This is a genomic window from Viridibacillus soli, assembly GCF_016612995.1.
Lineage (GTDB): Bacteria > Bacillota > Bacilli > Bacillales_A > Planococcaceae > Viridibacillus > Viridibacillus soli.
The window spans coordinates 1-57671 of record NZ_JAEOAH010000004.1 but is presented as its reverse complement, the minus strand read 5'-3'; the positions used below and the strand labels follow the sequence as shown (position 1 = coordinate 57671).

The window sequence follows — 57671 nt, the reverse complement described above, 5'->3', positions numbered from 1 at the left end:
TCGAATTCTGTAATATTTCTCTCTCTTGAACGCAAAAAAACACACCTCCAACTTCATCGAATTTTTGTAAACTCAACAAATGAAAGTGCGTTAGTATTTACACGCTTATATTCAGTTAATTATAGGTTCAATTAGGTAGTTTATCGGTAAATAATTTTGCAGTCTGACAACTGACAACTACTTTAAAACCTTGATATATCAATGTACTAGCCCTTTCAAACAGCAACCATTTCAATACGAATTTTATCGGCAATCATTGCGATGAATTCGCTATTAGTTGGTTTGCTCTTTAGATGATGAACTGTATAGCCGAACATTTTAGAGATAGATTCATAGTTTCCTCTATTCCAAGCGACTTCAATCGCATGGCGAATCGCACGTTCAACACGAGACGATGTCGTATCGAATTTTTTTGCGATATCAGGATATAAAATCTTTGTAATCGACCCAAGTAACTCGACATCCATATACACCATTTGAATGGCTTCTCTTAAGTATGCATACCCTTTAATATGAGCAGGTACACCGATTTCTTTAATAATACCCGTAATTGTCGCATCTAGCTGACGTTGGTCGAGTTGTTGCGGGTGCGAACCTTGTAGAATGCTTACACGTTTTGGTTTTTCTGTTTTATGACCCGCACATTGTAATACTTTTGCAACAAGGCGATCAAATTCGAAAGGCTTAAGCATAAAATAAGAGGCACCTAAATCTACCGCTTGCTTCATAACATCTTCCTGGCCGAATGCCGTTAACATGATCACTTGAACATCGTTATAAATTTCGTTTTCATGCATAACTTCTAAAACCGCTAAACCATCCAGGTGAGGCATGATAATATCTAATAATAGAACATCTGGCACTTGCTCCTCTAACATTTTCAAACAAAGTTTACCGTTAGGAGCCGTTCCGATGACTTCAATTTCTGGGTTATTTTGTAGATACATCTCTAATGTACGTACAAGCTCTCGATTATCATCTGCAATTGCAACTTTTACTTTTTGCATTATTATTATTTCCTCCTTTGTGATTCGCTTTCGTTAAACATAATCAAAACCGACACGATCAATATATGCAAACTCGCTTTTGATACAAAGTGGATAATTCGACTTTTTCCTATGAATACCTTTTATTCTTAAAAAAATGAGTATGTAGCCATAGAGAATCTATGATTTTCGACAGTATTCATCCATTTTAAGCAATTTGTCGATTATTTGTAACTTTTATTGTAACAAAAATAGCAATGAAAAAGAATGCTTTTTATCATATATTCTTTTGGGATTGAAAATTCAACATAAAGAACTGCACTAACTCGCTCAGTGCAGTCTAATTCACATAAAATTATAGTTGATCATTTCTTTAAGATGGCTGTTTTTTCAGCATTTCCGTAAGTGGAATAGCAGCTCCTTTTTCAGGACTTTCGATAAACATATGTGTGACAGCTCCAGCAAAACGTCCATTTTGTATAATCGGACTACCACTCATCCCTTGTAGAATGCCACCTGTTTTCTTTTTCAATTGCGCATCTGTCACTTCAAATTGCAACGATTTGTCATCTATTTTCGTGATTTTAACATCAAATGCCTCTACTTTTTTGCCTTCAATCGTCGTTAATAATTGCGCTTTACCTACTTTTATTTCAGAAGGCTGCATGATTTCCATTGGTTTAGGAAAACCTTGTTCTAAAGCATTTGACCATTTACCAAAAATACCGTACACATTGTTTTCAGCAATACTTCCTAACTGTCCAGCATTATGTTCAATGGATGAAATTTTATAACCTGGCTCTCCAGGAACACTCTTCTTTATTTGTTCGATGGATGCATAGAAAATCGATCCGGACTTGAATTTAGGTGGTGCCGCTACAACAGAATCGATAATTTGATGACCTAAAGCCCCGTACTCTTTTGTTTCCGGGTCAATAAAGGTTAATGTACCAATGCCATCTGTCTGATCTCTAAAAAAGGATAGCACTGGTTCCAGTTCTTCCTTTTTTAATTTGATATGCTGCGTTTTTTGCTGACGTTTTATCTTCACATCAATCATCTTCCCTGAAGCACTGGTATATAGGGATCGCACTTCTTGGAGCGTATGGATTTCTTGTGAATTCATTGTCTGAATCGTATCACCTGCTTTTAACCACGCACCATTTTTCAGAAGAACATCATTCGTTATATAAACACTTTGAAGCTGTAGCTCAACACCGATAGAATGCCCCATTGGTATTAGGCTTTTTTCGGCGAAAACACTAAATGGTAGTAGCAAAATGGCAAATAACAACGTGACAATCTGCATGACATATCGCATTTGTTTCTTCATTTTTCACCTCCTCAAGTCCTTTTACTATGGCTTTGTTTTAGCATGTTATGTAAGGTAAATATTTGAGGTGAATTGGATGATTGGAGAAGGTGGAAGGTTTTACATTGATATTTAGTTGACATACATACATATACAAAAAACTGCCCGCCCAATTGGATAGGACAGACAGTTTATTAATTAAAAGGTCATTGCTTTTTTACGACCATTGGCGATTTCTACCAACTCTTTTGCGTGTTGGAATGTTAGCTCTGTCACTTCAGCGCCAGACATCATTCGGCTAATTTCATCGATCCTTGCATCTTCGAAAATTTCAGTAAGTGAGGTCACAGTACGATGCGCTTCTTCATGCTTCTTAATATAATAATGATGATCTGCCATCGCAGCTACTTGCGGTAAATGCGAAATGCAAAGCACTTGAGAATGCATGGAAATAGCGGAAATCTTTTCAGCAATCGCTTGAGCAACGCGTCCACTGACACCTGTATCAACTTCATCGAAAATAATCGATGTAATGCCATTTGTTGAAGAGAAAATGGTTTTCAACGCAAGCATCATACGTGATAATTCCCCACCTGAAGCAATTTTGGTTAATGGTTTCGGCGGTTCCCCTACATTTGTTGCAATATAAAAAACAATGCGATCTAATCCATTTTGGTCAAACTGATCTACAGCAATTGGTTCAAAATGCACACTAAAATCTGCCTTTTCCATATATAATGCACGCAGTTGTTGCATAATGGCGTCACTTAATTTGCGACCTTCTTTTTTACGAATGGCTGTTAATTTTTCAGCTGTTTGCAATAATTTTTCTTTTAGCTCATCTAATTGCTGCTCATTTTTTTGTATATTCTCATCGCGATTTAATAGTGATTCAAGCTCTTCACCAATTTTTTCACGATAGTTTAGAATTTCCTCAAGTGTTGTCCCATACTTACGTTTCATCGATTGTATTAGCGTTAGACGCTGTTCCACTTCGTTTAAACGTTCTGGATTAAACTCAAGCTCATCTAAAATATTTTTGACTTGGAAAGCAGCCTCTTGTAAAGAATAGAAGGCAGCAGATACATTATCGGAATGCTCTTTAAAATTATTGTCTAATGTTGCAACCTCTTCTAGATCGGTCATCGCCTGACCAATCCAATCGAGCCCTCTCGATTCACCTAAAATTGCCTCATGAGCAGTACTTGAGCGCTCGTAAATTTTGTTGAAGTTCATCAAGCGGCGGCGTTCTTCTGCAAGCTCTTCTTCTTCCCCTGCACGGAACTGACAAGCATCAATTTCTTTAATTTGAAATGAAAATAAATCAATTTTCTGTGCCACTTGCTGTTCTCCAACGGAAATTGCAGCTAGCTCTTTTTTTAATTCACGATATGCCAAGTATTCCTCGGCATATCGTTCTTTCAGCGGAGCAATTTCAGCACCAGCAAATTGATCTAATAACGAAATATGCCTCTTATCATCCATTAACTCTTGGCTTTCATGCTGACCATGAACATCGATTAATGTCGCACCGATTTCACGTAATAGAGATAGCGGAACAAGTTTACCATTCACACGGCAAACGCTTTTCCCACTGTCATTTAAATCACGGCGTAAAATAACCATACCTTCTTCAATATCAATTCCAACCTCTTCACACTTTTGGTATGCAGAGTGGTTTTCTGAAGAAATCATAAAGAGCCCTTCAAGCTCGGCTTTTTTAGCACCATGGCGAATAAATTCCAGGGAACCGCGACCTCCTGCTAATAGCTGAACCGCATCAATAATAATCGATTTCCCCGCTCCTGTTTCACCAGTTAAAACAGTTAATCCTTCGACAAACCCTACAGTTAAGTCTTCAATAATTGCGAAATTTTTGATCGATAGCTCTCGTAACAAGACAATTCACCTCGTATTACAGCATTTCAAGTAAGCGATTTTTGATAAGATCGCGTTGGGATTCTTCACGACATAAAATCATAATCGTGTCATCACCACAAATAGTACCTAAAATTTCATTCCAATCTAAGTGATCCAGTAAAGACCCGATTGCATGCGCATTTCCTGGTAATGTCTTCATTACTAAGAAATGGCCCGCACCGTCAATACTAATAAAAGCATCTGCTAAGGCACGGTGTAACTTTTGAATTGGATTGAAGCGTTGATCCGCTGGTAAACTATATTTATAGCGACCATCTTGTAGTGGTACTTTGATTAAATGTAATTCTTTAATATCTCTAGAAATTGTAGCTTGCGTTACGTGATAGCCTGCTTCTTTTAATAAGTCGACAAGCTCGTCCTGCGTTTCAATGTCATTATTAGCGATCATGTCGCGTATACGAATATGGCGTTGGCTTTTATTCAATTTTTTTCACCTCTATGAATAATTATGCTCTTCTTTTTATATAACCCTAACATCGATTATCTAAAATCACAAGAAAAAACACGACCCAAAAGAAATGGGCCGCGTCATTTAAGTTGTTGATGTGCCTCACTTACCAAGGTATTGAAGTCTGAAAAGGATTGCAGCTCTTCTCCTCGGAGTGGGTTATATAGATGGAATAAAAATTCTATATTCCCTTCTCCACCGGTAATTGGAGAATAGGAAGCATCTTTTACCACAAATCCTACTGATTCAGCGAATGTTGCAATTGTTTCTACTACTTCTAAATGTATTTTCGGCTCACGAACGACACCTTTTTTACCTACTTTATCTTTGCCTGCTTCAAACTGTGGTTTCACAAGTGCGATGACATCGCCACCTGGTACTAATAATGTTTTTAATACAGGTAAAATAAGTTTTAAAGAAATAAACGATACATCAATCGTTGCAAATTCAGGTAAACCTTCTACTAGGTCTGGTGCTGTTACGTAACGGAAATTAGTACGTTCCATTACAGTAACACGTTCATCTTGGCGAATTTTCCATGCTAGCTGATTGTAACCTACATCAAGTGCGTAGCAATGCTTCGCACCATTTTGTAGGGCACAGTCAGTAAATCCACCAGTGGAAGAACCGATATCTAACATTAATTTATCTTTTACATCAACATTAAAAATATCTAATGCTTTTTCTAATTTTAAGCCGCCACGACTCACATAGCGGAGCTGTGATCCTTTAATTGTTAGCTCTGCATCAACAGGGATTTTCTCACCTGGTCGATCTAGACGCTCTTCATTTGAATACACAAGTCCTGCCATGATCGAACGTTTTGCTTTTTCACGTGTTTCACAAAGTCCTCTTTCAACAAGAAGGATATCGACACGCTCTTTTTGTGTTTTTATTGTCATTATGCTTTAATACCCGCTTGATCTTTAATGTCTTTAATTACTAATTTTTGAATACGTGACACAGTTTCTTCAGTCGTAATATGAATTTCTTCTAATAATAAATCAACGTTACCATGCTCAATGAACATATCTGGAATACCAATACGATCAATTTGAGTTGTTGAGTAGTGATGATCATTTGCAAATTCTAACACTGCACTACCGAAGCCGCCTTGTAAAATACCTTCTTCAATCGTTAAGATTGGTTTTTTACTTTGCATTAAACGGTGTAACATCTCCTCATCCATCGGTTTGATGAAGCGAGCATTAACAATTTCTACTTGTATGCCGTGTTCCGCTAGAGTATCAGCTGCTTCTTGTGCCATTGGAATAGTCGTACCGAATGTGACAATTGTTGCATCCGCACCCTCGCGAAGTACTTCCCAGCTACCGATTGGTAAAACTTTTAGCTCAGCGTCCATCGGAACTCCTAAGCCATTACCACGTGGATAACGAAGGGTAATTGGACCGTCATTATACTCAATGGCTGTTTTCACCATATGTTGACCTTCATTTTCGTCTTTTGGCATCATAATAACGATATTCGGCATATGACGTAAAAAGGCTATATCAAAGACACCTTGATGTGTTTCGCCATCTGCACCAACTAATCCAGCACGGTCGATCCCGATAAATACATTCAAGTTTTGACGACAAATATCATGTAGTACTTGGTCATACGCTCGTTGTAGGAATGTTGAGTAAATAGCTAAGAAGGGCTTCGTGCCATCTGCTGCCATACCTGCTGCCATCGTAGCAGCATGTTGTTCTGCAATACCAACATCAAACATACGATCAGGGAATTCACTTGCAAAGCCTTCTAATTTAGAGCCTACAGGCATTGCAGGCGTAATTGCTACGATTCGATCATCAAGACGAGCTAATTTGCGAACTGTCTCTGCTATTAAGCTAGACCAGCCTGGAGCTGTTGTTTTTGGCTTCACAAGGTCGCCTGTTTCCATTTTATAAGGGCCTGTTCCATGCCAAGTTCCAACTGTATCGTTTTCAGCAGGCAAGTAACCTTTCCCTTTTTTCGTAATAACATGGATTAACACAGGGCCTTTCATTCTTTTAGCATGTTGTAATGTTTCTTCTAATGTTTCAAAGTTATGACCATCAATTGGTCCAAGATATGTGAAACCTAATTCTTCGAAAAATACACCTGATACGAGTAAATATTTTAAGCTATCTTTCACACGCTCTGCTGTAGATGCTAACTTACCACCGACTGCAGGGATTTTTTTCAATAGCTGTTCTAATTCATCTTTTGCTTTGTTGTAATTATTCGCAGTACGTAAGCGACCTAAAACATTATGCAGTGCGCCTACATTTGGTGCGATTGACATTTCGTTGTCATTTAAAATAACGGTCATATTCGTTTTTTCATGACCGATGTGGTTTAGTGCTTCTAAGGCCATACCACCTGTAAGAGCACCATCACCGATAATTGGCACTACATAGTTTTTTTCGCCTTTAATATCCCGTGCCGCTGCCATTCCCATCGCTGCCGATAAAGAAGTTGAGCTATGGCCAGTTTCCCATACATCATGTTCACTTTCGATGCGTTTTGGGAAACCACATAAACCTTTAAATTGACGGAGTGTATCAAATTGATCGGCACGACCTGTCAAAATTTTGTGGACATACGCTTGATGCCCAACATCCCAAATAAATTTATCTTTTGGACTATTGAATGCACGATGTAGGGCAATTGTTAGTTCAACAACACCTAAATTAGGACCAATATGACCACCTGTTACGGATAATTTTTGGATTAAAAATTTTCGAACATCTTCACTTAAGTCTTGAAGTTGTTTCGTATTTAGTTCTTTCAAAAAGGATGGACTAGATATTTTGTTTAAATCCATCGCCATCACACACCTTTTCATTAATATATTCTTCGCACAATGTTTTTACTATTATAACAGTGTTAAACAATTGTACAAACTAAAACAGCCATTAATTGTTACGATGAACAATGTAATCAGCAAAGTCTTTTAGTAGGCTGCTTTCCGAAGGCAGTTTTTCAAGCGCTTGTATAGCTAGATTATAGTGCTCATGCAACTTTTCTTTGGCACCTGCTAAAGTAAGGAGTGCGGGGTATGTGCTTTTATCACTTGCTTCGTCTTTTCCGGCAGTTTTCCCTAGTTGTTCTGTCGTACCTTCAATATCTAGAATATCGTCTTGAATTTGGAATGCAAGTCCAATGTGATGAGCATATCCTACTAAGATTTCACGTTCTTCTTCAGTGACATCCGCTATTATAGCACCTGCTTCAATACTGAATCGAAGAAGCGCTCCTGTTTTGTTGACATGTACTTTTTCTAGTTCTGATAATGTTAACTGTTTCACTTCACCCTCGATATCAAGGATTTGCCCACCAACCATACCTTCTGCTCCCGCTGCCACACTTAGTTTGTCTATTAATAGCAAACGCGATTCAGGTGAAATTTGTTGCATACGAGCAAGAATACCAAATGCCATTGTATTAAGTGCATCTCCTGCAAGTATGGCAAAAGCATCACCATATACTTTATGGTTTGTTAACTTCCCTCTACGGTAATCATCATTGTCCATGCTCGGTAAATCGTCATGGATTAATGAATACGTATGAATCATTTCAATGACAGCACCTACTGTAAATCCATCGTCGTTGCGAACATTGAAATGGTCCATAACAGCAAGAACAAAAAGTGGTCTCACTCTTTTACCGCCTGCATTTAATGAATACAACATCGATTCTTTTAACACTGCCGGCGCTTCAACATGCCCAACAAGCTCCTGCATACTTTTTTCAACTGTTGGTATATTGTTAGCCATAAATTTCTTCAAAAGCTCAGTCATTTACTTTGCCCCTCTTCCCCTGTTGGATTAAACGGTTTTTCGTCGCCATTTTCATCCATAATTGAGATTAGCTGCTGTTCTGCATTTTGTAATTGATCGTGACAAAACTGGGATAACTTCATTCCCTTTTTATATAAATCAATCGCATCTTCTAAAGGTACTTCACCTTGTTCCAGTTGATGAACGATTTCTTCGAGTTGTTCAATAGACTTTGCAAAAGATTGTTTCTTTTCAGCCATTATTCTTCTCCCCTTTTCGTCATTGTAATGGACGTAATTTCAGCATTCGCCTGACCATCTGGAAAATGGATAGTCAAATTTTGTTTCTCTTTTACTTGCTGTACGGATTTTACTACTTTCCCGTCTTGATAAACGATGCTATATCCACGATTCATGATCGTTAAAGGATTTAATGCTTCTAGTGTACGAATGATGGACCTGAAAGCATCTTGTTGCTTATTCACATTTTGTACAACGCTTTTATCAAGCTGTGCCTTCAACCTTGCCACATGCTGCTGATTATATCTTACTTCTTGTAGCGGTGTATTCATTTGTACACGATTCGTTAACCTTTGTACTACTAACTGTTTATTTTTGATAAAGTTCGTCATTTGAGCTTGTATTTGTTCATCCGTACGACTTAGTTTTTCAACGAACGGGCGATATAGCCGGTCAGGATAAGTTAATGGGTAGGATTTCTGCAAACGCTCTAATTGACTTCTTTCATGTCGAATGCGTGACTGTGTCAATTGAAATAGCTGTGACTGACGCGTTAGTATATACTTCATCAAGTCCTCACTATTTGGCACTGCCTTTTTTGCAGCAGCCGTTGGAGTCGCTGCACGCCAGTCCGATACATGATCCGCAATGGTCGTGTCTGTTTCATGTCCGACACCACTAATAATCGGTATAACGCTTTCATAAATAGCTCGGGCGACGATTTCTTCATTGAATGCCCAAAGGTCTTCAATAGACCCACCACCACGCCCAACAATTAAAACATCGAGACCTTCTACACTATTTGCTTGCTTAATCGCTTTTACAATACTAGGAGCTGCTTGCTCCCCTTGCACAAGTGCTGGGAAAATCACGACATCCGCTAAAGCGTAATGTTGTGTAATCGTTGTACAAATATCCCGAATGGCTGCTCCAGTTGGTGCAGTTACGACACCAATTTTACGAGGGAATGTCGGAATCGCCTTTTTATGTTGCTCATCGAATAATCCTTCTTTATAGAGCTTTGCCTGCAATTGTTCAAAGGCAATATGTAAGCTCCCTACACCATCTGGTTCCATCGATGCCGCATATAATTGATAGCGCCCACTGCCTTCATAGACATTGACATCACCACGAATAAAAACTTTCATCCCATTTTCCGGTTCAAACTTTAAACGATTCGCACTTTTTGCAAACATTACTGCTGCAATTTGCGTCTTTTCATCTTTTAAAGTGAAGTAGATATGGCCTGATCCTGTATGTCTTTTGACATTTGATAGCTCACCTTTCACATACACATCACGCATATGTGGGTCAGCATCAAATTTCTTTTTTATATATTTGGTTAATGCTTGGACAGATAAATAAGGTGTACTTGTCAAAAAGCCTCAGACTCCTTATCCGAACGATATTTAAGAAAATAATCTCATGAACAAGAGCATAGAGCGCCCGTTTACACCCGACAACTGCTTGCAAGCCCGAAGTAAAAGTGTCTTTCCAACTTTCCCCCGAGGGATTGAAACGACCTCATGAGTTGGCGCTCACAGCTTGCAGTAATGTTATCCACAATGCAAAGCTTTATAATTTCCTAAGCAAAAAAAAGCTGTCTTTCATCAGAAAAACAGCTTCTGCGTTACTATTTTACCTATTCTGAGCTCATTTGTCTTGAGTAAGCTTCTTTTTTGCTGATTGCAATGTATTAAACAATAACATTGTAATTGTCATCGGGCCAACACCTTTTGGTACTGGTGTGATAGCTGATACTTTATCAACGACTGCATCAAAATCAACATCACCACAAAGTTTGTTGTTTTCATCGCGATTAATACCCACATCAATAACAACAGCGCCTTCTTTCACATGTTCAGCACCAATCATTTTCGCGCGACCTGTTGCAACGACTAAAATGTCTGCTTGCGTAGTCATCGCTACTAAATCAGGTGTTTTAGAGTGGCAATATGTTACTGTTGCGTCTTTTTGTAATAATAGTTGTCCCATTGGAACGCCAACGATATGGCTACGTCCAACGATCACAGCGTGTTTGCCTGCAACATCAATATTCGCGTATTCCAATAACTTCATCACACCATATGGCGTACAAGGTAAATAAGTGGGTTGTCCTAAAATCATTTTACCAACGCTTTCTGGGTGGAAGCCATCTACATCTTTCTCAGGTGAAATAGCTGCTATTACGTTTTGTTCAGTTATATGCTTTGGAAGTGGTAATTGTACTAAAATGCCATCGATTGCCGGGTCAGCATTTAATTTGTTAATTTCATTTAATAATGTTTCTTCTGTAGTATCTGCTGATAATTCGATTAGTTCTGAGTAAATACCTATTTGTTCACAAGATTTCTGTTTGTTTGAAACATATGTTTTCGAAGCAGGATTGTCACCTACTAAAATAACTGCTAGCCCCGGTGTAACACCTTGTTCTTGTAAGTCATTCACTTCTTTTTGAATCGATTGTCGGATTATTTCTCCGATTTCTTTACCGTTAATTAGCTTACCTGACATTATTAACACTCCCAAATTTAGCTTTTGACTAGTTTAATTTGCGTATTTTGATAATACGCCATTTACAAAGCGGCTAGATTTCTCATCACCAAATGTTTTACTTAACTCAATTGCTTCGTTTAGAACGACATTTTTTGGTGTTTCTGGTGTATATAAAACTTCAAAAACCGCTAAACGTAAAATTGTACGTTCAATTTTCGCTAGGCGGGATAATGACCATTTTTCTAATTTTTCTACTAAAGATGCATCAATTTCTTCCATATGCGAAACAGTGCCATGTACGATTTGCTCGAAGAATGGGGAACTATCCTCACCTACGATATGTTCGATTGCCTCTGCTACAGTTAACTCAGTATTTTCTAGCTGAAAAAGTACTTGGATTGCTTTTTCTCGCGCTTCTCGTCGCTTCATTTATTTAGTTCTCCTTTATACTACTACATTGGGGAAATTCTGACATATTACCTATGTAAAACAGGACAAAACGTTCAAAACTACCCCAGAATGTGAAGTGTTTCATTAATATACATTTAGCATTATCTTATCACATTTTTCGATTCAATTCATCGATTCCTTTAACTTTTGAATAGTCAGAAAAGCTCATTTGCGCCAGTTCACCCCCGCATCGGCAAAAAAGCCGCGCCCTGCAGCATAGCCGACACGACCCATATCTTGTGGGCCTCAAGTTGCTTGCGAGCCCTCAAATGTTGTCGCTCTTTGAATTCGTGAGAGGTTTCGAAGCGACCTCGAGGAGGTGGCGCGAATGCCTAAACATGCAGAAAAAGCACCACTCCCTATGAAGTGGTGCTTCAAGACATTATTCTGTTTTTTCGTTCACTTGATCAAATTGAATTCCTGTAATATGTACATTTACTTCTTGCGTTGCAAGAGATGTCATATTAAAGATCGCTTCACGGATCTGGGTTTGAACTTGATGAGCTACTTTCGCAACAGATGCACCGTATTGCACAAAGCAATATACATCGACGACTAAGCCAGTTTCAGTCCATTCGGTTTTAATACCTTTCCCATGAACCTTTTTACCGAATTTTTCTACTACGCCTGTAGCGAAGTTTCCTCTTGTACCAGAAACGCCCTCCACTTCTGTAGTAGCAATTCCTGCAATAACTTCAATGACTTCAGGTGCTACTTCAATCTTACCTAGCTCCTCCTTACCAACAGGAGTGCTTTGTGGTAATGATTGTATGACGTTCTCAGCCATAGAATTCGCCCCTTTCTTATGAATTCATGACGTCATTATCTTCAAGGAATTTCGTATTGAAATTACCTTTTTTGAATACTTCATGATCCATTAATTTTGCGTGGAAAGGAATTGTTGTTTGAATGCCTGGTCCTTCAACAATGAATTCTCCTAATGCGCGTTTCATCTTAGCAATTGCTTCTTCACGTGTATCTGCATGTACAATTAATTTTGCGACCATTGAATCGTAGAACGGAGGAATGCTATATCCAGGATACATAGCTGAGTCGATACGGATTCCGTAACCACCTGGTGCTATATAATTTTCAACTTTACCTGGTGAAGGCATAAAGTTTTTAGATGGATTTTCTGCATTGATACGACATTCAATCGCCCAACCATTCACTTTCACATCTTCTTGTTTATACACTAATTTTTCGCCTGAAGCAATTTTAAGCTGTTGTTGAACAAGATCAATCCCTGTAATCATTTCAGTTACTGGGTGTTCTACTTGAATACGAGTATTCATTTCCATGAAGTAGAATTTATCTTCGTTGTAGTCAAAGATGAACTCAACTGTACCAGCACCGCGGTAGCCACAAGCTAGTGCTGCTTTAACAGCAGCATCACCCATCTCAGCACGACGCTCATCTGAAAGCGCTGGAGACGGAGCTTCTTCTACTAGTTTTTGCATACGGCGTTGAACTGTACAGTCACGTTCGCCTAGGTGAATTGTGTTGCCGTAGTTATCTGCTAATACTTGGATTTCACAGTGACGGAAATCCTCGATGAATTTTTCTAAGTATACACCTGGGTTACCGAATGCTGCAGCCGCTTCTTTTTGAGTGATTTGAACTCCTTTAATCAACTCTTCTTCAGAGCGTGCTACACGGATCCCTTTACCGCCACCACCAGCAGTTGCTTTAATGATGACTGGGTAACCAATCCCTTTCGCAACTTCAGTAGCTTCGTTTGCATCTGCAACGATACCAGCTGAACCTGGAACTGTTGGTACACCCGCTTTAATCATTGAATCTTTTGCAACATCTTTGATCCCCATCATTTTGATAGCATCAGAAGTTGGTCCAATGAAAGTAATTCCAGCATCTTCGCAAGCTTCTGCAAAGCTAGCATTTTCAGCTAGGAAACCGTATCCTGGGTGAATACCATCACAGCCAGTTTTTTGAGCTACGCTTAAAATACTTTCAATTTTCAAATAACTATCTTTAGAAAGTTTTGGGCCGATGCAATATGCTTCGTCTGCCAATTGAACGTGAAGTGCATCACGATCTGCTTCTGAATAGACTGCTACAGATTGAATATCTAGTTCTTTACAAGCGCGAATGATACGTACCGCGATTTCGCCACGGTTTGCAATTAATACTTTTTTCATTTGGATTGGCCTCCCTTAGTTCTCTTTTACTAGGAACAGAGGTTGACCGTATTCAACTAAATCGCCATCTTTTACAAGAATTTCAACGATTTCACCATTCACTTCTGCTTCAATTTCATTAAATAATTTCATCGCTTCAACGATACAAACTACTGATTCTTCGCCAACTTTATCTCCTACTTTTACGAATGCAGGTGATTCTGGATTTGGAGATTGATAGAAAGTTCCTACCATTGGTGAAGTAATTTTGTGTAATGAAGAGTCAACTGCTACCGGTGCTTCAGCTGTAGCTTTTTCTACTGCTGGTGCTGGAGCAGCTGCCTCTGGAGCCGCAACTGGTGCTACTACTACTGGTGCAGCTTTAACTACTGGCGCTTCAGTTACAACTGTTACACCACTTTGTTTTTTTAATTTAATTTTTGAATTATCTACCTCATAAACGAACTCGTCGATTGAAGATGAATCTACTAATTTGATAATTTCTCGAATTTCTTGGATTTTCAACATACCATTACTCCCCTTACTAAGTGTGTATTACAATACAATACTTATTCTATCTTGTTTCGGAGTATTTTTAAATAGATAATTGAAAATAGGGATTATTCAAGAAAACATAGGACTATTTTCACTAGAAAGATTCAGATTTATAATCGACCATAACGTCTCCAGAGTTTTTCAACTCCTTTTTAACCGTGTAAACAATCTCTGCCGCTTTAGATTTGGAAAGTTCTTTCGACTGTACTGTAACACGAATTCTATCATCTTCAGCTCTTACAAATGCATCGGAGTACCCAAGCGTTTTAATGAGCATCTCTAACATCGCTTCATTAGATTCCTTCTTAATAATACCATCCATCTCATTAAATGCTTCGTTCTTTTCTTCCGCTGTATATTGTTCTGAAGCAACTTTTTGCGTTAATGTTTTTCTCAATTGACTACGCTCATTTAGTAGTTCCATACGCATTTCTTCAAACAAATCGCTTTGTGCTGTAACAGTCGTCTTTTTACCTGTAGATTTTGCAATATCATCGATAGCTGTATCTTTTAACGTATCATCCGAGAAGATTGCTAACCCATTAAATGGTGGCGTAGGGTTCATTAAATAATATACCGATATAACCGTTACTAAACTCAATAGTGTTAAAAACCAAACCGCTCTCTTTTTTACTCTCATTTCATTTCTCCTCTCTTTTCCATCGGCATTACAACAATTCGATGTGCAGGAATCTCCAGCACTTTTGTCAGTGTGTTCACTAATTCATTCTGAATAGCGATATCATCCGCTCCTTCCGCTACAACTAATACCCCTGATATTTGTTCACTTTCTTGTCCTGCTGTACTGGACCAGCTAAAATAATTGTCAAGAGATGAAGATTTCTTCTCCGTATCTTTTGGCGTTTGTCCATTCGCATAAAAATAAAGCTCAACTTCTCCAACATTTTGTATCCTTGATAAAATGACCGCTAGCTTCTCCGCTTCGTTAGTAGTTAAATGTTCTCCATTAGACGTTGTTTTCATCGAATTATCATTATTGTATGAAAACATACCCACGACAATGATGACGATTGCCATCAATATTCCTACATAATAAAATGACTTTTTTTTCATATCCTGCACCGCCCGAGCTAGTCATCCCCCTCTTCACATCTTTCCTGTTATCTACATCATTGTATGAAGCACAACCCTAATCTATGAAATTCTAACGCCAAAAATTAAAAACAAACTGCAAAATCCATAATGCCACGATTATTTTCAAGAGAATAACCCACTCTTCCTGGTCTTCTAACAGCAAACTAACTATTTTCCCAACAAAGATAATTACGACTAAACCAAGTAAAAATGCTTCCACAACCCAAATCCTATCCTTCTTGAATTTGTAATTTCAAAAGTATAACGGCTAAAATCGCTGTGAAAAAGAAGGCAAATGCGATAATAAAGGATACCGCACACAACACAAACAATGTCTTGCCAATATCATCTAGAAAGCTTGCAATATCTTTATCTGAAAAGGGCTCTAACAACGCCGCCAAAAACCGAAAACTAAGTCCCATCATTAATATTTTCACGGTTGGTATAACAGCAGCTGTCCAAATCCCGATCATTAAACCTGTACTCGTTACCGTTGCAGTAGTGGAGGAATATTTTCTAAAAGTGCTTAAACTCTCTGTTATAAACGAACCAATAAACGGAATATTTTGCTGAATCATCTTTTTTAGAGGGCCCATTGCAGCTCCAGTAAAAGATACTGCAACAACACCATTTATCACTAAAAACAACGAATAACACATCACCGTTGCCGACACAACACTTAACACAAGTACTCTAATAAAATCAGCCATTCTTGAAAATGAAATTTCCGGCATAAAGCGCGTCAAGAAATCCAAAAGTATGGAAGCTGTTAACAACGGGATTAACCAGCGTCCCGTTAAAAATACAGCAAACTGAATGAGTAGTATTAACATAGGATGCCAGGCCATTAAAGACATAGCGCCAGCAGAGATCACCATCGCAGACATTAATATTGGATACAGCGCACTAAAGAAACTAATCATATTCTCAGATAAGCTCTGCATCATAGAGAAGGCTTGGAAAACAGGCTTTAATGTCGTAGTCAGTACAGCGATGAAAAAGAATAACCTTGTCCACTCCTTAAACTTCGGCATTATAAAATTCAAGATTAAAAAAAGAAATGCATAAAATAGCAATGAGACGAGTGTAAATAATGTGTCCTTAAAAGGGGCGATAAGAATTTCCTTTAGCCAGTCCACCCTTGCCCTCCTACCTGTTCTGCCGTTTGTTACTAAAGTTCTACATTCAATCCACCTAGCTTTTAAGGTTTGTCCTTTAAAAAACGGAGATCCCTCCAAGTTTTAAGGCTCAAGGATGCGTTGCCAAATTGAGAATAGCTCAATCATTTCTTGCAACCATAATGATAAAATGACGAGCTTTACCGCCGTGTGTGATAAAAGAGAAAGTGATTCATATTCCTGATCAATTAAATGCTGAGACACAGCTGTTGATACGAAATATAAAAAAGCACTACCTAAAATGAGCGATAAATACGGTACCTCAACTGGAAATGCATGTAGTATTCTTTGAATAAGTGGAATGAATAATCGTATCAACAAAAAACTCATTAATAAGAAAAAAAACACCGTATAAAAGACACGATGTAAAGCAGGAATAACTAATCTGATGAACATTAAAAGAATAAGCATAATCACAGCGTAAAATATTGTCGTCATGTAATCAGGCGGCCGTTAACCATTGGAAGAAGATGAGAATTTCATCAAAGAATAAACGTAAAAAATGAAGTAATTCCGCTGCGATATACATATAGGCGAGAAAATAGAGAAAAAAGGAGAACTCTTTTTTGCCGGTTTGTTCAAAAAATATATGTAATAGCGCAATCACAAGTCCAATGCCGGCGATGCGAAGAATATCCTGAAGTTCCGTAGCTGCCCCTCCTCTTGTATAATCTATTCTATGCAGCGTAAATGTAAGATATGAACACAGGTGTGTTGATTAGGGGAATATTAGGTTGTTATTTACCTTTAAAATGGTTTTTTATGTGCAATACTAACGTCATTTTTTAGTTGATTGTAGCGGAGGGTGCTGGACTCCTGCGGGAAACGCAAGTGAACCGAGACCCTGCACGGAGCGTAGCGAAGGGAGCGGCTAGGTGCTTGCCCGCGGGAAACGAGCATCCCGTAGCGGAAATCAACCTAACACTTTAATAGTAATAGTTAAAATTGGTTAATCACACGCCTGATATAAACCTCGCTTTGATAAACAGTATTTAGAAACAAAAAAATCGACCCATATAGCCTAAGCTATATGAATCGATTGTATTGTATGACTGGATTAGCCACGAGAAACGTATGAACCCTCATCCGTGTTAATAACTAATTTGTCACCAACATTGACGAAGAATGGTACTTGAACGACTAAACCAGTTTGAACTGTTGCTGGTTTAGAACCACCTGAAGCTGTATCACCTTTAATACCTGGCTCAGTTTCAGTTACTTCTAGAACAACTGTGTTTGGAAGATCAACACCAAGGATTTCACCTTCGTAAGACACAATAGAAACTTCCATATTTTCCAATAAGTATTTTAACTCTTCTTTAATTTGAGATTCAGCTAATTCAATTTGATCATATGTTTCAGTGTTCATGAAGACATGGTTATCACCTGAAGCATATAGATATTGCATTTTATTATTATCAATTTGTGCTTTTTCTACTTTTTCACCAGCACGGAAAGTTTTTTCTGTTATCCCACCGCTACGAAGGTTACGTAGTTTTGAACGCACAAATGCCGCACCTTTACCAGGTTTTACGTGTTGGAAATCGATAACACGGTATAATCCACCGTCTACCCCTATTGTTAAGCCTGTACGAAAATCGTTTACTGAAATCATGATTGTTCCTCCAATATTACATTATAAAATGATTAATTCTTTTGTGGAATGCGTTAGTTTTTCATTACCTGTCTCTGTAATTAATGTATCATCTTCAATACGAACGCCACCGATTCCAGGTAAATAAATACCCGGTTCACAAGTTACGACCATTCCCGGTTCTAATACTGTGTTTGAACGGGATGATAATCCAGGACCTTCATGTACTTCTAAGCCAATTCCATGACCTGTTGAATGGCCAAATGCCTCGCCATAACCGTGTGCTTTAATATAATCACGCGTCACTGCATCTGCTTCTACGCCAGTCATACCTGGTTTAAATTGCTCTAAGCCAAGTAGTTCAGCATTTAACACAATGTTGTAAATCTCCTTCAATTGATCTGAAGGCTCTCCAACCGCAACCGTACGTGTTGTATCAGAAATATAGCCATTATAGAGCGCACCAAAATCTAAAGTGACAAAATCACCTTTTTCTATTATTTTATCAGTTGCGACGCCATGTGGCAATGCCGAGCGTAGACCTGATGCAACAATTATGTCAAAGGAAGATGAAGTGGCACCTTGCTTGCGCATGAAAAATTCTAGCTCGTTCGATACTTCCAATTCTGTTTTGCCTGCTTTAATAAATGTCAGAATATGCTCGAAAGTCGCATCCGCAATTTCACAAGCAACCTTAATAATATTAATCTCTTGCTCTGTCTTAATCAAGCGTATTTTTTCAATTAGGCCTGAAAAACCGACTAAATCTGCTTTTATATGTTTTGAATACAGCTCAAACATGCTGTAGCTAACGGTGTCTTTCTCAAATGCTAATGTTTTTATACCCATTTCTTGGACTTGGTTCGCAATTTCTTCAATGATTGTCGCTGTATGTTGCACGATGCGATAGTTTTGCACTTGTTTCGCAGCTTGTTCAGTATAGCGGAAGTCTGTAATAAAAACCGCATCACTTTGAGAAACGATTGCCACACCAGCTGATCCAGTAAAATCGGTCATATAACGACGATTATAATCATTTGTAATAAGGATTGCATCTAAGCCTTGTTCTTTTAATGCTACTCTTAATTTCGTTAGTTTTTCCATAGTCATCATTTCCCCTTTTTAATTTTCTAAAAACATGCGTAAAGCAAGTTGATATCCTTTTGTACCAAGCCCTGAAATTTGTCCCACACATTCAGGCGCAAGATATGAGTGATGGCGGAATTCTTCACGTTTATGTATATTCGAGATATGAACCTCGATGACAGGTACATCTACTGAAGCAATCGCATCGCGTAACGCGACGCTTGTATGTGTATATGCACCCGGATTGAAGACAATGCCCGCAATAGCTGTATCTTCAGCTTCATGAATCCAATCAATCAATTGGCCTTCATGATTCGATTGCTTCAATTCGACTGTTGCACCAAAGTCAGCTGCGAGCTTTTGAAGGGCATCTTCTATATCTTGAAGAGTTTCCGAGCCATAAATAGCCGGTTCTCTTTTCCCTAATCGATTCAAATTAGGACCATTTAAGCATATATACTTCATATACCTTTCCCCTTTCTTTATTAGTGGTTTTATTTTACCTCACCTGTATTATACGGCATTTTACTTCGAGAGTCTAAATTTTCAGCTTTTTTATGATACATAGAAGTTTCCATTATAAAACGCAAATGCGTTGCAAGTAATACAAATATCGGAATCGATAATTTTTTTAACTCCACTGTACCGGACATCCACCATTCCAACAATACTAATACAACGATGCTCAGTACAAATGATGCAAGATCCGCTCGTATAGCCGTACAAAATTCACTCAAGAAAAAAAGAACCATTGCTACAATAAGCAACATAACAGCTAACATCATCCATTTAAATAGCGGTATATGCCCACTAAATAACTGCCATTTCTTAGACCAACCAATCGGACTCCAATGAATGATTGAAAATAGTTGTAACAAACGAAGGCAAACTGTGAACGACACGGCACTTAAAATGGACGTCCACATCAAGACATGGATTTTCAAAACACAACACTCCTTTTTCACAAGCATTGCCTCATTTTCAAAAGCTATTCTTTTCCTAGAGCTTTTTTGTAATTTTTAGTACAATAAAGACAGAGTGAATATACAAAAAGAGAGCGGTGTAGCAAGTGAAGGATCAACCTCAGACTCCAACTTACGGGGGACAAGCATTGATTGAGGGCGTTATGATGGGCAGTAAAGAACATACTGTATCCGCTATTCGCCGTAATGATGACTCAATTGAGTATTTCTATGTAAAAAAAGAAAAAAAACCAGTTCTTCAAAAATTGAAGAAAATTCCTTTCATTAGAGGAATTGTCGCAATTATTGAATCAGCAGCAAATGGCTCAAAGCATTTACAATTTGCCGGCGATCGTTATGATGTCAATCCAGGTGAAGAAGTTGAAGAAACAGCCGAAGAAGGTTCAAAGCTACAAATGATTTTAGGCGTCGCTGCTATCGGCGTACTTTCCTTTTTAATTGGTAAAATCATTTTCACGTTAATTCCTATTTTTTTAGCGCAGCTTTTCCATACTTGGCTTCCTAGTAAAACGGGGCAAATTCTTTTAGAAAGTGGCATTAAATTAATACTGCTACTTGTCTATATTTACTTTGTATCATTAACACCACTCATTAAGCGCGTATTCCAATACCACGGCTCCGAGCACAAGGTCATAAATTGTTTTGAAAACGGCCTACCATTAACAGTGGAAAATGTGCAAGCACAATCTCGCCTTCACTATCGTTGTGGTAGTAGCTTTATGCTATTTACAGTTATCGTTGGTATGTTCATTTATTTCCTAGTACCGACAGATCCATTCTGGCTACGAATTGTAAATCGTATTTTATTAATTCCAGTCGTACTTGGTGTGGCATTTGAAGTGCTACAATGGACAAATGCTTGTCGTAACATTCCAGTACTGCGCTATTTAGGCTATCCTGGTTTATGGCTACAATTACTAACAACAAAAGAACCAAAAGACGATCAAGTAGAAGTTGCAATCGCTTCTTTTAATAAATTACTAGAAATCGAAAAAGATCCAAAGAATATTACATTAAACTAGAAGAAAAACGCAGGTGAACTCAGTGAGATCCTCTGCGTTTTTCTTCTAATTACAAAAGTTACATATTATACTTTAAGAGTTATTTTGCACAATTATTAGAAAGAAGTAATTTCACTTGAAGGAGGCCCGTTTTATTGTTACTACACGAATTTTAATATTTTTTATCAGGTGTGTTGATTAGGGAAATATCAAGTGGTTTTTTACCGTTAAAATGGTTTTTTATGTTCAATATTAATGTATGTTACTCCCTTTTTTAGTTGATTAGAGAGGAGGGTGCTCGACTCCTGCGGGAAATGCAAGCGAACCGAGACCCTGCACGGAGCATAGCGGAGGAAGCGGCTCGGTGCTTGCCCGCGGAAATCAACCTACCACTTTAATAGTAATAGTTAAAATTGGTTAATCAACACGCCTGATATTTTATAAGTATTAACTTCCTATTTATATATGTTTTAAATAAAAGCAATCCCTATACTAAGTTTTTACAGCATAATTGTTTGAAAAAGCATATGGACGGACAAGATATTACGAGCGACATAAAAATCGCTGAGGATTCCAGCTATTCAGAGCCAAGGTATTTGATCAACACAGACTATTATCACAGCCAATATGTTCTGACAGTTAAGGATGAACAAAACATGCTGTATTAATGCGGGCTATATAGAGAAAGTAAAACTATCATTCAATTTTGTGAAAAGATCTATTTTGAGATGATGAAACAGACTCAACGTCTAGTAAGACAGTACATAGTGAAGATATTTTTGCTAGCGTTTATGATAATCGGCAATAAAAAAACTGTGCAAATTTTGCACAGTTTTATTTATTATTTTTGGCACGTAGCTTTTGAATGCCTTTTGTGGCGAAATACCCTACTAGCCAAAACACTAAAAAGTAAATGCCATAATCCCACGCAGAACTATTTAACACAGTAAATAGTATAATGACAAAAGCAATATAAGAAACCGCTAACGCAATCCATGGATTTATTTTATTTAACGCACAAGAAATCCCCTGTACTAAAAAGGCTAATGGAAAAACAACAACTAAGCTAAGGAAAAAAAAGGATTTGTTTGCCTCATCATCACCAAAAGCACCCGTTAAAGTCATTGCAATAACCCCTAACATCGCAAATGCCGGGAAAAATATACCTGCAATTTTATTACTCACAAAATCACTCCTAACAAATTGTTTTCATTTTATCATGAATGTTCTTCTAAGAGACGCTTAATAAGTAAATTGTTCAACAATTTATTTTAACAGTGGTCAATAATTCTCGATAATCATGTGGATGAAAGTCTGTTGCTTCGAACATACAAGTTGTGAGCCCGACTTTCTTCGCTGGAATTAAATCGAATGCTCTGTCTCCAATAGCTAAATCTAGATCATATTTTTCATGTAGATATTGATAAGAAGTTGGATCAGGCTTTCACGGATATCCATTTTCAACGCTGACAATTTCAATGAAGTATTTTTCAAATCCATAGTATTGGAGAATTTCTAATTTCATACAAAATAAAATGACTCCCTCGTCATCGATTGATGAATGGGGAGTCTTATTTATTATCGGGTTGAGTGAATTTAAAAAATGTAGCTTCAGCACTTAATCTGGATTCTATTAAGTTTACGCTCAACTTTTGGGGTTTTACGCGTGTTCAGAAGAGATTTACGCACGTTCAACATGATTTTACGCTCACAACGGATAATTACTCCAAATATAATATACTTCTATATTCAAAAAGTGTTTTCTATGTTCGAATTTATGTATTTTATGCTTATTCTGGATATTTTCATCAAATAAAAAGACTACTCCGCACTTTTCAAGTGTAGAGTAGTCTCCGTATCGGTAATTCGTGGTTTTAGTATTAAATTAGATATCCAGCTTAAAGGCCACATTTAAGTTGTGCACCGCAGTTTGTACATGTGTTGCAGCCGCCTAGTTCTTCGACTGTTCCTTTGCGACATACTGGGCATGTGTCACCGACTTCAGAGCCGATTGTGACGTTTGTTGAACGTAAGTCTTGAATTGTATCGATTAACACTACTGGACGTTTTTCAACTACTACTTCTTCTTGTAGTGTGTCTTCATCCATAACGTTTTCTTCTGCTTTTAATGTTAGTACTTGTGAATCACGACTACCATCTACATAAACTGTACCGCCTTTAGCGCCACCATTGTACAAGCGTTCGTACACTTGTTGTACTTGCTCTACAGTGTAACCGCGTGGTGCGTTTACTGTTTTAGAAATTGAGCTGTCGATCCAGCGTTGGATAATACATTGCACATCTGCATGTGCTTCTGGTGCTAATTCCATTGCAGTCACAAACCATTCAGGAAGGTTTGCTTCATCTGCACCCGGATTAGCAGCTAAGTATTCTTGTACAATATCTGCTTTCACTTCAATGAATTTACCAAGACGGCCACTGCGGTAGTAAGTAAATGAGAAGTATGGTTCTAGACCGGTAGATACGCCAACCATTGTTCCTGTTGAACCTGTAGGAGCTACAGTTAGTAAGTGAGAGTTACGTATACCGCCCTCAAGTACTGCTTCACGAATATGTTCAGGCATTTTTTGCATGAAGCCTGTTTCTATAAAACGTTTGCGAAGTGCAGCTGTTTCAGCTTCAGTTTCACCTGTTAAGAATGGGAAGCTACCGCGTTCTTTTGCAAGTTCAGTAGATGCTTCATAAGCCGTCGTTGCAATCGTTTTGAAGATTTCATCAACTAAGATATTACCTTCTTCAGAGCCATATTCTTTTTCACAATAGATTAGTAAATCAGCCATTCCCATGACACCTAGTCCTACACGACGTTCACCTAATGCTTGTACTTGGTTTTCGTCAAGGAAGTACGGTGTTGCATCAATGACGTTATCTTGCATACGTACGCCAACACGTACTGTTTCTTTTAATGCTTCAAAGTCAACTGTTTTCGTATCCTTTTGAGCGAATTGCGCTAAGTTTACAGCTGCTAAGTTACAAACTGAGTATGGTGCAAGTGGTTGTTCGCCACATGGATTTGTCGCTACAACTTTTTGACCATATGCTTTTGCATTTGTCATGTCGTTCGCATTATCGATGAAGAAAATACCTGGTTCTGCTGAGTACGTTGCACAAATATTGATTAAATTCCAAAGCTCACGTGCTTTCACTTTACGGAAAGTGCGTACAGCATGTCCCATTTCAGCCCATTCACGAACATCACCAACTTCGTGCCATGTATCGTTATAAACTTTCATTTCTTCAGCATTATATGATTCGACTGCTGGGAAGCGTAAATCAAATTCAGCATCAGCTTCTACAGCTTCCATAAATTCATTTGTAATTGTAACAGAAATATTCGCTCCCGTTAGGAATTCAGAGTTGTGTACACTGAATGTTCCGCCGTCGCGTAATTTCGTTTCAGCATCGCGAATAATCGCGTCGTTAAAGCCACCCATGCCAGGGATTGTCTTATAGTTAGTAATACCTTGGTACATCGCTTCTTCTTGAAGTGATAAAGGTTTGAATTTTAGTTTTTCTTGTGCTAGACGTTGGATTGTTTCATCCGTTGTATTTTCGATTAAGAAACGTAAAATACGAGGATTTTGCATTTTTGAAATAATAAATTCAATAATGTCTGGATGCCAATCGGCTAACATAATCATTTGTGCTAATTATATTTGATAATCCGCTACGACTATACTCTTTATGTCACCATAAAGTTTAGACCATATCTTACATCTTTGTAGATGTCCTCGCACTTCGGAATCGCTTGATCCCTACTCTACTCACTTCCACTCATTACGAGCGTGTTTTCGATGGTCGTTGAACCTTTCCCATTTGACAGGGGCTTGGATGCTGATTGTCTTTTTCCACCTGTTGTTTTCAAGCATTCACGCCTACTGTTTCCAGTTACGTTGTAGCCAACAAGTCAACTATGATCTTTTCTATTTGTTCAAAATGGCTTGTAAATCGACCTTGTTTGTTATGCGGTAGTTTAAATCGGCATATTTCACAATTTTGAACAACCTTTGCATCATAGGGTTGCATAACTAAACACCTCATTTAGTTATTATTACCGAAAGAGTTTCCAGCAGTTCACGAGGTTTGTTAACGCAGAAGCACACATGCAATTACTAAATTGCTCTACCTCTGCGTGATCCACCTTGTTCAACAAGATGAGTCAACTTAGCAATATCATCTAACCAAGAAACAGATCCTGATGATTTACCGTTAACACCACGAGCTAGCGTGTTTCGAGGGCGTAATGTAGAACCATTTGTACCTACACCACCACCGCGACTCATAATTTCCATTACTTGTTTGCGGTGATCACTGATGCCTTCGCGAGAATCGGCTACAAACGGCATTACGTAACAGTTAAAGTACGTAACATCTGTTCCTGCTCCTGCTCCGTAAATTACTCGGCCAGCGGGTATGAAGTTTAACTTCACTAACTGCTCGTAGAACTTCTCAAACCATTCTTGGCGTTTTTCTGCTGTTTTTTCAACGGCTGCAAGGCCAGTTGCATTACGTTTAGCAATTTGTTCGTAAAAAACTTCTAGAGGCTTTTCAATAACTTCTAAAGAACGTGTGACAATTCCTGATTGTTGTTCGTCATCATCATCAATTGCACTTCTATAATCTGCTTCAATCAGCACTTCTGCTGTTTTCTTTTCTACATTAATTGAAACGATATAACCAAGACCACGTGCTGGGAATTTAGGGTCAGCTTTGACCGTTAACACAACAAAATCTCCTGCTTTTAGCGTTTTCTTTTCCGTATCTTTAAAAGAATAACGGTCGATCATGACTAAGCGAGACACACCTTTATGTGTTAATTGCATGTCCTCTGTGATGGCATGAACTTGTGGAAATTGTTGAATATCATTGTTTAATTGTTGTACATTAATCGTCTGATTATGATGCTGTGAAGCAAGTACCATTATCATTCGCCTCCCTATCTAAATCGATCCCTAAACACAATATATAGTGTTTGTTCAAGACAATACGATACTATATATTGATAAGAAAAGCAAATAAGGAGATTTCGCCCAAAATGTTGATGTAGCAACATTGGAAGCGGTTTTTCGGTTTTCATGAAACTAAAATAAGCCGAAAAGACTATTACCTTTTAAAATTCCAATCGTCACTTTCATAACGAGTTTTTGCTAAATTATTAACAAAATCCAACTGCTCCTCCGTCAACGTGTACGGCACTAATTCAATATCTAGTCCATCCTCAAATCCTTTATGGAAAGCACTGATACATGTTTCCACATCAACCGCTTTTTTAGCTAGTTGATTAATCGCTACTGCTTTTTGTGGTAAATGTTTGCGCATACGCTCTTTTGAAGCTTCTGATGGGAATTTGAAAAGAGAGATCAATTTTTCATCATCAAGGTCAATTAAAATTGCTCCGTGTTGTAAAATGACACCTTCTTGACGCGTTTGTGCACTACCTGCAACCTTTTTACCTTCTACAACTAACTCATACCAACTTGGGGTATCAAAACAAACCGCACTCTTTGGTTTTTTCAAATCTGCGCGTTGTGCCTCTGAGTCTGGTACTGAGAAATACGCGTCTAATCCTAAATTACGGAAGCCTTGCAATAAACCTTCACTTAAAACGCGATAAGCTTCTGTCACTGTCTTAGGCATATTTGGATAATCCTCAGCGACAATGATGCTATATGTTAATTCATGTTCATGTAAAACTGCACGGCCTCCAGTCGGGCGACGCACAAACCCTACATTCAATTTATGTAATTGTTCAAAATCAATATCTTTTTCTGCACGTTGAAAATAACCAATAGAAAGTGTTGCTGGATTCCATTCGTAAAATCGTATTACAGGTGGAATTAAACCTTTACTATGCCAATGTAGGAGCGCTTCATCTAATGCCATATTAAATGCAGGGCTACAAGGACCTGAATTTATAAAATACCATGTTGTTTTCATTTGGTCTCCTCCTTATAATCAACTTATCTATTTTAACAAACTCATTGGACTATCGCTAGATGTTCTTTTATAATATTACTGTAGATAGAAAGGGGAAAGTCGATTTGAGTTGGTTATATACATTAGCGATTATTTTATTTGTGGTCATTGTATACGCATTAGTAAACGCACTTCGTTTCAAAAAAGCCGTAACAAGTTTAACACAAGAGGAATTCATTGAAGGTTATCGTAAAGCACAATTAATCGATGTGCGTGAGACAAAGGAATTTGACGGAGGTCATATTCTAGGGGCTCGTAACCTTCCATCTTCACAACTTCGCCAACGCTACAAAGAAATTCGCCCGGACAAACCTGTTTACTTGTATTGCCAAAATGCAGGACGTAGTGCACGTGCTGCTATGTTATTAAAGAAAAAAGGCTATGATCAAGTATTCCAATTACAAGGTGGATACAAAAATTGGACAGGCAAAATCAAATCGAAGTAATTTGATGGTGTTGCTCATAAAAGAGAGTCATTTCTATTAAAATCAGAGATGACTCTCTTTTTTCGAAACTTTTCAAACTGTAGGACATATAAATAGCAACCCCTATAAAGGAGGATATAATGGCAAAATTCTTATATACATTTCATGAAGATCTACGACAAGATATCCCAAACTACGCAGATGTATCGGAAGTCTTTGAACGCATCTCGAAAAAATTAAATGAGGTACATCCTGCAGATTTTCGTGGTGTTACCGTTGAGCTAAATAATTCACAGTTTCACCATCATTTACTCGAAATGATGGACAAAGAATTAATTCGCTACGAAAATTTAAGTTACATATACGCGGCATTGCCTAGTATTGTGCTAAATTCCGTTTCAGAAGATCAACTTGATAATCAGTTAAAATTAGTTAAAACATTTAGTAATGCCCTAATCTACTTCCCTGATTATGAAGTAGCGATTACACATATCCCAGTGTACCGCTCCGATTCGGAATGGCCAGAGTTTTTCTATTTTACAACAAGCGCCGAAAAAATGATGACTTTTATCGAAGCGATTCAAGAGCAGCTACGACAAATGCTCATGGAAACAGTCACTTACTTAGTTGATGTACAAGACAGTATTAAGCGCCGTAGCTACGGTGAAGGTATACAAATCACAAGAGATGATGTCTTATTAGAATCTTCTCTTAAACGCGAAATATTCCGCTCTATCGATGAATTTTTCAAAGAAGATGGCGATTTCTTCAAGCATTATGGTCTCCCTTATAAAAGAGGTATTTTATTATACGGCTCACCTGGCAATGGCAAGACGACGCTTGTAAAGTCCATTACAGGCTCTGTAACAGCTCCTGTCGTGTACTGGCAAATTACTGAGCATACATCAAGTGAATCGATTGAAGAGGTATTCCGCATGGTGACAAGCCTTGCTCCAGCGATACTCGTCATTGAAGATATCGACTCTATGCCAGAGTATACGCGTTCTGTCTTTTTAAATACATTAGACGGAGCACAATCACGTGAAGGTATTTTCTTAATCGGTACAACCAATTATCCAGACCGGATTGACCCTGCTTTAATTAACCGTGCAGGCCGCTTTGACCGAGCGTATGAGATTATGAATCCATCGACTAAAATTCGAGCTACTTATTTACGTAAATTAGATATTCAGCACATCTTCACAGAAGATGAGTTAATGGACGCAGCTAAGCTCTCAAAAGAACTTTCTATTTCACAGCTCAACGAACTATATATGTCCGTTGCCCTCAACTGGCATTACGACAAACAACTCGATTACGCAAAATGTATTAAAGATTTACAAAAACAGCGTAAAAACGCTATACGTAATGAATGGGAAGACTGCGAAGTGAATATTGGATTTTAACGACAAACACCCCTTAGAGAGTTATTTCATTCTCCAAGGGGTGTTTTATTCGTAAAGAGTTTCCGAAAAACGGACAATTCATTATATACTGTTTTTTACTTATTCAGTTTCACTTTTTTGCTTGTTTATTTCTTGTAAAATTTGTCTATTCGTTAAACCTCGCTCATGTAGCAAATCATAGACAATCTTTTTCTCATATGCCATTAGTTCCTTTGTAGGCGCATCAGGAGCGAAATAAATCAATGTATTGTTCTCTTGCATTTGTTTCACGTACAATTCAGAAATCAATTCATCTGTTGTATATTTTTGATAATCTTCATGTAAAGATTCAAGTAAATCATTTTTAGCATTATTTATATCATTAATACTTTTAAAGTAAGCCATGGAAACTCCCCTTTTTCACTCGTTGATTCATAATATTTTTATGTTAGCATAGCAATTTTAAAGACATCTGTCTATGATGAAGCGATTATTTTCCATAACTACCATGTTTTTTTCGACATTTAACAACTTTTTTCTTACATAGCATGAGAAAACCTCTAGCGTTTTGCTAGAGGTTCACTTTATAGAAATGTATTTATACTTCTACAGTTTCCTTTTGGTAACGTAATACTGGGTTACGAGCAGCTCTTGTTTCATCAAGACGGCCAATAACAGTTGTATGAGGCGCCTCTTGTACTACTTCTGGTGTTTCTTCTACTTCTTTCGCAATTTGAATCATTGCGTCACAGAAAGCGTCTAGTGTCTCTTTTGATTCTGTTTCAGTTGGTTCAATCATTAAACCTTCTTCCACATTTAATGGGAAGTAAGTTGTTGGTGGATGGTAGCCAAAGTCTAACAGTCGTTTTGCCATATCAAGTGTACGAGCACCCAGTTTTTTCTGGCGGCTTCCACTTAATACGAACTCATGCTTACAATGACGATTGTATGGTAGATCAAAGTATGGCTCTAATCTTCTCATCATATAGTTTGCATTAATTACTGCATTTTCAGTTACTGTTTTAAGACCATCTGGACCCATTGAACGGATATAAGCATATGCACGAACATTAATACCAAAGTTACCGTAGAATGGTTTCACACGACCGATTGATTGTGGACGCTCGTAATCGAAGTGATATCCTTCTTCTGTTTTCACCAGAACTGGTTTTGGAAGGAATGGAATCAAGTCTGCTTTAACGCCGACTGGACCTGAACCAGGACCACCACCACCGTGAGGACCAGTGAATGTTTTGTGTAAGTTTAGGTGAACACAGTCAAAGCCCATGTCGCCAGGGCGTGCTTTAGACATTACCGCATTCAAGTTAGCACCATCGTAATATACTTTACCTCCAACTTCGTGGACGATTGCAGCGATATCAAGAATATGTTCCTCGAATAGACCTAATGTATTTGGGTTAGTCAGCATAAGTGCTGCTGTATCATCTCCAACTAGACGGCGTAAATCTTCTAGGTCTACTAGTCCGTTTTCATCAGATTTTACAGTAACAGTATCAAAACCGGCAACAGTTGCTGATGCTGGGTTCGTACCATGAGCTGAGTCTGGAACAAGTACTTTTGTACGTTGGAAATCACCGTTTGCTTCATGGAATGCACGGATCATCATTAAAGCTGTCCATTCACCATGCGCACCAGCTGCTGGTTGAAGCGTTACTTCGTCCATACCAGTGATTTCGATTAAATGCTCTTGTAAATCATACATTAAGCCAAGTGCACCTTGTACAGTAGCTTCGTCTTGTAATGGATGAATATTAGCGAACCCTGCAAAACGTGCAATTGCTTCATTAATTTTCGGATTATATTTCATCGTACATGAACCTAGTGGATAGAAACCTGAATCGACACCGTGGTTACGGCGAGAAAGCGCAGTGTAGTGACGCATAATATCAAGTTCTGATACTTCAGGAAGTTCCGCTTCTTCTGTACGAATAAATTCGCTCGGTAAGATGGCACCTAAATCTACTGCTGGTACATCAAGTTCTGATAAGCTATAGCCAATACGACCTTCTGTAGAAAGTTCAAAAATTAGTGGTTGATTGTCATTATGCATGGAGAGCCCCCATTTCTTGCACAAGTGCATCGATTTCTTCTTTTGTACGTTGTTCTGTTACAGCGATTAATGCGTGGTTTTCAAGAGCTGCATCTACTTTACCTAAGTCAAAGCCACCAATGATACCTTTTTCAAAAAGTCCTTTATTAATAGTAGAAACAGATGTATTGCATTTCACAACGATTTCGTTGAAATGTGCGCCTTTGAAAACGACAGTGAAGCCTGCTTTTTCGAAAGCTTCTTTTGCATAATGCGTTTTTAGAATATTTTGAGTAGCCATTTCTTGTACACCTTTTTTACCAAGAGCTGTCATAGCAACTGCAGCTGCAAGAGCGTTTAACGCTTGGTTTGAACAAATATTAGAAGTCGCTTTTTCACGACGAATATGCTGCTCACGTGCTTGTAATGTTAAGACATAACCACGACGACCTTCATCATCAATTGTTTCACCAATTAAACGACCTGGCACTTTACGCATCAATTTTTTTGTTACAGCGAAATAGCCACAGTGTGGTCCGCCAAAGCTTTCTGGAATACCAAATGGTTGTGCATCCCCAACAGTAATATCAGCGCCCATTTTACCTGGAGGCGTTAAAATACCAAGTGCTAATGGGTTAGAAGATACAACGCATAATCCTTTTGCTTCGTGAATAACATCTGCAATTGCTTGCACATTTTCTACTTGACCATAGAAGTTAGGATATTGAACCAATACAGCAGCTGTATCTGCATCGATTAATTCTTGTAACGCAGCAAGGTCTGTTACACCATCTTTTAGAGGAACATTTACAACTTCAATCGATTGACCAGCTGCATATGTCTTAACTACATCATGAGAGATTGGGTGAACCGCACCAGAAACTAATAGCTTTTTGCGACGCGTATGTGCCGCTGCAAGCATACCCGCTTCAGCAAGAGCTGTACCACCATCATACATAGATGAGTTCGCTAAATCCATGCCAGTTAACTCCGCAATCATTGTTTGGAATTCGAAAATGGCTTGTAATTCACCTTGTGAAATTTCAGGTTGGTAAGGTGTATAAGCTGTATAGAATTCTGAACGTGAAATAACATGATCGACGATAACAGGTTTATAGTGATCATAAACTCCAGCACCTAAAAATGATGCATAATCATCGCTATTGGCATTTTCTTTAGAAAGTTGTGCTAACTCTTTTAACAATGCTGATTCTGATTTTGCAGGTTTAATGTTGTAATTTCCTTTAAAACGAACTTTTTCTGGGATGTCTGAGAATAATTCATCAACAGTAGAAACGCCAATTACGTTTAGCATTTCTTTTTGATCTTGCTCAGTCATAGGTAAGTACCGATGCTTCATTCGAAAAAACCCTCTCTTCATAAAAGATTATTTTTGGCGTTTATAAAATGGTGTTGCAGTAGTAACTACTTTTAAACGGCGGTTACGAATTTCAATTTCCAACTCTTGATCAAGCTCCGCGAATTCACGATCAATTAATACAAGACCAACATTACGTTTAGCAAGTGGTAATTGAGTACCAGTTGTTACTTCACCGATTTGTGTATCACCTTTAAATATAGGATATCCGTGACGTGGAATACCTTTATCAATCATTTCGATACCTATGCTCTTACGTGGTACACCATTTTCTTTTTGATCTTGTAATACCGATTTGCCAACGAAATCTTCTTCTTTGTTTAATTTCACAACGAAGTTAATACCAGCTTCTAGTGGTGAAATATCTTTTGATAATTCTTGGCCGTAAAGTGGTAAGCAAGATTCGAAGCGTAATGTGTCACGTGATCCTAAACCACATGGTAAAACGCCTTCAGCTTCCCCAGCTGTTAAAATTTTGCCCCATAAAGCAATAATTGCTTCAGGTGCTGCGTAAATTTCAAAGCCGTCTTCACCTGTGTAACCAGTGCGTGAAATAAGCGTGTCATATCCCGCAATCATTACATTTTGTTCTAAACGGAATGGCTTAATGTTATGTAATTGTACTTCTGTTAACGTTTGTAATACTTTTTCAGCAAGTGGTCCTTGTAACGCTAATTGACCGAACTCATTAGACGCGTTTGTTACTTTCACATCTCCTGAAACAAGCTGCAGCATCCATTCATAATCTTTTTCAATATTTGATGCATTGACGATTAATAAATATCGTTCTTCTGCCAGTTTATAAATGAGCAAGTCATCTACAACGCCGCCATTTTCATAGCACATTGCAGTATATTGAGTTTGGTTGATGGCAATTTTCGATACGTCATTAGTGACTAGTTTTTGCAAATACGCCAAACTTTCTGAACCTTCAACGAAGATTTCACCCATATGGGATACATCAAATAGTCCTGCTTTTGTGCGGACCGCTTCATGCTCCGCTTTAATAGAAGAAAATTGAACAGGTAATTCCCAACCACCAAAATCAATTGTTTTTCCACCATACTTCGAATACTCTTCGAATAAAGGTGTTCTTTTTAATTCGTTAGTCATTAATTTTCCTCCTCATTTGTTTAGGACATAAAAAAATGGACAGAGAAATCCCTTTAAAAGGAATCTCTGTCCATGCACCTGAAAGTTTAACCTAAACGGCTGTCCTCTTTGGTGGCTGTAATCCATACAGCTCTCTCCAGAGTTGCGTCCCGCACGAGTCTTTTTGCCTGAGAGATTCATAACAATTGTTATTTGCTCCTTCGGCGACGTCTCAAGACGTTCTCTCCCCGTACAATCATCCGCCCAAGATTGAATCTTGGCACTATTTCCATGTCAATGTTCTATAACAACACGTCTCGTCTATATCCTAACATTGAATAGGTGTTGCGTGCAATATTTTTTGTAAAATAGTTTATAAACGAACGTTATAGAGTGTTATGTTTATTTTCATTCGCCTTTGAGTCTTTTTATTTGAAAAGCTGCATATTCTACAATTTGTTTTAAAGAACGGCCTTCTGTACGAATTGTAATATGTGTTGCCTCTCGATAATATTTTCGACGTTGATAAAATAAATCCTCTAATTCTTGTTTTGTAGAACGTTGCACGATTGGACGATTTTTGTCTTTATGGATTCTCTTCCAAATATCCGGAAAAGTCGCATCTAAAAAGAGGACTAGCCCTGTTTTACGCATTATTTTACGATTTTGGGGATTCATTGCAACACCACCACCCGTGGAAATGATGCAAAATTCATCTCGGAAATTGCGTAAAAAATCCGTCTCAATTTGACGAAAGCGCTCTTCTCCATACTTTTCAAATATTTCAGGAATCGTCATTTTCTCTCTTCTGACAATTTCTTGGTCCATATCATAGTAAGGCATTTTCAGATAATAGCTTAAACGCTTACCAATCGCACTTTTACCACTACCCATAAATCCTACTAAATATACTTTTCTCATCTTTTCACCTTCTCATCAACGACGACTGTTACTCTGTGCTATTTTCAATTTCTTGTATTTTATTTATAGTAGCACGAACATACGCTGATTCCAATGAATTATAAGTTCGAAAATGAGATTCATACGACATGACGGTTCCCAAAAGGTAACTCGAGCAAAAAAACAATAGGATCATCGCTACTGGAAGGAGCATACCTTTTTCACCCTTCAACATACGTAATGACAAAATCTTTCTCCTTTCGTAAGCCATCTTTAAACAACACTTTTGTCGTTAACGTAGTACGATCATCGCTAAAATAAAACTGAATTTCATAAACATTCATAAGCATCGCCTCATTCCCTTGCATTTCTTTTTGCATCCGTACTACCGCATTCGAATTTCTAATGCTAAGATATCGATCATCCTTGACGATGTGTAAACTAACACTCAACCCTATTTCAACAGATTCAACATCTACCAAATACGTTTGTAAGTCATACGTAAACAGTTCCCACTCAAGTTCTTGCCTCTGGTAAAATGAACGGTTTGTATCTTCATACCATGGATAGAAGAGTACAAATAACTGCGAAAATAACAATAGAACCATTAGCTGAAGAAGTGCATCTACTAACGTATAACCTGAGCGATTTTCTCTTAGATGTTTTACGGCCGAATACATTTTTGCTGTTGTCCTTTTAAATTCTCATAAAATACACACACTTCATTGTTTGTGAAGTACCACTTATACGTCCTATTTTCAATCGTTCGGCTTCCTTGAAACTGTTCGTCATTTACGACCCGCACGGCAGCTTGGTATGCCGTTTCTGCTGCATACATCGATGTTTTCTTTTCGCTCAACGTACCCTTTAACATTTGCAAAGCTGGTAGTAGCGTGCCGAATACTGTAATCACAATAACTAAAGTAAGTAATGTTTCGGGTAATGAATTGCCTTTTTCATTCCACAATTTTCATCCTCCCTTTAACAATATTTATAATGAGCGACTTTTTTCCAGTTGGTGTCGCAAAAGCCAATGTACCGAAACTTGAAAAAACACCTTTATTATTAATTTTGATCAATTGTAATGTACTTGAATAACTCAATTCGACACCCTCTGGTAGTTCACGTGTAAAATAATAATGCCGCAAATTAGGAATTGCACTATTATTTTGACTCGCCACACCACCCATACCTACCATCGTATATGCCCTATATTTCTTTCCTTCGTCAAAAAACTCCAGATACGAATAAACTTCGTTTCCTATCGATTCACTTTGAGTATGTTCAATATCAAGCATCAATTGATAAAGAAACTGATTGATCATTCTTTCATCAAGCTTTGCTTTGCCTACAGCAATACTAAGTGAACAAACGACAATCGTTATAGCGAGTACAATTAATAATTCGACGAACGTAAAACCGGCCTCTTTGTTATTCATCTATTATAGAAACAGCCCCATCAATAATTTGAATCTTCTTCCCAGAACATGCATTATCATCTTTCTTTAAATATTTTGCATCCCTCAACACATCAATTGTTGCAGGATAACTTTTTTCGTCAATGCGATAAGCTTCAACTTGTCCCTGCACCATACTGACATATGCTTTACACCCCTTATCATCCACCGTGCTAAAATGCTTTGTGACATTCGGTATCGCAATTAAAATCAGCACAGTGATGATAAATAAGACGATTAGCATTTCGATCAAAGTGAAGGCCTTCTCTTGTTTTAATAAATGCATTTTGCTTCTCCCTTCTTACACCATTTCCATCATTTCGTACATCGGTAATAAAATTGCCAAATAAGCGCCTAAAATACAAAGCGCAATAATACAAAAAAGTAACGGTTGAACAATTGCTAGCAATTTAGTCATGTTCGTTTCGGTCCTATCAGTCAGAAAATCACTATAGATTTGGAGCTCTCTACCAAGGTTTCCACCCTCTTCGCCGTGCACAATATACACATTAAAGCCCTTTTGAAAAATCTTCATCTGGTTGACTGCTGTCGATAGTGATTCACCAAAAATAACCCGCCCACGAATTTTACCTGCTATTTCCGCCATGAACGGTTGGAGATCCTGTTGCTTTAAAATACTTAAACTGTCTTGCATTGATAGGCCACTTTCTAAAAGCCCTCCTAATTCATACGCAAACTGCCGTGTCAATTGGAGACGAAACCATCTGCAAAGTATAGGTATTTTCAAATACACGATCATTTGGTAATCTACTTCTTTTTTACTAATCGTTTTCCAAGTAAAAAAAGCAAAGAGGATACTTACACACGCAGCGATAATTAAGACGTCTGGGATGTGCAAGAAAAATGATGATAAGGTAAGCTTTGACATATTAACATCACCTTCTCTTGAAAGCATCATAGACGACATATTCGGCAAAAAGTATGTTCGAAAAGCGAAAAAGAGCATGACTAAAAAGACAAACAAAATTGCAGGATATGCCATTAACTTTTGCAGTCTTTTTTGCGTTTCTTCTTTCGTCTTCATTTGCCTTGCAATGGTATCAAGTGCTCGTACAACACGTCCTTGCTGTTCTGCCACATGCACGGTCATTAAATAGTTTTTTTGAAAGCCAAGCAATTGGAGGATTTCACTCATATTAGAGCCACTCCGGAACTTTTCCTCTATTAATGATTCCACTTCCGATACTTCTTCAACATGATGTGGTAATAACATCGATAAGGCGTTTCGAAATGTATAGCCTTCTTCTAATAACACACTCATCTTTTTCAAAAAGGAGGCTTGCTCCTTAATCTTAGGTAGGATTTGCTTCTTTTTTTTACTAAACCGTTGAAACTTGAGCTGTAATTGCACCCAGCCTCACCCCTTCTTTCATTTGCCCTTCTAAAGAAAGTTCAAATGGTAGTGTGAAATTTTGTCCGGACTTTACATGTTCAACAGCTTTTGCTAAATTACCATCGGCTAATATTTCATAAATGGCCGCGAATTTTTCTTCATCTTGGGCGATTGCTTTTTTTACTAACCGTTGCGCCACAACTCCGATTACTGTTTGCCTTAGCTCTTCTAAAGAAACGCCCAAATCTAATAAACGGAATAAACATCCAAATGTATCCCTTGAGTGGATTGTTGTTAAAACGAGATGCCCTGTTAATGCAGCTTCAATGGCAATTTTAGCGGTTTCCTGATCACGAATTTCACCAATCATAATTATGTCAGGAGAATGTCTTAAAATTGCTTTCAATCCGCTAGCGTATGTGACACCTGCCCTCTCATTTACCTGAATTTGCAGTAAATTCGATTGATTATTTTCCACTGGGTCTTCTAGGGATATGACGTGCTTTTTTAGTTCATTGGAGCAATAATGGATAAGCGAGTATAATGATGTGGATTTGCCACATCCGGTCGGCCCAGTGAAAAATAAAATCCCTTGTCTTTTTTTCACTAATTTCAATAAATGGTTTGCTGATTCTTTAAAAAAACTTAGGGAAGAAAGTGGAATAGCATGATCCTGTAACATAATACGAATGACTAAGCTTTCCCTTATGAAAACGGAAGGTAGGGTTGATACACGAAACGCAATCGACTGTTCATTTAAAACTTGTTGAAATGAACCGCTTTGAGGTCTACGTTTATCACTAATATCTAAAGAGGAGAGAAATTTAAAGTAGGAAATCATACGATCGCCTAATTCCAGGGGAAGTTGACCAGCAGATACGAGCTGACCATATTTTCGAAAGTATAGTAGATAATCATTTTTATTCGGCATTAAATGTAAGTCGGATGCACCAAAATGTATTGCCTTTAACAATAAATGCACACTTTTCTGCTCCACAACCGTCTCAGTAAATGACATATATCCTCCTTTCTACCACGACGAATAACGACCGCTCCTTATCCGTTAGCAAAATTATACATTGGAAAAGAAAGAAAATATATACAAATCATCAAAGTAATATTTTACATTCTTAAAAAAGGCCAAAGTCGAATTTCAAGGCTTTTTAGCTACGTAAAAAGCAGTTTTATCCAACTTAAACCTAGTAATCTTTAACTATTTTACATTATTCTACTTAATTATTTTAAATTTATCAGATTTTAGACTGGTACATATGAATTATTGATTTATAATAAAGATAACTATATAGGAGGTGGAGCACTTTCATGTTGCATCCATTAAAAATTACAAGTACATTGGCAGATGAAACTAGATTCTCTATTTATCAATATATGTTACAAGAAAAAGAATCTTTCTCAGTTCAAAATATTGCCGACCATTTCTCCATTCATCCAAACGTAGCTCGCCTACATTTGACTAAATTAACCGAGATTGAAGTAATTACATCTGAATATGAAAAAACTGGCAAAGGCGGGCGTCCAGGTAGAATATACAAAGCGATTTCAAACGGACTATCCCTTTCCTTCCCTCAACGCAATTATGAGGAGATGTTACAATGGGTATTAGAAATTATTGTAGAGCTAGGTGACGATGCTGCAGTAGTTGGTCAAACGATTTGTTACAAAAAAGGTGTCGAGCAAATCCAAACAATACTATCAACTCGAAAGAAGGATAAAAATCAAATTTCATTTGATGAGCGTATAGAGATCATTACGGAAGCTGCTGCATTAATCGGCTACGTTCCGGTAATTCACGATAAACCAGAAGGGAAAACGATTGATTTTGCAGTATACAACTGCCCTTACCATAGCCAAATCGAAAAACACGCATCAGTCGTTTGTGATTTACATGAGTCTTTCTTAAAAGGTCAATTTGAGTATTTATTTAATGTAAAAGATTTTGTACAAGTGGATAGTATGGTCAAAAGTTGTAAAAACTGCACTTATCATATAGATATTTAATTTTCTACACTGCTTTGTCACAAAGTTAGGCGAAGTTGCGGTTTACATGTTGGTTTCAAATCATTTATAATGGATAAGAGATTATTGTGTCGTCGCAAAAGGAGGGAATCATACATGGATAATATGTATAAAGTAATGGGCTTCTGGACAGGGATTTTCGCAGTTATGTTTTATTTAGGTGGTATGACAGAAGCTTCACTATTATTCTTAGCTAACACAGGGTTTTTCCTTCTATTAGGATTCTTAAACCTTACAGAACGTATGTATATGTACATTTTCGGTGCTTACTTAACAGTATTCTTCGCTGGTTTCACGTACTATACTACATTCATTCATGTTGCAGGCGCTGGACATTAATAGTAATAAAAGAGACAGTCACACGGCTGTCTTTTTTATTTTTCCTTTTTTCACTATTGACACCATGTAAACACTTGGTATAATACTAATTGTAGCTTAACTTAATCCCTCTCCATTATATATGGTGAGAAACATCCCCTAGATGAAGAAGATCCATATCTTCTAACCAAAGAGGCATCCATAGCCTCTTTTTTTTATGCTTAAATGCTGAAGCGGCCCGTCTAGCCCCGACAAGCGTTGGAGTCTTCGAATCAAAAGCATCACTTTAGCTTTTGTCCGAGAAGACGGAAACGACCTCGAGGGGCTGGCCGCTGAAGCTGGATATCTTATCTTAATGCTGAAGGCGCTCGTTAAACGGCGACAAGCTTTGTATATAGGAACACTGTCTAAGAAAGCCTACATTCTATGGCAACGACTGCGTGACCCGCATCGTGCGGCCCAGATTCAAAGTCATCTTTTCAGACTTTGACCGAGAGAACGGAAACAACCCCGAGCCGTTACGTTAGCGCCTGGAGCTGGCTATCTTATCTAAATACTCAAAATCTTCATCTAACTTTTAAACTTATACCAAAAACATTGATAACCTCAAAAATTACATTCCAATTTCCACTATAAAATATACATACCGTTCACTGAGTCCTTCCTCATGTATTAATGAGCATTTTTTCATTGCAAAAACCTTTTATTTGTATATAATTAAACAAAAGATACATTTGTTTACTTTTCTAACAAGTAAGTGGAGGGATTATAATATGCTATCTGTAGAATGTACAAGATTTAGAGTAAAAAAAGGAGCATCTGAAAAAGTAACAGAATGGTTACAGTTTCTTAATGATCATTTAGATGATGTACTCGTCACTTTAGAAGCTGAAAAAATGTACGTTGAAACTATTTTTCGTGAAGTTTTAAATGGCGAAGAATATTTATACTGGTATTCGGTACGTGGACAAGGTGGAATAGATGTCGAAGAATCCACTCATTGGATTGATATAAAACATTTAGAGTACTGGGACGAATGTATAGACCCTACTTTCAAGCCCGTTGATTTATCAACAGAAGTCGTAATGATTCCCAACAAAATTCAAAGCTATATGAATTGAAGCCAATCATCTTGAAATAAATACAAAATGTGTAGAGATAAGAAAATTGTTTAATTTTGATCCTAGAAATACAATAACCTCCGTCTTTTAAATTAGACAAAGGTTATTAAAGTTATTTAAAAATGATTTGTTATCTTAGAACATACGAGATTTGAAAACAATAAAGTTGTTTTCAAATCTCGTATTGCGGTTTTTCACCTGTACTTTTAAACGACTTAATTATTTTTGAACCTCTTTATAATAAATGTAACAACTTTATTATAAATGTAACAACTTTATTATTCGTTAACATAAAGAAATAAGAATCGACTTGTCTATAATATTAAGCATAAAGTAGCTAAACGAATATTCTTTAAAAACCCCTCTCTTTACTTAAATAGAAATATATTATATTAAAATAATATATTGAATGGAGAGGTTATTTTGAAATCAAAAATGATTATAGGGAGTATTTTAACGCTTGCATTATTAAGTACTAATATCAATACATATGCATTCGCTCAAGAAGGCGAAGAATTAAGAAGTGCTAAACTATTAATTCAAGAAAAATTCAATAAAACAGAAATGGAAGCACATGATGCAGTAACTTCAATGCAAAATAATGATATGACTGATGAAGATATCTTAAAATGGGCTCACTCAATGCAAGAAGGTACATCTGAGCAATATGAACAGGCTGCGAGAGAAAAAATGCAAGAGCAACAGCAAGTTCAGCTATTGGAGAAAAAGGAAATATTATAATTGATGCAAGAGATGGTAGTAATAGTTCTAGTAATTCTTACTGGTCAGTTGGTCATCGTGCGTTAGTTTCTAAAAATACAAATTATACAATAGAATCTTTTGCGCTGGACTGGTCACCTAAAGGGAGAATTGTTGGAGGAGAGCAGAAAACTGGACCTGAGATGTACCATAATCGAAGGGGAAATATGAAAAAGGATGTCTATCTTCTAAAAGTTAAAGGGAAATCTGAAGGAGCTTATAAATATGCAAGGGCTCAAGTGGATGCCAACAAACCCTATAGTTATCAGTTCCTTAACAAGCGTAGAACTAGTCATTTTTATTGTTCATCATTGGTATGGAGAGCTTGGTTAGAGCAAGGTATCGATGTTGATTATATTACGATTGATACAGTTGTTACGCCAATGGAAATACTTAAGTCTAATAATACTATTATTCTATAAGTATAGTATAAATAACTAAAGATATAAAATAGGAGATAATGATGAAGAAATATAAATGGTTGTACATTATCGGTGTTTTTTTAATTGTGATTGCAGCAGCAGGCTATTTTTTACCACGCCTTCTTCTTAACATTGCGTATTCCCCTTATTTAGAGGAGAAAGAGGTGCCACTCGTAGAAAACCTACCCAAAGCAACTGACTCATTAGAGATGAAAAATGGCAAATATTTATTAGCCTTTTCGGAATTAAAAAGTCTCAGTGATTCCGATACAGGAGCTTTTTACGTTATTGATGAAGCAGGTCGTTTTTTATCGCAAAGCGTCAAGCAAGATTTATCGGAGCCAATTGGTATGACGACAGCCCACGATAAAGCGTATGTCGTTGATAACCGCTCTCTACAGCGTTCATCAATCGACTTGAAAACAGGTAAGTTTGAGTAAATTAATATAAATAAACAATCGAGTAATTCCTTTTCACTTTATTCGAATAATGATTACGTTATTTATGACATTGCACAGAGTCTAAATGACAGTGAAATAAATGCTTTTAATTTAGCAAATGGGGAGCACCTATCAAGAACGGTCGTTAAAATGCCTTTATCCACCTACTTAACGATGACCTTTGCTGTCATTCAATAAATAAAGTTATTGAAAAAATAACCATTTTGCTAATAGGGTAATAATCGCTACATAAGGTTTTGTTTCTATTATATAAAAAATAGCCAGCTAATCGCGTTTCAACACTGCGATTAGCTGGCTACGTTATTTTAAAGGGAAAGTTTATTTCGTTTCTTGATCGAGCTCGGCAACTGTGTCTAAATAATAAAGTCATTTATTTTTGATACGGTAAAAACAATAACCTTCCATTCATACAATAGGTGGAAGGTTATTAAAGGTGTTTAATTTAAATCTCGAAATTTTTTAATAATGCGCCCTTACTTTCAATAATTGAACGATTTTAATTCAACTTTCAGCCGATTCCATTTGTATCTTTTAATCGCCCAAATAATAATATTCCCCAAAGTAAAATAATAAATAAATCCAAAATCTGTATCCATTTAGAATCAATGCCTAAAACTACATAAAGCAAAAAGCTAATAATCATCAAAGTTAATATGATACCTAACAATACTTGCTGCTTTACACTCATTTTGGTCCTATCTGTATGATTTTCTTTGTTCATTTTAAACACCTCCGGAAATTGCTCCTTTATCAAAGATTCAATTACCAAATTATATATATAAATATTATAAACGATATTCAAAGAGCCCGATACTCGAACTTTTGAGTGAAGGGCTTTTTGAAACATCTTTATTATCTTTTAAATGACTATATTATTCTGAAACAAATTTATTATTCGTGAATACAAAAAAATAAAAATACGATTATCGTACCTGATAATCGTATTCTTATTGATTAAAGTCACAAAAATCTATACCAGTCATGGAAATTTCTCCTTGGGTCATAAAAAACACCTATGAGTTACTACAGTTCCCTCTTGAGTCATAATAGCCAATTCCAGTCATCAAAGTTTCTCCTTGAGTCATAAAAGTTCACCTATGAGTTACTACAGTTCCCTCTTGGGTCATAATAGCCAATTCCCCTGTCATCAAAGCCCCAAATCTAATATCCACCATCAACCACAAAAAACTGACCTCCGCATTTCTACGAAGATCAGCTGCTAATTCCACATAACTCACAAAAATCCGTTCAAAAATGGATTCTGCTCCATCTCAGTTCCAACAGTAGTCGCATCGCCATGACCAGGATAGACGATCAAATCCTCATCTAATGATAATAACTGGTCGTGAATGGATTTCAATAATACTTTTTCATTGCCGCCAAGTAAATCTGTACGGCCTACACTACCTTGGAATAATGTATCTCCCACTATTGCAAAACCTTCATCTTTGAATATAAATGAAACACTTCCCGGTGAATGCCCCGGTGTATGCACAATATCAAATGTAAAAGTTCCAATAGTTAACTCCTGCGGTTTATCTAGCAAGTGGTCTGCAGGGCGCACTGTAATATTCGGCAATTCAGCATAACGTCCAGAACCGTTTTTCATCGGATCGAGTAACCAATTCGTTTCTGCCTTGTGCAAATAAACGGGTACTTCAAAAACAGCTCTCACTGCATCTACAGCACCGATATGATCAAAATGGGCATGTGTTAGCAAAATGGCTAATGGACGCAAATTCAGTGCTCTTAATTGCTGTACAAGCTGTTCTCCTTCACTACCCGGGTCAAAAATAAGACATTCTTTCTGCTTGTTCGAAACAATATAGCAATTTGTTTGAACAGGTCCTAATGTATATGTACGAATATTTAACATTCTTATCACCTCCACTATATTATACAGATTCCTTTCCGAAATGAAATACATACAATGACTTCATTCGTTCATATAAACGTCATTTTTTATCCTCGACAAACTTCCTAATTAGTTTTACAATAGAAGAGGAATATTGTTTGCGACATTCATTTTCTGATGTCGAAAGGAGTGTCTATATTGAACTTATTAATGGTTATTCTCGGCCTAGTAGCAATCTTAGCTCTAGTTGGCACTGTACAATCTATTAAAGAAAAAAGCATTCTAGGAATTGCTTTTAACTTTGCAACATTTGCAGTGTTTGGATGGTTTGTAGTTATGACTGTCTTACATCAAGGTTACCCGCCAGCCCTTGTTCACTAATCAAAAGTGGGACAAAAAAAGCTGTGGTTTCATACCACAGCTTTTTTTATGTCTTCTATTCAAGTGTTAACCATTGTTTACTGTTGTAAGGTTCAAAGGATATGGCTTGTTCTAATTCATTACCATATAAACAAAGCGATCCTTTCGGTGAACAATTGATCATCGCAAAATCATCAAGCGTTACCAATTCTTCTACTTTATCCCCTGAAATTTTCATCAACTTAAATTTCCCTGAATAATTATCCATCAAGCCACCTTCAGTTGGTACAATAGCCATCATCGATTGATCCTCTAACCAAATTAAATCTGGTACAAACCATTGTGAATAATTACTTAATGCAGGTGCTTGCCAAGTTGCTTCCTTATTTTTATTCTTTAATAAATAAGAAAACTGTTCTGTTTCAAAATCAATTTGAACTGTTAATCTAGCATCCTTGTCCGTATCTAAATAGACAATTTTCTTCAAATCAGTCGGATGTTCCTGACCGTTTTTCCAATTCAATTCCATCATAGTACCGCCATTTAGCTGACGTGCTGCCCATCGGTTATAAAGTAGAATATCATCGGATTGCCAAAGTAAAAACGGGTTGCTTGGATCAATCTTATGCAACGTTTCTTGTTCACCTTCATAGACATAACATTGGTACGAAAAATCCCCCTGAAATGCTGTAAAGGCGACTAATTGAGGATTGGAAGGATTCCATATAATCGATAATTCAGAGGATGGAATATCGATATTATGAAGGATGGTCCCTTTCAACGAAATTATCTTAACCGTTGCAGATGAGGAGTTTACGGAAGAATGAACGATAATCTGCTTTTTAGAAGGGTGGATCATTACTTGAATGATTTGATCCGCTTCTGTATAAATCGTCTCTTTTTCACCAGTAAATAAATTGTAAGATACTAGGTGGAAATTATCAGACTCATATGCTACATATAAAATCGTTGTTTCTGACAAAAAGCCAACAATACTATGTAAGTTTTCTGTTTTCATAGAATAGTCCAGAACATCTGTCGCAACCTTTTTTGGTTCGATTTCTTCAGAGTTCTTTAATTCCGCATCTGAATCTGGTTTCGGTTCTTCATTCTTATTACACCCAACTAGAAAAATGGCACAAGTGAGGACTAGATACACGATTGTCTTTTTCATATTGTGCCTCCTCTTCACCTACATCTATTATACGATTATATATGAAAAAGGTTTCAATTTAAGTAGGAAAATATGGATTTTCATAAAAAAACCCACATGAATAGCTTCATGTGGGTAGAATACTATATTCTTATTTACCATCTGCTTTAGATGATTTTAAATTACCTGTATTTTCATCATAGAAGCGTAGTAGATCGCCGTTAATAATACGGTCAGAGTAATCTAATTTCGTATTCGCTCTTTCAATAAACGGTTCACATTCTGATGGTTCTGCCTTCTCGCCCGTTTCTTTGTTATAACAAACTTCACCAGCATAAACAAATTTATCTGTTACAAAACGGCCGTCACGGAAAGTTACAAAGTCTTCGTGATCTTTCGAGAATAAATCAGCACCTAATTGTAAGTCATTTGACGTATCGACACCAAGTAGATGTAATACTGTTGGTCGGATATCCATTTGACCTGATACTTCATGCATTACTTTACCAACACCTGAGTTTGGAATATGCACGAAGAATGGCACTTGTTGCAGTTGAGCTGATTCAAGCGGTGTAATCTCTTTACCTAAATATTGTTCCATCGCTTTGTTATGGTTTTCTGAAATACCATAGTGGTCACCATACATCACAATGATAGAATTATCATATAAACCTTTTGCTTTTAAATCGTCGAATAGTACTTTTATCGCTTCATCTGTATAACGAACAGTTTGGAAATAACGGTTTACTGTACCATCTCCAGATGTATAAGGTTCAATAAATTGATCCTCTTCATCAGAAGTGAATGGGTAGTGATTTGTTAATGTTAACATACGAGTGTAGAACGGTTGTGGCATTGTTTTCATAATATCAACGGACTGTTCCATAAACGGAATATCTTTTAATCCCCAGTTAACGGAGTTTTCTTCAGTTGTTTCAAATGAGTCAATGTCATAGAATTTTTTAATATCAAAAGCATGATACATCATATCACGGTTCCAAAAACTTTTGTTATTTGAGTGAAGCACTGAAGTATAATAGCCCTCACGATTTAGACGTTCAGACATCGAGTTGAATGTGTTCCCACTATTTGTGAAGAAGACAGCTCCTCGACCTGTACCAAATAAAGAGTTTTCTACGATAAATTCAGCATCCGATGTTTTTCCTAAACCTGTTTGATGATAGAAATTATCAAAGTAGAATGTATCTTTATCTTTTGTTAATGAATTTAAGAATGGTGTAATTTCTTGACCATTCATTTTATTATTAATGACAAAGTTTTGAGTTGATTCAAGCGAGATAATAATGACGTTACGTTCTTTCCCAATACCGAACATTTTATCATCGACTTTAGCTTGATTTGATTTCACATAGTTTGTTACTTCTGTCAACTCACTACCATCAGCTAATGCACGTTGCGCATGTGATTTTGATTGAATGTAAATATCATATAAATGGTAGTTGTACGTACCGATATTCTTCACTAAAATTTCACGGTCAAAGCTACGTGTTAGTAACTGTGGACGTTCAGTTTCAGCTAGACCAAGGTTTAAGAATAATAGTGCACATGATAATACAAAATACGTACGACGCATTTTCGGCTTCACAGTGAAAATTTCTTTTGCAGCTGGTAAAAACTTAACTGCTAAAATTAATAAAATAACATCTGTAAAGTAGAAAACATCTGTGAAGTACATAGAAGATAACGCAGAGTTACCTAAGTCACCAAAGTTATTTGTTTGGAAAAGCATTGGTAGTGTTATAAAGTCATCGAAGAAGCGATAGACAGCAACGTTAGCATATAAAACAATTGCTAGAATACTACTTGTTATAATTATATAACGGTTACGTGCTTTTGCAGTTTTAAAGAACAAAGATAACCCAAATATGAATAGCAAGAAACTTAGTGGGTTGATAAACAAAATAAGTTGTTGCATTGTATTTTCAATTTTCATATCAAAACTTGTTTGATAGGTTATATAAGTCTTGATCCAAGTGGCGATAATTGCTATAGCCAAAATTGAATGTTTAGGTGCTTTTTTAAAATTCATTCCTAACATCCTCCTACTTTCTTTCGTCTTTACAATTTCAGTTCCGTGTATGAAAGAAACAAAATATATCATAATCCTTTTTTTACAACAACGCAACAAAAATGTTACATCCAATATTATATAGTTCATTTTATATTTTTATTCAGTGCTCTTGTATTAGACGGATGAAACAAGTAAAAGTTTCATTTATTTAAAGAAGCAGTAGAAACTTAATTCTACTACCTTAACATCTATTGTTGTCTTTGTCTTTTTATTTTCATCATTTCTTGGCGTAGGATTAACGTCGCCATTTGGTAATCCTTAACGTCCATTAACTTTGAATTGTAAAGTTCTCTGAGTTCATCCTCCATCATTTCTAAATCCGCTAGGCGATCCTTTGTATAAATAAAAGTACCGAAGCGTTTCAAAAATTGCATTACATCATATACTGTTTTCATCGACTGCATATGACTCCTTTCTATTTCTGTGACAATCAATAACAGCTGTCTCCGTAATTATTTTATGAACCGGTAAATCGAATTTATCTGTCGGCACTTTATGTACGAGTTGCAACGCAAATGCTAACGTAATACAAATTCCGTTATAATTCGCTAAATATCGATCATAATAGCCGCCACCGAATCCGATACGATAACCTAATTCATCAAATACAACACCCGGAACGATTAAGCATTCAATTTCTTCCTTCGATACTGCCTTTGTTAAAGTAGGAATGGGTTCCTTTAGTTGCATATAGACCGTTTCTAATTGATCGAATGATGTAATTTCATAGAATATCATCGCACGTGTTTTCGGTTCGCATTTAGGAACGGCAACACGCTTTCCTTGGGCCCAGAGTTTTTCAATGAGTGGCATTGTATTCACTTCTGGAAAGGCTGATATTGTTAGGCCAATTAGGCTTGCTTTTTTAATAGAAGAATCTTTTAATAATCGTTGTTGAATTTCCAATGAGTATGCATCATACTCTGCTCCTGACATTCCAGCAAGCTTAGCTTTCATATCTTGACGTAGTGTTTTTTTATGCAAGGGGCTCTCTCCTTTTCAGTCCATAAAATGGAAAAAGCCAAAACCACTCGTGGTTTTGGCAACAGTTATTACTTCGTTTCACGGTGAAGAGTGTTCTTCTTATCACGAGAGCAATATTTTTTCAATTCAAGACGTTCTGGATTGTTACGCTTGTTTTTCTTTGAAATGTAGTTACGTTCTCCACATTCAGTGCAAGCTAATGTAATATTAACGCGCATCTTTACCCCTCCCACTCTATATCAAGAATAAAATGTCTTTAGTGAGCATGATTTATACGACTAACTCATTATATCATAACTTCAAAAAAAATCTACTGTCATTTCTTATGGAAATTTCGTCTAATCCTTAGCAAAACGTGGGATACTGTTTGATGTGTAGGAGTATTATGGACTACTTTATGATAAAATGAACACACAACTATTTTAACCTATTGAGGTGAAGGATTTTGGAATTATCATCTATATTAATGATTATTGGAATTATCGTAATAATCGCGTCATTTTTTATCAAAGATCATTCGACACAAATGGAGGGCGATGTTGAGGAGCTTTCTCTTAATTTCTATCAGGAGACACATCAATTGAAACGTCGTTTAAAAATCATTGAGGAAGAACTATTATTAGAGCCCAAAATGATTGGAAAGCCCAAAAAAACAACTGCTCCTACAGCTGCATCATCAAAAGGTATTCACCAAATTATCGTCAGTCAGGTGCAAGCGCTACATAAGCAAGGTTATACTGTACCTGAAATTAGTAAGCGCTCCTCTTTAACCATCGAGCAAGTACAAGAGGTTCTTTTAGCTGGAGGCAGCCGCGTATGAGAAAATCATCCATCCGTGCATTTGGCATCGCACTTTTTGTAGCAGGTGCTAGCTTCACTACAGCAGACTTTTTAACTCAAGATGACAACACAGAAGCAGCTAAAGCAAACTTGCCGAAAGGTTCAGTTATTATTAAGAAAAATGAACTAGAAACAATCAACGTTGAGGCAGCTGAAGCAAAAGAGCAGCTCGCTAAAATCCAAACAGATTACAACGCGTTAAAAAACAATACAGTCACTACAAAGACCCTAGCTAAGAAACAAGTAAATTCGTACACACTTGTCATAAAAAAAGGCATGGGAACATCAGAAGTAAGTGAAACACTTGAAAAGGCTGGTATGATTAAAGACGCCGGTGACTTCGAGCTTTACATCATTAAAAACGACAAAGCATCAAGTCTTCAAATTGGCTCTTACGATCTAACAGTCAATATGACAACTGCTCAGATTGCAAAAAAAATTACACGTAGTAAATAACAGTATATATGCTCATACATCATCTAAAAAGCAGAACGCCCATTAAGTGTAAAACTAACTTAATGGGCGTTCTTTTATGTAGAGGCTCAGGTCTTATTGTACAGAGATTCTAAAAAGTCTTTCGTCATTAGAAGAGGCACCAGAAAAATGTGAATTTAATTGATCAGCATATTTCCATAAGTACAAGCGGACATTTCATACATCCTATTCAAAAGTGGGTAAAGGAGGATAGTAGGATTAGGCTGATAATAAGATTCGCACTATTTTTCATTATCTTATTAATACTAATTCCATTGGCGACCAAAGCCAAAGATTGAATTCATTCCAATTGAAACTTTATAAAAAGCATTAATTTTAGAATTTCCAGAAAAAGCAAGCCGACAAATAGTCAGCTTGCTTTTTTAGTGTAGATTTCTATTGGTTCAATTCATAATGCTTACCCTTTACTAAGTAAAATAATAGCTCTGCCAAATTGGTGGCATGATCTGCAGAGCGTTCTAAATAGCGACATACAAATGATAACTGTGCCACTTGTCCAATATCCTTCATATTTTCTGTTGGTGTATTTAAAATCTCAACAATAGCCTCACCATATAATGTATCAATTTGATCATCCAAGAGTGCAATTTCTTTCGCTTTTTGCATATCCTCATCGATAAATGCCTGCACCATGCCTTTTAACATCGCAATGGCTTGATCACGCATTTGTGCAATTTTTTCAGTAGGATACACCACTTTTGTTTGCCCAAGGCGAATTGTTTCCTTCGCTATATTTACCGCATAATCTCCAATTCTCTCCATATCAGAGGCCGCTTTAATCATGACGATTAAGCGACGTAAATCAGTCGCAACCGGTTGCTGTTTGGCGATTAATAAAATTACTTCATCATTAATATGCTCTTCTAATCTATTTATAAAGCGGTCTTGATCCATCAATACTAAAGCCGCATCAATATCTTGCTCGAAAAGGGCCTCAACTGATTTTTCTAATGCATGAATAGACATATGGCATAAATCTAACATCAGGCCTTGTACTCGGTGTAAATCATTTTCGAATTTTTCACGAACTGTCATTACTACTATTCCTCCTTAACCAAATCTTCCGGAAATATAATCTTCTGTTCTCTTATCCGTAGGTGTAGAGAAAATATGGTTCGTAGCCTCATACTCAATTACTTCTCCATTTAAGAAGAATGCTGTTTTATCGGATATACGCGCTGCTTGCTGCATATTGTGCGTCACAATAATGATAGAGAAATTCTCTTTTAACTCCTGTACTAGCTCTTCCACTTTTAATGTAGAAATTGGATCTAGCGCTGACGTTGGCTCATCCATTAAAATAACATCTGGCTCAATCGCTAGACATCTTGCGATACAAATACGTTGTTGCTGACCACCCGATAAGCCATACGCATTTTGGTTTAAACGATCTTTTACTTCATCCCAAATTGCTGCTCCTCGCAAACTTTTTTCAACAATTTCATCGAGCACTTTTTTATTTTTAATGCCATGAATTCGTGGACCGTAGGCAATATTATCGTAAATAGATTTAGGAAATGGATTGGGTTTTTGGAATACCATCCCCACTTTTGTGCGTAATTCTTCAACTTGGTATTTGTTGTCCAAAATATTGCGCTCACGGTATAAGATTTCACCCTGTGTACAAACGGATGGCACTAGTTCAACCATACGATTTAATGTTTTAATATACGTTGATTTACCGCAACCAGATGGCCCAATAATAGCCGTTACTTCATTCTCTTTCATTTCTAGATCAATATCTTTTAATGCATGATGTTCGCCGTACCACAAATTCAACTTTTTCGAATGATACACTGTTTGTTTTTCTTCTTTTGAAACTACTTTTAAATTTTGTCCTTTTGCTACATATACGTCTTTTACTGAAAGTTTAACCATCTTTGAAGCCCCCTAGTTTTTAATAGCGATTTTGAAATTTATTTCGTATAAAGACAGCAATTGAATTCAAGATGACTAAAAATGTCATTAATACTAGAATACCGGCCGCTGCAACATATTGGAATTCCTCTTGTGGACGTTTTGCCCAGTCAAAGATTTGCATTGGTAATGCTGTAAATTCACTCAAAATGCCATTAGGTAAGAAATGTACGATTACTGGAATTCCTAAAACAACGAGTGGCGCTGTCTCTCCTACTGCTCGAGATAAGGCTAAAATGCTTCCTGTTAAAATCCCTGGCACTGCAGATGGCAACACGACTTTTAAAATGGTTTGCCACTTCGTCGCCCCCATACCGTACGATGCTTCGCGCAATTCTTTTGGTACAGCCCGAATTGCTTCTTGTGCAGCTACGATAATGACTGGCAAGATTAGCAAACTCATCGTAAGCCCTGCCGCTAGAACACTTTTTCCTAAAGCTAGTGAGCGAACGAAAATAGTTAAGCCGAGTAAACCAAACACAATAGAAGGAACTCCTGCTAAATTGGATATATTCATGCGAATAAAATCATTCAATCTATTTTGCTTCGCATACTCTTCTAAATAAATGGCTGTTCCAACACCAAGTAATAATGAAATCGGCGCCACAACAACCATTAACCACATGGAGCCAATAAGTGCCGCTTTAATACCTGCTTTTTCTGGGAAACGAGAAGCAAAGTTTGTGATAAAGTCTGCTGATAAATAACCCCATCCTTGATCGAACATACGATAAACTAAAACACCAAGTGCCGCTAACGCAAAGAGTGTTGCTAAGAGAAATACGATTTTAAACATCTTGTTCACAACAAGTCGTCCATTCATCCGTTTCACAACTTGCACATGATCTACATATTTCACCATCAGTATTCCTCCCTAAAGCGTTTTGAAATGAAATGTGCGAGTAAATTCATAAGCAATGTGAAGAGGAATAGCGTGAATCCTACTGAGTAAATCGAGTAGTAAATTGTTGTGCCATATCCTGCATCACCCGTTGAAACTTGCACTATATAAGCTGTCATCGTTTGTATTGAGTCAGTTACGTTAAAGTCAAACTTAGGCGTCGCACCTCCAGCAAGCGAAACAATCATTGTTTCACCAATTGCGCGGGATACTGCTAGTACGACCGAAGCTAAAATCCCTGATAATGCTGCTGGTAAAACAATCTTGATGGCTACTTCCAGTTTTGTTGAGCCAAGTGCTAATGCACCTTCACGCATTGCGTTCGGTACAGATGTCATCGCATCTTCAGAAAGTGAGGCAATCATCGGTAAAATCATTATACCGACAACAATTCCTGGACTTAACGCATTAAATATTTTTAGACCCGGGATAATTTCCTGTAAAACAGGTGTGACAAATGTTAAGGCAAAGAATCCATAAACAATTGTTGGTATACCTGCTAAAACTTCTAAAACCGGTTTGATCAAACGGCGTGTACGATCACTTGCATATTCACTAAGGAAGATTGCTGCAGCAATACCAAGTGGAACTGCTACTAGCACGGCAATGAATGTAACCTTCAATGTTCCTAAAATGAGTGGCAATATACCGTACATCGGCTCTTTACCCGAGAATGGCAACCATTCTGTTCCAAATAAGAAATCGATAACAGATACTTTCGTAAAGAATTCAATCGTTTCGAAAATTAGCGTAAAGACAATGCCAAACGTTGTCAATACAGAAATTAAAGCGGTAATGAACAATAATATAGGCATTATTTTCTCCACCACTTTTTTGGATCTTTTACTGCGAGATTGTGCAATTAACTCTTGAACAGACAATTTCTCTGCTGGTTGTTTCATAACCAAGTTGAAGTCCCCCTTCACAAAAAGGGCAGCAGATAGCGTTTTGCTACTCGCTCCCCTTACTTTTCAGTGATTATTTCAAGCCCTCTAGTGCATCTAAATCTTTTTTATAATCTTCATCAGGTGTTCTAACATATCCTACTGCCTCAGCCATTTCACCTGCATTTTCAAGCGCATATTTCATAAAGTCATATAATGCTGCATTTTCTTTTACTGCACTATTTTTCACGTAGACGAATAATGGTCTTGAAAGTGGTGTGTACTCACCAGATTTGATTGTTTCATTTGTTGGTTCAACGCCGCCCACTTTTACAATTTTCAAGTTGTCTTTATTCGCTAAGTAGTAAGCATAGCCGAAAAACCCAATGGCATTTTTATCGCCCTGTACACCTTTTACTAGTACATTATCATCTTCTGATAGAGTTGCTTTTTTCACTAAGTCTTTACCGTCTAAAATGACTTCATCAAAGTAATCGTATGTTCCTGAAGCAGTACCTGGTGAATAGTAGATGATTTTTTCTTTAGGCCAAGACGGATCTATATCAGACCATTTCTTTTCTTTACCATCTTCAACCCAAACTTTTTTTAATTGTTCGACTGTAAGGCCCTCTATCCAATCATTGTCTTTATTCACTACGATTGATAATCCATCGTATGCAATTTTCATTTCTGTATAGTCAATGCCTGCTTCTTTTAACTTAGCAGCCTCTTCTTCTTTAACTTCACGTGATGCGTTTGAGAAGTCTGTCTCACCTGCGATAAATTTCTCAAACCCACCACCAGTTCCAGAGACACCTACTGAAACTTGTACTTTAGGTTGAACAGCTGTATATTCCTCTACGATTGCCTCCATGATTGGTGCTACAGTTGAAGAACCATCGCCTGCTAATTTTCCTTCTAGTTGTTCACTTGCACCAGCATTTGTCTCTGAGCTAGTTGCACCGCTATTTGACGTTTTGCTTCCTTCTTCTTTGTCACTGCTACATGCTCCTAACAACAGTGCCGAGCCTACGATTGATGTCATCATGAAGTACTTCCAGTTTTTCATCTGTTTGTTCCCCCTAAGATTTTTATGTTTGTTTACTACACTGCTAACTATAAAGGAGGCATGTTGAGGACATATAAATGGAATGTAAGGTTATATAAAGGTATTGTAAATGCTTTGTAAAGTACTGTCGATTTTTGCAACATTGTATACAAAAAAAGCGCCTTACATTGTATTTTGTACAATGTAAGGCGCTTTACTATATTAATAGAAGAAACTCGAAATTATTCTGTATCTTTCTTCATAATGCTATCAAAGAAAAACTGTTACGTGCATGAAAAAGAATTGCTATAAAATATGTACGTTATTTGAATAACGTGTAAACATTAAGATTAATTTTCATATTTATATATTTCTAAATTTGAAAAAATCGATAAAAAGGCATGGAACTTGTACTATACAAGTTCCATGCTTTTTAGAATCCCCGAAATTATTCACGGGTCATTTCTTTATAACCTTTCGGTGGAGTTACATTAAAAATATTTTCATTTAGGTTAGTCTGTCTAAAACTTTTTCTATCTACTTCAATTGATTTAGTATAAAGAGAATTTATTATTTCCTCATTATTATACTCCTCAAGTTGAAGAAGTATTCCAGTCTTAATATCAACCCAAAGTTTATAACTTGTAGCACCACGATTTTTCACATAATAATCTTCAAATTCACCATCAATCACAACTACTTCTCTTCCGAGAATGTTCTCAGTATGTTTTTTTATACTCCAAAGTGACTGATCCTCAAGATACCATAAAGCAGTTTCTTGTGGAAATAAAGATTCACTAGCAATTCCCATATAAGTTGGGTCGTTTCTAAAAACATACACTACTCCATCATTACCATATTCATATCTACTTTTCACAGATTTGTCTAATTCATTTTCATCTATGTCACTAAGGTCTTCTGGTGGAACTGTTTTCATAACTTTGAAAACTTTATTCGTTCTATCAATTTCTATCCTAGTATTATTCGAACCATTATGGACGAGCTCTATTGAAGAACCTTCTAAAATACCTTCAGTTTTTGAATTATTTTTTTTTGTATCAACAAAATATTCTATCTCAATATTGGAATTACTGGATTTATTATCTATCACAAATGAACCTTTTACTTTATTATAATAATCTATTGAATTCAGCATTTTACCTTGAATATCGTCTTTTTTAATCTTATTTCCAATTTTCAAAGTTGATGTATTATCCGTAGTTTTATTATGAGTAGAAGAAAAATTATTATTAATAAGTAACCATATCCCTATCAAAATAATACTTATTGAATAAAAAATAGCAACTCTTTTTTTCATAAAATATTCACCTACTAATCATGTCCTAATATTCTACTTTTGCACCATCGGCTCCTGTACCAGCTGTACTACCATTTGTACCAACCGCTAAACAATAATTACTTCCAGTATATCCAGTACTATTAATTTGAACCCATCCTGGTTTTGCTTTATTTTGATTTATTTCTCCTAATGTATACATTTCAGTACCACTCATATTTGATCCATAATATACTGCTTTTGTATTTGTAAATGCAGCATTTGATAGATACACATAATAGATTTTTTTCTTTCCAGTCCCAGGAAAATCAAAATTCCAATGATATTCATTTCCTTTTCCATATGCAATCCTGTGATCACCTCTGTAACCTGTACTGCTCTTAGCATAACCCCAAGTCCCATCTGACCATGTTTTACCAATCGGGTCATCATTATCGAGATATAGAGTGGCCGCTAATGTATTTGGAATACTTAGCATAGTACTACATAATAGAATGGTAAATATACACGCTAGAAACTTTTTCATAAAAAACATCCTTCTCTCTTTGTAATATCTGGAATAATATAATATTTTATTATTCTATTATAAGATACCATTCATGCAATTGTTTTACAATGATAATATTTCCTTTTAAGATAAAAATCTATTAATTAAATTATAAATATGTTAAATTACCATATTTATATAATATATAAATATTTCAATTCCTATTTTTTTAATATTTTTCACTAGCGTTGCATTAAAATAACTTTAGTTTTAAAAACACTCAAAATGTTCAATAATCTTGTTTTGTGCATAAAAAAAGTCCTTTATAAATGATAAAGTCAGGTGGTAACCCGTCCAAATCCACTAATAAAGGAACTACGTATGGACAAGATTACACGAGAAACATCATTTGGACAATGGTTTTTACCCATAAATCTTCAACTTTTTGAAGAAAACGTGAAAACGATGAAATTAGATGCTTATACGAAAAAACTTACGACGGATTCATTCTTAAAATTACTGCTTTTTGCGCAGCTACAGGAAACCGAAAGTCTATATGCGCTGAGTGATTGTCTTTTCGACGAACATCTTCAAAAAGGCACGAACTTAGAATCCATCAGTATTTCCCAGCTATCACGCAGATTGAACGGCATGAATCCAGACATCTTCCAACAGCTTTTCCTTGATTTAGTCGTTCAAATCCACCAAAAAACGAATCTCTCGAAAAGCGTCATGCCTTTAAAAATCATTGATTCGAGTACATTACCTCTTAATTTAACGAATCACAAATGGGCTGAATTTCGTAAAACAAAAGCGGGCGTTATGCTTCACTTACGCCTGGTGTTCATGGAAAAAGGAACGTCTTATCCCGAAAAAACAGTACTCACCACAGCGAAGGAACATGATCGCAATCAACTCGAAGTCATGGTAGATGAC

The 57671-nt window shown here is 36.9% G+C and carries 64 protein-coding genes, 2 pseudogenes and 2 riboswitches (1 of these 68 running past the window's edge); of the genes and pseudogenes, 13 read left to right on the top strand and 53 right to left on the bottom strand.

What is annotated here, in order from left to right:
- From JFL43_RS04055 to JFL43_RS03940, 24 genes are all read right to left on the bottom strand, one after another.
- Positions 1 to 35, bottom strand: the beginning of a protein-coding gene (locus tag JFL43_RS04055) for a hypothetical protein (RefSeq protein ID WP_200748045.1). Its footprint begins 553 nt before the window's first position; the window shows 35 of its 588 coding nt (coding positions 1-35); the start codon lies at positions 33 to 35; its stop codon lies beyond the left edge, outside the window.
- 180 nt (positions 36 to 215) lie between these two features.
- A complete protein-coding gene (spo0A, locus tag JFL43_RS04050) occupies positions 216 to 1007 on the bottom strand; it encodes a sporulation transcription factor Spo0A (protein WP_100797904.1) in 792 nt (263 codons plus the stop codon).
- A gap of 352 nt (positions 1008 to 1359) precedes the next feature.
- Positions 1360 to 2319 carry a SpoIVB peptidase S55 domain-containing protein gene (locus JFL43_RS04045; protein WP_200748044.1) on the bottom strand — a complete coding sequence of 320 codons (960 nt, stop codon included), beginning with the start codon at positions 2317 to 2319 and terminating at the stop codon, positions 1360 to 1362.
- 177 nt (positions 2320 to 2496) lie between these two features.
- Positions 2497 to 4197, bottom strand: a complete 1701-nt coding sequence (recN, locus tag JFL43_RS04040) for a DNA repair protein RecN (RefSeq protein WP_200748043.1) — start codon at positions 4195 to 4197, stop codon at positions 2497 to 2499.
- A 16-nt stretch (positions 4198 to 4213) separates the two neighbouring features.
- Positions 4214 to 4663 (bottom strand): transcriptional regulator AhrC/ArgR, encoded by a 450-nt coding sequence (ahrC, locus tag JFL43_RS04035; RefSeq protein ID WP_100797907.1) that lies wholly within the window; start codon positions 4661 to 4663, stop codon positions 4214 to 4216.
- Positions 4664 to 4767: 104 nt separating this feature from the next.
- A complete protein-coding gene (locus JFL43_RS04030; RefSeq protein ID WP_407701958.1) occupies positions 4768 to 5583 on the bottom strand; it encodes a TlyA family RNA methyltransferase in 816 nt (271 codons plus the stop codon).
- A gap of 5 nt (positions 5584 to 5588) precedes the next feature.
- Positions 5589 to 7496, bottom strand: coding sequence for a 1-deoxy-D-xylulose-5-phosphate synthase (gene dxs, locus JFL43_RS04025; RefSeq protein WP_100797909.1), 1908 nt, complete (start codon positions 7494 to 7496; stop codon positions 5589 to 5591).
- Positions 7497 to 7587: 91 nt separating this feature from the next.
- Positions 7588 to 8472, bottom strand: coding sequence for a polyprenyl synthetase family protein (locus JFL43_RS04020; RefSeq protein ID WP_200748042.1), 885 nt, complete (start codon positions 8470 to 8472; stop codon positions 7588 to 7590).
- Positions 8469 to 8711: an exodeoxyribonuclease VII small subunit gene (locus JFL43_RS04015; protein ID WP_100797911.1), complete on the bottom strand. Its 243-nt coding sequence runs from the start codon at positions 8709 to 8711 to the stop codon at positions 8469 to 8471. The genes JFL43_RS04020 and JFL43_RS04015 overlap by 4 nt, the downstream gene beginning before the upstream one ends.
- Complete coding sequence (xseA, locus tag JFL43_RS04010; RefSeq protein ID WP_200748041.1) at positions 8711 to 10069, bottom strand: exodeoxyribonuclease VII large subunit; 1359 nt, start codon at positions 10067 to 10069, stop codon at positions 8711 to 8713. Before xseA ends, JFL43_RS04015 begins: the two co-directional genes overlap by 1 nt.
- A 274-nt stretch (positions 10070 to 10343) precedes the next feature.
- Positions 10344 to 11204, bottom strand: a complete 861-nt coding sequence (gene folD / locus JFL43_RS04005; RefSeq protein ID WP_200748040.1) for a bifunctional methylenetetrahydrofolate dehydrogenase/methenyltetrahydrofolate cyclohydrolase FolD — start codon at positions 11202 to 11204, stop codon at positions 10344 to 10346.
- Positions 11205 to 11237: 33 nt separating this feature from the next.
- Positions 11238 to 11615, bottom strand: a complete 378-nt coding sequence (gene nusB / locus JFL43_RS04000; RefSeq protein WP_100797914.1) for a transcription antitermination factor NusB — start codon at positions 11613 to 11615, stop codon at positions 11238 to 11240.
- A 403-nt stretch (positions 11616 to 12018) separates the two neighbouring features.
- Entirely contained in the window at positions 12019 to 12423 is a 405-nt protein-coding gene (locus tag JFL43_RS03995; protein WP_200748039.1) for an Asp23/Gls24 family envelope stress response protein, read from the bottom strand.
- A 16-nt stretch (positions 12424 to 12439) separates the two neighbouring features.
- On the bottom strand, positions 12440 to 13795 hold the full coding sequence (accC, locus tag JFL43_RS03990) for an acetyl-CoA carboxylase biotin carboxylase subunit (protein ID WP_200748038.1): 1356 nt from the start codon (positions 13793 to 13795) through the stop codon (positions 12440 to 12442).
- Between the two features lie 15 nt (positions 13796 to 13810).
- Positions 13811 to 14302, bottom strand: a complete 492-nt coding sequence (gene accB / locus JFL43_RS03985; protein WP_100797917.1) for an acetyl-CoA carboxylase biotin carboxyl carrier protein — start codon at positions 14300 to 14302, stop codon at positions 13811 to 13813.
- A gap of 121 nt (positions 14303 to 14423) precedes the next feature.
- Positions 14424 to 14969: a SpoIIIAH-like family protein gene (locus tag JFL43_RS03980; protein WP_200748037.1), complete on the bottom strand. Its 546-nt coding sequence runs from the start codon at positions 14967 to 14969 to the stop codon at positions 14424 to 14426.
- Positions 14966 to 15403, bottom strand: a complete 438-nt coding sequence (locus JFL43_RS03975; RefSeq protein WP_200748036.1) for a hypothetical protein — start codon at positions 15401 to 15403, stop codon at positions 14966 to 14968. Before JFL43_RS03975 ends, JFL43_RS03980 begins: the two co-directional genes overlap by 4 nt.
- Positions 15404 to 15654: 251 nt before the next feature.
- The gene (locus tag JFL43_RS03970) at positions 15655 to 16563 is read right to left on the bottom strand and encodes a stage III sporulation protein AE (RefSeq protein WP_157813068.1); all 909 of its coding nucleotides are present in this window, start codon (positions 16561 to 16563) and stop codon (positions 15655 to 15657) included.
- A 102-nt stretch (positions 16564 to 16665) separates the two neighbouring features.
- Positions 16666 to 16920 carry a hypothetical protein gene (locus JFL43_RS03965; protein WP_200748035.1) on the bottom strand — a complete coding sequence of 85 codons (255 nt, stop codon included), beginning with the start codon at positions 16918 to 16920 and terminating at the stop codon, positions 16666 to 16668.
- A gap of 124 nt (positions 16921 to 17044) precedes the next feature.
- Positions 17045 to 17278: a SpoIIIAC/SpoIIIAD family protein gene (locus JFL43_RS03960; protein ID WP_100797922.1), complete on the bottom strand. Its 234-nt coding sequence runs from the start codon at positions 17276 to 17278 to the stop codon at positions 17045 to 17047.
- 381 nt (positions 17279 to 17659) lie between these two features.
- Positions 17660 to 18217: an elongation factor P gene (gene efp, locus JFL43_RS03955; protein WP_200748034.1), complete on the bottom strand. Its 558-nt coding sequence runs from the start codon at positions 18215 to 18217 to the stop codon at positions 17660 to 17662.
- Between the two features lie 21 nt (positions 18218 to 18238).
- A complete protein-coding gene (locus tag JFL43_RS03950; protein ID WP_200748033.1) occupies positions 18239 to 19300 on the bottom strand; it encodes a M24 family metallopeptidase in 1062 nt (353 codons plus the stop codon).
- A gap of 18 nt (positions 19301 to 19318) precedes the next feature.
- Positions 19319 to 19747 (bottom strand): type II 3-dehydroquinate dehydratase, encoded by a 429-nt coding sequence (aroQ, locus tag JFL43_RS03945; RefSeq protein WP_200748032.1) that lies wholly within the window; start codon positions 19745 to 19747, stop codon positions 19319 to 19321.
- Between the two features lie 29 nt (positions 19748 to 19776).
- On the bottom strand, positions 19777 to 20226 hold the full coding sequence (locus JFL43_RS03940) for a hypothetical protein (protein ID WP_200748031.1): 450 nt from the start codon (positions 20224 to 20226) through the stop codon (positions 19777 to 19779).
- A gap of 182 nt (positions 20227 to 20408) precedes the next feature.
- Between JFL43_RS03940 and JFL43_RS03935 the strand changes: the two genes are divergently transcribed.
- A complete protein-coding gene (locus tag JFL43_RS03935) occupies positions 20409 to 21287 on the top strand; it encodes a DUF1385 domain-containing protein (protein WP_200748214.1) in 879 nt (292 codons plus the stop codon).
- An 813-nt stretch (positions 21288 to 22100) separates the two neighbouring features.
- On the opposite strand, the gene JFL43_RS03930 is transcribed toward JFL43_RS03935, so the two are convergent.
- The 4 genes and pseudogenes from JFL43_RS03930 to JFL43_RS03915 form a co-directional block, all read right to left on the bottom strand.
- On the bottom strand, positions 22101 to 22451 hold the full coding sequence (locus JFL43_RS03930) for a hypothetical protein (protein WP_200748030.1): 351 nt from the start codon (positions 22449 to 22451) through the stop codon (positions 22101 to 22103).
- Positions 22452 to 23164: 713 nt separating this feature from the next.
- A pseudogene (locus JFL43_RS03925) lies at positions 23165 to 24934 on the bottom strand (vitamin B12-dependent ribonucleotide reductase); the annotation flags it as partial.
- 477 nt (positions 24935 to 25411) lie between these two features.
- Positions 25412 to 26215 (bottom strand): annotated as a pseudogene (locus JFL43_RS03920) (ribonucleotide reductase N-terminal alpha domain-containing protein); the annotation flags it as partial.
- Positions 26216 to 26390: 175 nt separating this feature from the next.
- Positions 26391 to 27224 (bottom strand): lipoate--protein ligase family protein, encoded by an 834-nt coding sequence (locus JFL43_RS03915; RefSeq protein WP_100797931.1) that lies wholly within the window; start codon positions 27222 to 27224, stop codon positions 26391 to 26393.
- A 104-nt stretch (positions 27225 to 27328) separates the two neighbouring features.
- Here JFL43_RS03915 and JFL43_RS03910 point away from each other — a divergent pair, with 104 nt between their 5' ends.
- Positions 27329 to 27709, top strand: coding sequence for a rhodanese-like domain-containing protein (locus JFL43_RS03910; protein WP_200748029.1), 381 nt, complete (start codon positions 27329 to 27331; stop codon positions 27707 to 27709).
- Positions 27710 to 27825: 116 nt separating this feature from the next.
- Positions 27826 to 29094, top strand: coding sequence for an ATP-binding protein (locus JFL43_RS03905; protein WP_407701957.1), 1269 nt, complete (start codon positions 27826 to 27828; stop codon positions 29092 to 29094).
- 99 nt (positions 29095 to 29193) lie between these two features.
- Here the strand turns inward: JFL43_RS03905 and JFL43_RS03900 are convergent, their stop codons facing one another.
- The 11 genes from JFL43_RS03900 to comGA all read right to left on the bottom strand — a co-directional run bounded on the left by JFL43_RS03900 (position 29194) and on the right by comGA (position 38322).
- Positions 29194 to 29478, bottom strand: coding sequence for a hypothetical protein (locus JFL43_RS03900; RefSeq protein ID WP_100797934.1), 285 nt, complete (start codon positions 29476 to 29478; stop codon positions 29194 to 29196).
- A gap of 193 nt (positions 29479 to 29671) precedes the next feature.
- Positions 29672 to 31144: an aminomethyl-transferring glycine dehydrogenase subunit GcvPB gene (gcvPB, locus tag JFL43_RS03895; protein ID WP_200748027.1), complete on the bottom strand. Its 1473-nt coding sequence runs from the start codon at positions 31142 to 31144 to the stop codon at positions 29672 to 29674.
- Entirely contained in the window at positions 31137 to 32483 is a 1347-nt protein-coding gene (gene gcvPA, locus JFL43_RS03890) for an aminomethyl-transferring glycine dehydrogenase subunit GcvPA (protein WP_200748026.1), read from the bottom strand. The genes gcvPB and gcvPA overlap by 8 nt, the downstream gene beginning before the upstream one ends.
- A 27-nt stretch (positions 32484 to 32510) precedes the next feature.
- Positions 32511 to 33614, bottom strand: coding sequence for a glycine cleavage system aminomethyltransferase GcvT (gcvT, locus tag JFL43_RS03885; RefSeq protein ID WP_200748025.1), 1104 nt, complete (start codon positions 33612 to 33614; stop codon positions 32511 to 32513).
- A gap of 64 nt (positions 33615 to 33678) precedes the next feature.
- A riboswitch (glycine riboswitch) is annotated at positions 33679 to 33756 on the bottom strand.
- A gap of 3 nt (positions 33757 to 33759) precedes the next feature.
- Positions 33760 to 33853, bottom strand: a riboswitch (glycine riboswitch).
- 148 nt (positions 33854 to 34001) lie between these two features.
- The gene (locus JFL43_RS03880; protein ID WP_100797938.1) at positions 34002 to 34514 is read right to left on the bottom strand and encodes a shikimate kinase; all 513 of its coding nucleotides are present in this window, start codon (positions 34512 to 34514) and stop codon (positions 34002 to 34004) included.
- Positions 34515 to 34714: 200 nt separating this feature from the next.
- A complete protein-coding gene (gene comGF, locus JFL43_RS03875) occupies positions 34715 to 35173 on the bottom strand; it encodes a competence type IV pilus minor pilin ComGF (protein WP_100797939.1) in 459 nt (152 codons plus the stop codon).
- Positions 35158 to 35460, bottom strand: a complete 303-nt coding sequence (locus JFL43_RS03870) for a hypothetical protein (protein WP_100797940.1) — start codon at positions 35458 to 35460, stop codon at positions 35158 to 35160. Before JFL43_RS03870 ends, comGF begins: the two co-directional genes overlap by 16 nt.
- Positions 35450 to 35932 carry a type II secretion system protein gene (locus JFL43_RS03865; RefSeq protein WP_200748024.1) on the bottom strand — a complete coding sequence of 161 codons (483 nt, stop codon included), beginning with the start codon at positions 35930 to 35932 and terminating at the stop codon, positions 35450 to 35452. The genes JFL43_RS03870 and JFL43_RS03865 overlap by 11 nt, the downstream gene beginning before the upstream one ends.
- Positions 35925 to 36236: a competence type IV pilus major pilin ComGC gene (comGC, locus tag JFL43_RS03860; protein WP_100797942.1), complete on the bottom strand. Its 312-nt coding sequence runs from the start codon at positions 36234 to 36236 to the stop codon at positions 35925 to 35927. The genes JFL43_RS03865 and comGC overlap by 8 nt, the downstream gene beginning before the upstream one ends.
- Before the next feature lie 15 nt (positions 36237 to 36251).
- Positions 36252 to 37322 carry a competence type IV pilus assembly protein ComGB gene (gene comGB, locus JFL43_RS03855; RefSeq protein WP_325166629.1) on the bottom strand — a complete coding sequence of 357 codons (1071 nt, stop codon included), beginning with the start codon at positions 37320 to 37322 and terminating at the stop codon, positions 36252 to 36254.
- Complete coding sequence (gene comGA, locus JFL43_RS03850; RefSeq protein ID WP_200748022.1) at positions 37291 to 38322, bottom strand: competence type IV pilus ATPase ComGA; 1032 nt, start codon at positions 38320 to 38322, stop codon at positions 37291 to 37293. The genes comGB and comGA overlap by 32 nt, the downstream gene beginning before the upstream one ends.
- A gap of 305 nt (positions 38323 to 38627) precedes the next feature.
- Between comGA and JFL43_RS03845 the strand changes: the two genes are divergently transcribed.
- The 6 genes from JFL43_RS03845 (at position 38628) to JFL43_RS03820 (ending at position 42401) form a co-directional block, all read left to right on the top strand.
- Positions 38628 to 39323 carry a helix-turn-helix transcriptional regulator gene (locus JFL43_RS03845; protein ID WP_200748021.1) on the top strand — a complete coding sequence of 232 codons (696 nt, stop codon included), beginning with the start codon at positions 38628 to 38630 and terminating at the stop codon, positions 39321 to 39323.
- 114 nt (positions 39324 to 39437) lie between these two features.
- Positions 39438 to 39680 carry a DUF2626 family protein gene (locus JFL43_RS03840; protein ID WP_200748020.1) on the top strand — a complete coding sequence of 81 codons (243 nt, stop codon included), beginning with the start codon at positions 39438 to 39440 and terminating at the stop codon, positions 39678 to 39680.
- Between the two features lie 752 nt (positions 39681 to 40432).
- Entirely contained in the window at positions 40433 to 40780 is a 348-nt protein-coding gene (locus JFL43_RS03835; protein ID WP_200748019.1) for a DUF6176 family protein, read from the top strand.
- A 423-nt stretch (positions 40781 to 41203) separates the two neighbouring features.
- The gene (locus tag JFL43_RS03830) at positions 41204 to 41521 is read left to right on the top strand and encodes a hypothetical protein (protein ID WP_200748018.1); all 318 of its coding nucleotides are present in this window, start codon (positions 41204 to 41206) and stop codon (positions 41519 to 41521) included.
- A 185-nt stretch (positions 41522 to 41706) separates the two neighbouring features.
- Positions 41707 to 41961 carry a hypothetical protein gene (locus tag JFL43_RS03825; RefSeq protein WP_200748017.1) on the top strand — a complete coding sequence of 85 codons (255 nt, stop codon included), beginning with the start codon at positions 41707 to 41709 and terminating at the stop codon, positions 41959 to 41961.
- Positions 41962 to 41999: 38 nt separating this feature from the next.
- Positions 42000 to 42401, top strand: coding sequence for a hypothetical protein (locus JFL43_RS03820; RefSeq protein WP_200748016.1), 402 nt, complete (start codon positions 42000 to 42002; stop codon positions 42399 to 42401).
- A 529-nt stretch (positions 42402 to 42930) separates the two neighbouring features.
- Here the strand turns inward: JFL43_RS03820 and JFL43_RS03815 are convergent.
- Both JFL43_RS03815 and JFL43_RS03810 read right to left on the bottom strand, forming a co-directional pair.
- Positions 42931 to 43143, bottom strand: a complete 213-nt coding sequence (locus JFL43_RS03815) for a hypothetical protein (protein ID WP_200748015.1) — start codon at positions 43141 to 43143, stop codon at positions 42931 to 42933.
- A gap of 513 nt (positions 43144 to 43656) precedes the next feature.
- Entirely contained in the window at positions 43657 to 44298 is a 642-nt protein-coding gene (locus JFL43_RS03810; protein WP_200748014.1) for an MBL fold metallo-hydrolase, read from the bottom strand.
- Between the two features lie 177 nt (positions 44299 to 44475).
- On the opposite strand from JFL43_RS03810, the gene JFL43_RS03805 reads away from it, so the two are divergent.
- Positions 44476 to 44658, top strand: a complete 183-nt coding sequence (locus tag JFL43_RS03805; RefSeq protein ID WP_100794230.1) for a DUF2759 domain-containing protein — start codon at positions 44476 to 44478, stop codon at positions 44656 to 44658.
- Between the two features lie 55 nt (positions 44659 to 44713).
- On the opposite strand, the gene JFL43_RS03800 is transcribed toward JFL43_RS03805, so the two are convergent.
- The 5 genes from JFL43_RS03800 to rpmG form a co-directional block, all read right to left on the bottom strand.
- On the bottom strand, positions 44714 to 45811 hold the full coding sequence (locus JFL43_RS03800; protein WP_200748013.1) for a YqgU-like beta propeller domain-containing protein: 1098 nt from the start codon (positions 45809 to 45811) through the stop codon (positions 44714 to 44716).
- A gap of 130 nt (positions 45812 to 45941) precedes the next feature.
- Positions 45942 to 47840 (bottom strand): LTA synthase family protein, encoded by a 1899-nt coding sequence (locus tag JFL43_RS03795; RefSeq protein ID WP_200748012.1) that lies wholly within the window; start codon positions 47838 to 47840, stop codon positions 45942 to 45944.
- 230 nt (positions 47841 to 48070) lie between these two features.
- Complete coding sequence (locus JFL43_RS03790; RefSeq protein ID WP_100794233.1) at positions 48071 to 48277, bottom strand: YqgQ family protein; 207 nt, start codon at positions 48275 to 48277, stop codon at positions 48071 to 48073.
- The gene (locus tag JFL43_RS03785) at positions 48261 to 48866 is read right to left on the bottom strand and encodes a 5-formyltetrahydrofolate cyclo-ligase (RefSeq protein ID WP_200748011.1); all 606 of its coding nucleotides are present in this window, start codon (positions 48864 to 48866) and stop codon (positions 48261 to 48263) included. Before JFL43_RS03785 ends, JFL43_RS03790 begins: the two co-directional genes overlap by 17 nt.
- Positions 48867 to 48934: 68 nt before the next feature.
- On the bottom strand, positions 48935 to 49084 hold the full coding sequence (gene rpmG, locus JFL43_RS03780; RefSeq protein ID WP_038186828.1) for a 50S ribosomal protein L33: 150 nt from the start codon (positions 49082 to 49084) through the stop codon (positions 48935 to 48937).
- Between the two features lie 227 nt (positions 49085 to 49311).
- On the opposite strand from rpmG, the gene JFL43_RS03775 reads away from it, so the two are divergent.
- Entirely contained in the window at positions 49312 to 49686 is a 375-nt protein-coding gene (locus JFL43_RS03775) for a hypothetical protein (protein ID WP_100794235.1), read from the top strand.
- The gene (locus JFL43_RS03770) at positions 49683 to 50162 is read left to right on the top strand and encodes an endolytic transglycosylase MltG (RefSeq protein ID WP_200748010.1); all 480 of its coding nucleotides are present in this window, start codon (positions 49683 to 49685) and stop codon (positions 50160 to 50162) included. Before JFL43_RS03775 ends, JFL43_RS03770 begins: the two co-directional genes overlap by 4 nt.
- A gap of 414 nt (positions 50163 to 50576) precedes the next feature.
- Here the strand turns inward: JFL43_RS03770 and phoU are convergent, their stop codons facing one another.
- The 7 genes from phoU to JFL43_RS03735 form a co-directional block, all read right to left on the bottom strand.
- The gene (gene phoU, locus JFL43_RS03765) at positions 50577 to 51236 is read right to left on the bottom strand and encodes a phosphate signaling complex protein PhoU (RefSeq protein ID WP_200748009.1); all 660 of its coding nucleotides are present in this window, start codon (positions 51234 to 51236) and stop codon (positions 50577 to 50579) included.
- 15 nt (positions 51237 to 51251) lie between these two features.
- Entirely contained in the window at positions 51252 to 52079 is an 828-nt protein-coding gene (pstB, locus tag JFL43_RS03760; protein ID WP_200748008.1) for a phosphate ABC transporter ATP-binding protein PstB, read from the bottom strand.
- A gap of 19 nt (positions 52080 to 52098) precedes the next feature.
- The gene (gene pstA / locus JFL43_RS03755; protein WP_234447583.1) at positions 52099 to 52980 is read right to left on the bottom strand and encodes a phosphate ABC transporter permease PstA; all 882 of its coding nucleotides are present in this window, start codon (positions 52978 to 52980) and stop codon (positions 52099 to 52101) included.
- On the bottom strand, positions 52980 to 53921 hold the full coding sequence (gene pstC / locus JFL43_RS03750) for a phosphate ABC transporter permease subunit PstC (RefSeq protein WP_407701956.1): 942 nt from the start codon (positions 53919 to 53921) through the stop codon (positions 52980 to 52982). Before pstC ends, pstA begins: the two co-directional genes overlap by 1 nt.
- Positions 53922 to 53997: 76 nt before the next feature.
- Complete coding sequence (locus JFL43_RS03745) at positions 53998 to 54972, bottom strand: PstS family phosphate ABC transporter substrate-binding protein (protein ID WP_200748006.1); 975 nt, start codon at positions 54970 to 54972, stop codon at positions 53998 to 54000.
- 427 nt (positions 54973 to 55399) lie between these two features.
- The gene (locus JFL43_RS03740; protein WP_200748005.1) at positions 55400 to 56269 is read right to left on the bottom strand and encodes a hypothetical protein; all 870 of its coding nucleotides are present in this window, start codon (positions 56267 to 56269) and stop codon (positions 55400 to 55402) included.
- Positions 56270 to 56294: 25 nt separating this feature from the next.
- Complete coding sequence (locus JFL43_RS03735) at positions 56295 to 56774, bottom strand: hypothetical protein (RefSeq protein WP_200748004.1); 480 nt, start codon at positions 56772 to 56774, stop codon at positions 56295 to 56297.
- A 342-nt stretch (positions 56775 to 57116) separates the two neighbouring features.
- Between JFL43_RS03735 and JFL43_RS03730 the strand changes: the two genes are divergently transcribed.
- On the top strand, positions 57117 to 57671 hold a 555-nt coding region (locus JFL43_RS03730; protein ID WP_200748003.1), incomplete at its 3' end, for a DUF4372 domain-containing protein.

Excerpts from the sequence above, each read along its gene's own strand:
- spo0A (WP_100797904.1), bottom strand. The coding sequence starts at position 1,007 with ATGCAAAAAGTAAAAGTTGCAATTGCAGATGATAATCGAGAGCTTGTA.
- JFL43_RS04045 (WP_200748044.1), bottom strand. The coding sequence starts at position 2,319 with ATGAAGAAACAAATGCGATATGTCATGCAGATTGTCACGTTGTTATTT.
- dxs (WP_100797909.1), bottom strand. The coding sequence starts at position 7,496 with ATGGATTTAAACAAAATATCTAGTCCATCCTTTTTGAAAGAACTAAAT.
- JFL43_RS04020 (WP_200748042.1), bottom strand. The coding sequence starts at position 8,472 with ATGACTGAGCTTTTGAAGAAATTTATGGCTAACAATATACCAACAGTT.
- JFL43_RS04015 (WP_100797911.1), bottom strand. The coding sequence starts at position 8,711 with ATGGCTGAAAAGAAACAATCTTTTGCAAAGTCTATTGAACAACTCGAA.
- folD (WP_200748040.1), bottom strand. The coding sequence starts at position 11,204 with ATGTCAGGTAAGCTAATTAACGGTAAAGAAATCGGAGAAATAATCCGA.
- nusB (WP_100797914.1), bottom strand. The coding sequence starts at position 11,615 with ATGAAGCGACGAGAAGCGCGAGAAAAAGCAATCCAAGTACTTTTTCAG.
- JFL43_RS03995 (WP_200748039.1), bottom strand. The coding sequence starts at position 12,423 with ATGGCTGAGAACGTCATACAATCATTACCACAAAGCACTCCTGTTGGT.
- accC (WP_200748038.1), bottom strand. The coding sequence starts at position 13,795 with ATGAAAAAAGTATTAATTGCAAACCGTGGCGAAATCGCGGTACGTATC.
- accB (WP_100797917.1), bottom strand. The coding sequence starts at position 14,302 with ATGTTGAAAATCCAAGAAATTCGAGAAATTATCAAATTAGTAGATTCA.
- JFL43_RS03980 (WP_200748037.1), bottom strand. The coding sequence starts at position 14,969 with ATGAGAGTAAAAAAGAGAGCGGTTTGGTTTTTAACACTATTGAGTTTA.
- JFL43_RS03975 (WP_200748036.1), bottom strand. The coding sequence starts at position 15,403 with ATGAAAAAAAAGTCATTTTATTATGTAGGAATATTGATGGCAATCGTC.
- efp (WP_200748034.1), bottom strand. The coding sequence starts at position 18,217 with ATGATTTCAGTAAACGATTTTCGTACAGGCTTAACAATAGGGGTAGAC.
- JFL43_RS03950 (WP_200748033.1), bottom strand. The coding sequence starts at position 19,300 with ATGGAAAAACTAACGAAATTAAGAGTAGCATTAAAAGAACAAGGCTTA.
- aroQ (WP_200748032.1), bottom strand. The coding sequence starts at position 19,747 with ATGAAGTATATATGCTTAAATGGTCCTAATTTGAATCGATTAGGGAAA.
- JFL43_RS03935 (WP_200748214.1), top strand. The coding sequence starts at position 20,409 with ATGATGGGCAGTAAAGAACATACTGTATCCGCTATTCGCCGTAATGAT.
- JFL43_RS03915 (WP_100797931.1), bottom strand. The coding sequence starts at position 27,224 with ATGAAAACAACATGGTATTTTATAAATTCAGGTCCTTGTAGCCCTGCA.
- JFL43_RS03900 (WP_100797934.1), bottom strand. The coding sequence starts at position 29,478 with ATGGCTTACTTTAAAAGTATTAATGATATAAATAATGCTAAAAATGAT.
- gcvPB (WP_200748027.1), bottom strand. The coding sequence starts at position 31,144 with ATGCATAATGACAATCAACCACTAATTTTTGAACTTTCTACAGAAGGT.
- gcvPA (WP_200748026.1), bottom strand. The coding sequence starts at position 32,483 with ATGAAGCATCGGTACTTACCTATGACTGAGCAAGATCAAAAAGAAATG.
- gcvT (WP_200748025.1), bottom strand. The coding sequence starts at position 33,614 with ATGACTAACGAATTAAAAAGAACACCTTTATTCGAAGAGTATTCGAAG.
- JFL43_RS03880 (WP_100797938.1), bottom strand. The coding sequence starts at position 34,514 with ATGAGAAAAGTATATTTAGTAGGATTTATGGGTAGTGGTAAAAGTGCG.
- comGF (WP_100797939.1), bottom strand. The coding sequence starts at position 35,173 with ATGTATTCGGCCGTAAAACATCTAAGAGAAAATCGCTCAGGTTATACG.
- JFL43_RS03865 (WP_200748024.1), bottom strand. The coding sequence starts at position 35,932 with ATGAATAACAAAGAGGCCGGTTTTACGTTCGTCGAATTATTAATTGTA.
- comGC (WP_100797942.1), bottom strand. The coding sequence starts at position 36,236 with ATGCATTTATTAAAACAAGAGAAGGCCTTCACTTTGATCGAAATGCTA.
- comGA (WP_200748022.1), bottom strand. The coding sequence starts at position 38,322 with ATGTCATTTACTGAGACGGTTGTGGAGCAGAAAAGTGTGCATTTATTG.
- JFL43_RS03845 (WP_200748021.1), top strand. The coding sequence starts at position 38,628 with ATGTTGCATCCATTAAAAATTACAAGTACATTGGCAGATGAAACTAGA.
- JFL43_RS03840 (WP_200748020.1), top strand. The coding sequence starts at position 39,438 with ATGGATAATATGTATAAAGTAATGGGCTTCTGGACAGGGATTTTCGCA.
- JFL43_RS03835 (WP_200748019.1), top strand. The coding sequence starts at position 40,433 with ATGCTATCTGTAGAATGTACAAGATTTAGAGTAAAAAAAGGAGCATCT.
- JFL43_RS03825 (WP_200748017.1), top strand. The coding sequence starts at position 41,707 with ATGAAAAAGGATGTCTATCTTCTAAAAGTTAAAGGGAAATCTGAAGGA.
- JFL43_RS03820 (WP_200748016.1), top strand. The coding sequence starts at position 42,000 with ATGATGAAGAAATATAAATGGTTGTACATTATCGGTGTTTTTTTAATT.
- JFL43_RS03815 (WP_200748015.1), bottom strand. The coding sequence starts at position 43,143 with ATGAACAAAGAAAATCATACAGATAGGACCAAAATGAGTGTAAAGCAG.
- JFL43_RS03810 (WP_200748014.1), bottom strand. The coding sequence starts at position 44,298 with ATGTTAAATATTCGTACATATACATTAGGACCTGTTCAAACAAATTGC.
- JFL43_RS03800 (WP_200748013.1), bottom strand. The coding sequence starts at position 45,811 with ATGAAAAAGACAATCGTGTATCTAGTCCTCACTTGTGCCATTTTTCTA.
- JFL43_RS03795 (WP_200748012.1), bottom strand. The coding sequence starts at position 47,840 with ATGAATTTTAAAAAAGCACCTAAACATTCAATTTTGGCTATAGCAATT.
- JFL43_RS03790 (WP_100794233.1), bottom strand. The coding sequence starts at position 48,277 with ATGAAAACAGTATATGATGTAATGCAATTTTTGAAACGCTTCGGTACT.
- rpmG (WP_038186828.1), bottom strand. The coding sequence starts at position 49,084 with ATGCGCGTTAATATTACATTAGCTTGCACTGAATGTGGAGAACGTAAC.
- JFL43_RS03770 (WP_200748010.1), top strand. The coding sequence starts at position 49,683 with ATGAGAAAATCATCCATCCGTGCATTTGGCATCGCACTTTTTGTAGCA.
- phoU (WP_200748009.1), bottom strand. The coding sequence starts at position 51,236 with ATGACAGTTCGTGAAAAATTCGAAAATGATTTACACCGAGTACAAGGC.
- pstB (WP_200748008.1), bottom strand. The coding sequence starts at position 52,079 with ATGGTTAAACTTTCAGTAAAAGACGTATATGTAGCAAAAGGACAAAAT.
- pstA (WP_234447583.1), bottom strand. The coding sequence starts at position 52,980 with ATGGTGAAATATGTAGATCATGTGCAAGTTGTGAAACGGATGAATGGA.
- pstC (WP_407701956.1), bottom strand. The coding sequence starts at position 53,921 with ATGAAACAACCAGCAGAGAAATTGTCTGTTCAAGAGTTAATTGCACAA.
- JFL43_RS03745 (WP_200748006.1), bottom strand. The coding sequence starts at position 54,972 with ATGAAAAACTGGAAGTACTTCATGATGACATCAATCGTAGGCTCGGCA.
- JFL43_RS03740 (WP_200748005.1), bottom strand. The coding sequence starts at position 56,269 with ATGAAAAAAAGAGTTGCTATTTTTTATTCAATAAGTATTATTTTGATA.
- JFL43_RS03735 (WP_200748004.1), bottom strand. The coding sequence starts at position 56,774 with ATGAAAAAGTTTCTAGCGTGTATATTTACCATTCTATTATGTAGTACT.